General features: G+C 71.7%; 47 protein-coding genes, 1 tRNA gene and 1 riboswitch (1 of these 49 running past the window's edge). Of the genes, 19 read left to right on the top strand and 29 right to left on the bottom strand.

The window, feature by feature from the left end; all coding sequences use genetic code 11:
- Nucleotides 1–813: the 5' portion of an NADH-quinone oxidoreductase subunit D gene (locus tag AC07C1_RS27365; protein ID WP_478943146.1), read on the bottom strand. The gene continues 339 nt to the left of window position 1, outside the view; only the first 813 of its 1,152 coding nucleotides appear in the window; the start codon lies at nt 811–813; its stop codon lies off the left edge, out of view.
- Nucleotides 814–844: 31 nt separating this feature from the next.
- Here AC07C1_RS27365 and AC07C1_RS27360 point away from each other — a divergent pair, with 31 nt between their 5' ends.
- Together AC07C1_RS27360 and AC07C1_RS27355 are read left to right on the top strand one after the other, a co-directional pair.
- Nucleotides 845–1,348, top strand: a complete 504-nt coding sequence (locus tag AC07C1_RS27360) for a PH domain-containing protein (protein ID WP_478943144.1) — start codon at nt 845–847, stop codon at nt 1,346–1,348.
- Nucleotides 1,345–2,673, top strand: coding sequence for a PH domain-containing protein (locus AC07C1_RS27355; RefSeq protein WP_478943142.1), 1,329 nt, complete (start codon nt 1,345–1,347; stop codon nt 2,671–2,673). The genes AC07C1_RS27360 and AC07C1_RS27355 overlap by 4 nt, the downstream gene beginning before the upstream one ends.
- A 68-nt stretch (nt 2,674–2,741) precedes the next feature.
- Here AC07C1_RS27355 and AC07C1_RS27350 read toward each other — a convergent pair whose 3' ends face one another.
- Together AC07C1_RS27350 and AC07C1_RS27345 are read right to left on the bottom strand one after the other, a co-directional pair.
- Nucleotides 2,742–4,157 carry a hypothetical protein gene (locus tag AC07C1_RS27350; RefSeq protein WP_478943140.1) on the bottom strand — a complete coding sequence of 472 codons (1,416 nt, stop codon included), beginning with the start codon at nt 4,155–4,157 and terminating at the stop codon, nt 2,742–2,744.
- Nucleotides 4,158–4,254: 97 nt separating this feature from the next.
- Nucleotides 4,255–5,382: an alpha/beta hydrolase gene (locus AC07C1_RS27345; protein WP_478943138.1), complete on the bottom strand. Its 1,128-nt coding sequence runs from the start codon at nt 5,380–5,382 to the stop codon at nt 4,255–4,257.
- A 227-nt stretch (nt 5,383–5,609) separates the two neighbouring features.
- On the opposite strand from AC07C1_RS27345, the gene AC07C1_RS27340 reads away from it, so the two are divergent.
- The 6 genes from AC07C1_RS27340 (at nt 5,610) to AC07C1_RS27315 (ending at nt 10,881) form a co-directional block, all read left to right on the top strand.
- A complete protein-coding gene (locus AC07C1_RS27340; RefSeq protein WP_478943136.1) occupies nt 5,610–7,424 on the top strand; it encodes a phosphatidylglycerol lysyltransferase domain-containing protein in 1,815 nt (604 codons plus the stop codon).
- Between the two features lie 126 nt (nt 7,425–7,550).
- Nucleotides 7,551–8,558, top strand: coding sequence for a dihydropteroate synthase (gene folP / locus AC07C1_RS27335; protein ID WP_478943134.1), 1,008 nt, complete (start codon nt 7,551–7,553; stop codon nt 8,556–8,558).
- On the top strand, nt 8,555–9,094 hold the full coding sequence (locus AC07C1_RS27330) for a nuclear transport factor 2 family protein (RefSeq protein WP_478943132.1): 540 nt from the start codon (nt 8,555–8,557) through the stop codon (nt 9,092–9,094). The genes folP and AC07C1_RS27330 overlap by 4 nt, the downstream gene beginning before the upstream one ends.
- Nucleotides 9,095–9,366: 272 nt before the next feature.
- Nucleotides 9,367–9,726 (top strand): dihydroneopterin aldolase, encoded by a 360-nt coding sequence (gene folB, locus AC07C1_RS27325; protein WP_356942354.1) that lies wholly within the window; start codon nt 9,367–9,369, stop codon nt 9,724–9,726.
- Nucleotides 9,723–10,334, top strand: a complete 612-nt coding sequence (gene folK / locus AC07C1_RS27320) for a 2-amino-4-hydroxy-6-hydroxymethyldihydropteridine diphosphokinase (protein WP_478943130.1) — start codon at nt 9,723–9,725, stop codon at nt 10,332–10,334. Before folB ends, folK begins: the two co-directional genes overlap by 4 nt.
- Nucleotides 10,335–10,392: 58 nt before the next feature.
- Entirely contained in the window at nt 10,393–10,881 is a 489-nt protein-coding gene (locus AC07C1_RS27315) for a DUF3180 domain-containing protein (protein WP_478943128.1), read from the top strand.
- A gap of 146 nt (nt 10,882–11,027) precedes the next feature.
- Here AC07C1_RS27315 and folE read toward each other — a convergent pair whose 3' ends face one another.
- The 6 genes from folE to dacB all read right to left on the bottom strand — a co-directional run bounded on the left by folE (nt 11,028) and on the right by dacB (nt 18,609).
- Nucleotides 11,028–11,633: a GTP cyclohydrolase I FolE gene (gene folE / locus AC07C1_RS27310; RefSeq protein ID WP_478943127.1), complete on the bottom strand. Its 606-nt coding sequence runs from the start codon at nt 11,631–11,633 to the stop codon at nt 11,028–11,030.
- A 109-nt stretch (nt 11,634–11,742) separates the two neighbouring features.
- Nucleotides 11,743–13,782, bottom strand: a complete 2,040-nt coding sequence (gene ftsH / locus AC07C1_RS27305; RefSeq protein ID WP_478943125.1) for an ATP-dependent zinc metalloprotease FtsH — start codon at nt 13,780–13,782, stop codon at nt 11,743–11,745.
- 217 nt (nt 13,783–13,999) lie between these two features.
- Complete coding sequence (gene hpt / locus AC07C1_RS27300; RefSeq protein WP_478943124.1) at nt 14,000–14,560, bottom strand: hypoxanthine phosphoribosyltransferase; 561 nt, start codon at nt 14,558–14,560, stop codon at nt 14,000–14,002.
- Nucleotides 14,561–14,637: 77 nt separating this feature from the next.
- The gene (gene tilS, locus AC07C1_RS27295; RefSeq protein ID WP_478943122.1) at nt 14,638–15,696 is read right to left on the bottom strand and encodes a tRNA lysidine(34) synthetase TilS; all 1,059 of its coding nucleotides are present in this window, start codon (nt 15,694–15,696) and stop codon (nt 14,638–14,640) included.
- A gap of 190 nt (nt 15,697–15,886) precedes the next feature.
- Complete coding sequence (locus AC07C1_RS27290; protein WP_478943120.1) at nt 15,887–17,020, bottom strand: zinc-dependent metalloprotease; 1,134 nt, start codon at nt 17,018–17,020, stop codon at nt 15,887–15,889.
- Nucleotides 17,021–17,097: 77 nt separating this feature from the next.
- Nucleotides 17,098–18,609: a D-alanyl-D-alanine carboxypeptidase/D-alanyl-D-alanine endopeptidase gene (gene dacB / locus AC07C1_RS27285; protein WP_478943118.1), complete on the bottom strand. Its 1,512-nt coding sequence runs from the start codon at nt 18,607–18,609 to the stop codon at nt 17,098–17,100.
- Nucleotides 18,610–18,778: 169 nt separating this feature from the next.
- Between dacB and AC07C1_RS27280 the strand changes: the two genes are divergently transcribed.
- Both AC07C1_RS27280 and AC07C1_RS27275 read left to right on the top strand, forming a co-directional pair.
- Nucleotides 18,779–19,270 carry an inorganic diphosphatase gene (locus AC07C1_RS27280; protein ID WP_010044289.1) on the top strand — a complete coding sequence of 164 codons (492 nt, stop codon included), beginning with the start codon at nt 18,779–18,781 and terminating at the stop codon, nt 19,268–19,270.
- Between the two features lie 115 nt (nt 19,271–19,385).
- Complete coding sequence (locus AC07C1_RS27275) at nt 19,386–21,041, top strand: threonine/serine exporter family protein (protein ID WP_478943116.1); 1,656 nt, start codon at nt 19,386–19,388, stop codon at nt 21,039–21,041.
- Nucleotides 21,042–21,060: 19 nt separating this feature from the next.
- Here the strand turns inward: AC07C1_RS27275 and AC07C1_RS27270 are convergent, their stop codons facing one another.
- Together AC07C1_RS27270 and AC07C1_RS27265 are read right to left on the bottom strand one after the other, a co-directional pair.
- Nucleotides 21,061–22,017: a DedA family protein gene (locus AC07C1_RS27270; RefSeq protein ID WP_478943114.1), complete on the bottom strand. Its 957-nt coding sequence runs from the start codon at nt 22,015–22,017 to the stop codon at nt 21,061–21,063.
- Between the two features lie 228 nt (nt 22,018–22,245).
- A complete protein-coding gene (locus AC07C1_RS27265; RefSeq protein ID WP_478943112.1) occupies nt 22,246–23,019 on the bottom strand; it encodes a MerR family transcriptional regulator in 774 nt (257 codons plus the stop codon).
- A 113-nt stretch (nt 23,020–23,132) separates the two neighbouring features.
- On the opposite strand from AC07C1_RS27265, the gene AC07C1_RS27260 reads away from it, so the two are divergent.
- Nucleotides 23,133–24,419: an ion channel protein gene (locus AC07C1_RS27260; RefSeq protein WP_478943110.1), complete on the top strand. Its 1,287-nt coding sequence runs from the start codon at nt 23,133–23,135 to the stop codon at nt 24,417–24,419.
- A gap of 27 nt (nt 24,420–24,446) precedes the next feature.
- Nucleotides 24,447–25,853, top strand: coding sequence for a glutamate decarboxylase (gad, locus tag AC07C1_RS27255; protein ID WP_478943108.1), 1,407 nt, complete (start codon nt 24,447–24,449; stop codon nt 25,851–25,853).
- A gap of 118 nt (nt 25,854–25,971) precedes the next feature.
- Here gad and AC07C1_RS27250 read toward each other — a convergent pair whose 3' ends face one another.
- From AC07C1_RS27250 to AC07C1_RS27225, 6 genes are all read right to left on the bottom strand, one after another.
- Nucleotides 25,972–26,700, bottom strand: a complete 729-nt coding sequence (locus AC07C1_RS27250; protein ID WP_478943223.1) for an ABC transporter permease — start codon at nt 26,698–26,700, stop codon at nt 25,972–25,974.
- A 53-nt stretch (nt 26,701–26,753) separates the two neighbouring features.
- The gene (locus AC07C1_RS27245) at nt 26,754–27,704 is read right to left on the bottom strand and encodes an ATP-binding cassette domain-containing protein (protein ID WP_478943107.1); all 951 of its coding nucleotides are present in this window, start codon (nt 27,702–27,704) and stop codon (nt 26,754–26,756) included.
- Nucleotides 27,705–27,775: 71 nt separating this feature from the next.
- Nucleotides 27,776–28,417: a PadR family transcriptional regulator gene (locus AC07C1_RS27240; protein ID WP_478943105.1), complete on the bottom strand. Its 642-nt coding sequence runs from the start codon at nt 28,415–28,417 to the stop codon at nt 27,776–27,778.
- Nucleotides 28,418–28,467: 50 nt separating this feature from the next.
- Nucleotides 28,468–29,007 (bottom strand): DinB family protein, encoded by a 540-nt coding sequence (locus AC07C1_RS27235; protein WP_478943103.1) that lies wholly within the window; start codon nt 29,005–29,007, stop codon nt 28,468–28,470.
- Nucleotides 29,008–29,115: 108 nt separating this feature from the next.
- A complete protein-coding gene (locus AC07C1_RS27230; protein WP_478943101.1) occupies nt 29,116–30,576 on the bottom strand; it encodes an aldehyde dehydrogenase family protein in 1,461 nt (486 codons plus the stop codon).
- A 69-nt stretch (nt 30,577–30,645) separates the two neighbouring features.
- Complete coding sequence (locus tag AC07C1_RS27225; protein WP_478943222.1) at nt 30,646–31,470, bottom strand: helix-turn-helix domain-containing protein; 825 nt, start codon at nt 31,468–31,470, stop codon at nt 30,646–30,648.
- 343 nt (nt 31,471–31,813) lie between these two features.
- Between AC07C1_RS27225 and AC07C1_RS27220 the strand changes: the two genes are divergently transcribed.
- A complete protein-coding gene (locus AC07C1_RS27220) occupies nt 31,814–32,311 on the top strand; it encodes an ATP-binding protein (protein ID WP_478943099.1) in 498 nt (165 codons plus the stop codon).
- Nucleotides 32,312–32,415: 104 nt separating this feature from the next.
- Here the strand turns inward: AC07C1_RS27220 and AC07C1_RS27215 are convergent, their stop codons facing one another.
- Together AC07C1_RS27215 and AC07C1_RS27210 are read right to left on the bottom strand one after the other, a co-directional pair.
- Nucleotides 32,416–32,685 carry a DUF397 domain-containing protein gene (locus AC07C1_RS27215; protein WP_397943512.1) on the bottom strand — a complete coding sequence of 90 codons (270 nt, stop codon included), beginning with the start codon at nt 32,683–32,685 and terminating at the stop codon, nt 32,416–32,418.
- 126 nt (nt 32,686–32,811) lie between these two features.
- Nucleotides 32,812–33,051, bottom strand: a complete 240-nt coding sequence (locus tag AC07C1_RS27210; protein ID WP_478943220.1) for an SRPBCC family protein — start codon at nt 33,049–33,051, stop codon at nt 32,812–32,814.
- A 372-nt stretch (nt 33,052–33,423) separates the two neighbouring features.
- On the opposite strand from AC07C1_RS27210, the gene AC07C1_RS27205 reads away from it, so the two are divergent.
- Both AC07C1_RS27205 and AC07C1_RS27200 read left to right on the top strand, forming a co-directional pair.
- Entirely contained in the window at nt 33,424–33,906 is a 483-nt protein-coding gene (locus AC07C1_RS27205; RefSeq protein WP_478943097.1) for a hypothetical protein, read from the top strand.
- A gap of 165 nt (nt 33,907–34,071) precedes the next feature.
- Entirely contained in the window at nt 34,072–34,587 is a 516-nt protein-coding gene (locus tag AC07C1_RS27200) for a DUF4232 domain-containing protein (protein ID WP_478943095.1), read from the top strand.
- Between the two features lie 13 nt (nt 34,588–34,600).
- Here AC07C1_RS27200 and AC07C1_RS27195 read toward each other — a convergent pair whose 3' ends face one another.
- A complete protein-coding gene (locus AC07C1_RS27195) occupies nt 34,601–35,710 on the bottom strand; it encodes a DUF2786 domain-containing protein (RefSeq protein WP_478943093.1) in 1,110 nt (369 codons plus the stop codon).
- A 199-nt stretch (nt 35,711–35,909) separates the two neighbouring features.
- On the opposite strand from AC07C1_RS27195, the gene AC07C1_RS27190 reads away from it, so the two are divergent.
- Together AC07C1_RS27190 and AC07C1_RS27185 are read left to right on the top strand one after the other, a co-directional pair.
- Nucleotides 35,910–36,689, top strand: coding sequence for a Clp protease N-terminal domain-containing protein (locus AC07C1_RS27190; protein ID WP_478943091.1), 780 nt, complete (start codon nt 35,910–35,912; stop codon nt 36,687–36,689).
- Nucleotides 36,690–36,737: 48 nt separating this feature from the next.
- Entirely contained in the window at nt 36,738–38,435 is a 1,698-nt protein-coding gene (locus tag AC07C1_RS27185; protein ID WP_478943089.1) for a bifunctional 3'-5' exonuclease/DNA polymerase, read from the top strand.
- 19 nt (nt 38,436–38,454) lie between these two features.
- Here the strand turns inward: AC07C1_RS27185 and AC07C1_RS27180 are convergent, their stop codons facing one another.
- From AC07C1_RS27180 to nicT, 3 genes are all read right to left on the bottom strand, one after another.
- Nucleotides 38,455–42,249 (bottom strand): BTAD domain-containing putative transcriptional regulator, encoded by a 3,795-nt coding sequence (locus tag AC07C1_RS27180; protein ID WP_478943087.1) that lies wholly within the window; start codon nt 42,247–42,249, stop codon nt 38,455–38,457.
- Between the two features lie 610 nt (nt 42,250–42,859).
- Nucleotides 42,860–43,753: a glycosyltransferase family 2 protein gene (locus tag AC07C1_RS27175; protein WP_478943085.1), complete on the bottom strand. Its 894-nt coding sequence runs from the start codon at nt 43,751–43,753 to the stop codon at nt 42,860–42,862.
- A gap of 233 nt (nt 43,754–43,986) precedes the next feature.
- Nucleotides 43,987–45,096 (bottom strand): Nickel transporter NicT, encoded by a 1,110-nt coding sequence (gene nicT / locus AC07C1_RS27170; RefSeq protein WP_478943083.1) that lies wholly within the window; start codon nt 45,094–45,096, stop codon nt 43,987–43,989.
- Between the two features lie 27 nt (nt 45,097–45,123).
- A riboswitch (cobalamin riboswitch) is annotated at nt 45,124–45,311 on the bottom strand.
- A gap of 79 nt (nt 45,312–45,390) precedes the next feature.
- On the opposite strand from nicT, the gene AC07C1_RS27165 reads away from it, so the two are divergent.
- Both AC07C1_RS27165 and AC07C1_RS27160 read left to right on the top strand, forming a co-directional pair.
- A complete protein-coding gene (locus AC07C1_RS27165; protein ID WP_478943081.1) occupies nt 45,391–45,747 on the top strand; it encodes an ArsR/SmtB family transcription factor in 357 nt (118 codons plus the stop codon).
- A gap of 200 nt (nt 45,748–45,947) precedes the next feature.
- Complete coding sequence (locus tag AC07C1_RS27160; protein WP_478943079.1) at nt 45,948–46,364, top strand: hypothetical protein; 417 nt, start codon at nt 45,948–45,950, stop codon at nt 46,362–46,364.
- Nucleotides 46,365–46,627: 263 nt separating this feature from the next.
- Here the strand turns inward: AC07C1_RS27160 and AC07C1_RS27155 are convergent.
- The 6 genes from AC07C1_RS27155 to AC07C1_RS27130 form a co-directional block, all read right to left on the bottom strand.
- Nucleotides 46,628–46,701 (bottom strand) — tRNA-Thr (locus AC07C1_RS27155).
- 107 nt (nt 46,702–46,808) lie between these two features.
- Complete coding sequence (locus AC07C1_RS27150) at nt 46,809–48,428, bottom strand: alpha/beta hydrolase (protein ID WP_478943077.1); 1,620 nt, start codon at nt 48,426–48,428, stop codon at nt 46,809–46,811.
- A gap of 398 nt (nt 48,429–48,826) precedes the next feature.
- Nucleotides 48,827–50,032 (bottom strand): DNA polymerase III subunit delta', encoded by a 1,206-nt coding sequence (locus AC07C1_RS27145; RefSeq protein WP_478943075.1) that lies wholly within the window; start codon nt 50,030–50,032, stop codon nt 48,827–48,829.
- Nucleotides 50,033–50,281: 249 nt separating this feature from the next.
- Nucleotides 50,282–53,635 carry a dTMP kinase gene (gene tmk / locus AC07C1_RS27140; RefSeq protein ID WP_478943073.1) on the bottom strand — a complete coding sequence of 1,118 codons (3,354 nt, stop codon included), beginning with the start codon at nt 53,633–53,635 and terminating at the stop codon, nt 50,282–50,284.
- A gap of 143 nt (nt 53,636–53,778) precedes the next feature.
- Nucleotides 53,779–56,610, bottom strand: a complete 2,832-nt coding sequence (gene topA / locus AC07C1_RS27135; RefSeq protein WP_478943071.1) for a type I DNA topoisomerase — start codon at nt 56,608–56,610, stop codon at nt 53,779–53,781.
- Nucleotides 56,611–56,879: 269 nt separating this feature from the next.
- Nucleotides 56,880–57,077, bottom strand: coding sequence for a hypothetical protein (locus tag AC07C1_RS27130; RefSeq protein WP_478943069.1), 198 nt, complete (start codon nt 57,075–57,077; stop codon nt 56,880–56,882).
- Nucleotides 57,078–57,289: the final 212 nt, after the last annotated feature.

Genomic DNA, 57,289 nt, shown 5'->3' with positions numbered 1-57,289 from the left:
GCGCGCGAGGCAGTCGCCCTCGGTCCGGGTGACGACCTTGAGGGTGTCCTGGAGGTCGCCGTAGGCCAGGTACGGCTCGTCGCGGCGCAGGTCGAAGTCGACACCCGAACCGCGCGCGATGGGGCCGCTCACGCCGTAGGCATGCACTGCCTCGGGTGTGAGCGATCCCACTCCGCGCGTGCGCCCCCGGAAGATCTCGTTGCCGAGCACCAGGTCGTCGAAGACGTCCATGCGCGAGCGCACGGCGGAGACGGCGGCACGCGCGCGTGCGGTCCACCCGTCCGGCAGGTCCTCCTTGAGGCCGCCGACGCGGTTGAACATGTAGTGCATGCGTCCGCCGGATACCTCCTCCATGACGTTCTGGAGCACCTCGCGCTCCCGGAACGCGTAGAACACCGGCGTGATCCCGCCCAGCTCCAGCGGGTAGGAGCCGAGGAACATCAGGTGGTTCAGCACCCGGTTCAGCTCGGCGAGCAGCGTGCGCGTCCACACCGCCCGCTCGGGGACCTCCATGCCGAGCATCCGCTCCACGGCGAGGACCACGCCCAGTTCGTTCGAGAACGCCGACAGCCAGTCGTGGCGGTTGGCGAGCATGATGATCTGCCGGTAGTCGCGTGCCTCGAAGAGCTTCTCGGCGCCGCGGTGCATATAGCCGATCACCGGCTCCGCGCGCACGATGCGCTCCCCGTCCAGCACGAGCTTCAGCCGCAGCACGCCGTGCGTGGACGGGTGCTGGGGCCCGATGTTGAGCACCATGTCGGCGCTCTCCGCGGCACCGCCGATCCCGACCGTGGTCTCCGTCGTAGGAGTCATGGCCCCAGTTTCCCCTACGTACGCTGACCGTATGGAAACGGGGAGCCGGGAAACGGCCGGGATACCGGGGGACAAGCCGGTGTGGCGGGGGCTGGAGCCCGGGCTGCTGCGCGTGCGCCGGCTGCTGGTGGTGGTGTGGACGGGGGTGCTCACGGTCGCCACGGGGCTGCCGCTGGGCCTGCTGGCGGGGCCCGCGTGGGCGGTCCTGGCGCTGCTGCCGCCGGTCTTCGCCGCGTGGTGCTGGCGGCTGCTGGAGCGCAACTGGCGCTCGTGGCGGTATGCCGAACGCGCCGACGACCTGCTGATCAGCCGCGGTGTCCTGTGGCGTGCGGAGACGGTCGTGCCGTACGGGCGGATGCAGCTGGTGGAGGTGACCTCCGGGCCCGTGGAGCGGCGCTTCGGGCTGGCCACCGTGCAGCTGCACACGGCGGCCGCCGCGACCGACGCGACCATTCCCGGCCTGGACCCGGCCGAGGCGGAACGTCTGCGCGACCGGCTCACGGAGCTGGGCGAGGCCCGATCGGCGGGCCTGTGACCTCCCCGGACCTCGGCGGCATACCGGAGCGCCCGCCCGTCGTCGAGCGCCGGCTGCACCCGATCACGCCCCTGCGCCGGGCCTGGGCGCCGGTCGCGGTCCTGGCCGGCTGGGCGGTGCACGACCCGAACGGCGCTCAGGAGCAGCTGGCGCGGCTGACCGGCACCATGCTCCTGCTGGGCCTCGCGGTGCTGGTGCCGGTGGCCGGCCTGTACGGCTTCCTGTCCTGGTGGTTCACGCACTTCGCGGTCACCGACACCGAACTGCGCATCCGTACCGGGCTGCTGTTCCGGCGTATCGCGCACATCCGGCTGGAGCGCATCCAGGCGGTGGACGTCTCCCGTCCGCTCCTCGCGCGCGTGGCGGGCGTCGCGAAGTTGCGGATAGACGTCGTCGGCGCCGACGACAAGGATGAACTGGCCTTTCTGGGTGAACAGGAGGCGCGCGCCCTGCGCGCGGAGCTGCTCGCGCGCGCGGCGGGTTTCGAGCCCGAGAGGGCGCATGAGGTCGGCGAGGCGCCGGCGCACGAGCTGCTGCGCGTACCACCGCGTGAGCTGGTGCGCTCCCTCGTCCTGACGGGCGCCACCTGGGGCTCGCTGTGCGCCGCGCTCGTCGTGCCGACCGTGCTGTGGCTGGCCACCCACAACCTGTGGACGATCCTCGTCAGCGCCCTGCCGCTGCTCGGCGCGGCCGGCGCGCGCAGTGTGGGACGGTTCGTCACCGAGTTCGACTGGACGGTGAGCGAGTCCCCGGACGGACTGCGGATCGACCACGGGCTGCTCGACCGTGCGCACGAGACGGTGCCGCCCGGCCGGGTGCAGACCGTGCGGATCGTGGAACCGCTCCTGTGGCGGCGGCTCGGCTGGGTCCGGGTGGAACTCGACGTGGCCGGGTCCGCGAACTCGGTGCTGATCCCGGTCGCCCCGCGCGCGCTCGCCGAGTCGGTCGTCACGCGCGTCCTGCCCGGCGTGACGGTGCCTCAGGAACTGTCCCGATCGCCGCGGCGGGCCCGGTGCTGCCTGCCGGTGTGGTGGCGCGGACACCGCACCACCGTCACCGGCACGGTGTTCGCCACCCGGGACGGTCTGCTGCGCCGCAGGCTCTCGCTGGTCCCGCACGCCAAGGTGCAGAGCGTACGGCTCACCCAAGGGCCCTGGAAGCGCTTCTGGCGGCTTGCCGACGTCCATGTGGACACCGGGGCCGACAAGACCGTCACGGCCCGGCTGCGGGACTCGCAGGAGGCCGCACGGCTGCTGCACGAGCAGGCGGAGCGGTCCCGCACCGGCCGCCGGGACGCCCGCCCGGACCGCTGGATGACCGGCTGAGACACAGGCGCCCGGCTCCCCCTGGGGAAGCCGGGCCCGATGCCTGGTGTGTACGGACTGGCGGAGGCTCAGGAAGCCGCGCTGCGCAGCCCCTGGATGTCGATCTGCTCGGTCTCGTCGTGCGCGGTCAGGTCGATGACCTGGCCGACACCGCGCGACCGCGCGTCGGCGGACTTGAACTCGGCCTCCGACTCGGCCTTGTGCACGGCGAGTGCCTCCTGGCCGACGACATCGGCGAGGTCCTCGTTCTGCACGGCGTCCAGCGCGGCCTTGGGCGCGCCCTTCTGGGTGCCGAAGAAGTCGAAACCACCCTCGGCCACCGGACGCCGCACGGGCGCGGCCGGTACGACGGCCACCGCGGTCGGCACCGTGAAGTGCCCGGCGGACGGCTGGGCCACGGTCTTGGCGGGCTCGGCCGGTGCCGTCGTGGCGGCGGCTGCGCGTGCGTGCCCGCCGGCCGCCGCGGGCTGCCCCGGCTCCTCGCCCTCCCCGGCGGCCGAGGCACCCTCCTCGCTCCGGGAATGAACGGTCTGGCTCGGGGAAGCCCCGGACTCGCTCCGGGGAGTACCGGACCGGCTCGGGGACGCAACGGACTCGCCGGCAGGAGCGGCCTCGGCCTTCACGCCGTCGGCGGCGCCTTCTCCTTTGGCGACCGGCTCCGCCTCGACCGTCCACCTCTTCGGAGTTTCCGGCTCGGGGGCGGCGGACCCGGCCGTCGCCCCCGGCTCGGGAGCCTCAGCGCCGGAGGTACTGGTCATGGCCGGGGTGTCCCGGTCGAACCGGGCCAGGGCCGCCAGGGCCCGCCCGTACAACCGGGAGCCCTCGGGCGAGAACACCGCGTCTGCCTTCGGGCCGCCCTCGGACGTCTCGGGGTCTTCAGAGCCGCCGGAGGCCTCGGGGCCGCCGGAGTTCCCGGAGTCTGCGGCGTTTTCGGCGCCTTCGGGGTTCCCGGAGCCTTCGGGGTCCGCCTCGGTGGCCTTGGCCTCCCGCTCCGCGCTCCGCGCGGGCGGCAGCGCGGGCGAGGGCGCCGCCGCCTCGATCTCCAGGAGCCGGCGTCCCTCCAGGGCGCTCGCGCGCTCGGTCTCCGCCGTGGCGTACCGGCGCAGCAGGGCCGCGTGCTCGTTGCGCAGGCCCGCCAGCTCCGCCCGCTTGGCGCGCAGCCGCTGCTCCAGCTTTGCGCGCAGCTCGCGGGACTCCTCCAGATCGGTCTCCAGTTCGGCGACCCGCTCCTCGAAGCGCCACTCGTCACCGGCACGCGCGCGTACGAGATCGGCGACCTGCTTGCCCGCCTGCGCGTCCCAGCGGCGCATCACGACCGCGCCGGCGACCGCTGTCGCCGCGGCGACGGCGGCAAGTGCCCGCACCACCGTCGCCTCGGAGAACACCCAGGGACCCAGCGCGCAGACGACGGAGACACCGGCGATCGCCGAGGGAGGCAACAGCCGGTGCAGAGGCGGGGAATGGCGGTGGCGTCCACGTGGCATGGCCAGAAACTTACCGCGCGTAGGCGGATCGCGGACCCCCGCCCCGTAAAAACACGCCGACATCGCGGGCTTCACGGGACGTCAGGGGTACGACGGTTCAGCGGTCGGTGAGCCGTCCGCTCATCCACTGCAGCGTCGGCGGGATCTCGCGCCGCCAGGTGTTGAAGTTGTGCCCGCCGCTGTCGAGGATGATCGACGAGATCCGGGTCACATTCGTGGCCTGCACACCCTCTATGAACTTGAGGGTCGCCTTGTAGTTGTGCTCGCCGACCTTGCTGCTGGTGACGAGCAGCGAGGTGTCGGGCGCAGGCTCGTGCTTGATGAGCCACCACAGGTCCGCACGGTTCTGCAGCTTCTGGTCGCCGTGGAAGAGGTCACCGGTCGTGGGGTCGATCGGCGCCTTGTAGTACGGCGACAGGCCCGCGGCGGCCGCGTACACCTTGGGGTGGTGCATGGCGAGCTTGAGCGCGCAGTAGCCGCCCGTGGAGTCGCCGATGACGCCCCAGCTGCCCGGCCGCTTACCCACCCGGTAGTGCGCGAGCACGGCTTCCGGCAGGTCCTTCGCGAAAAACGTTTCCGCCTGCGGGCCGCCCGGGACGTCCACGCACTCGGTGTCCCGCGGCGGCGCCACGGTCGGCCGCAGCATCACCAGGATCGTCGGCTGCATCCGCCCGTCCTTGGCCAGCTGCTGCGCCGTACGCGGGTAGCTCAGCTTGCTCACCAGCGCCTGCGCCGTGCCCGGGTAGCCGGTCAGCACGACGGCCACCGGGAACGTACGCGTGCGGTACTGCGGCTGGAAGTACTCCGGCGGCAGGTAGACGAACGCCGGAGTGGCGATGTGACTCGTACGGCCGACGATGTCGACCTTCTGGATCTGCCCGCCCAGCTCCGGCCGCGAGGCGCGCACGCCCGGCACGTCGGACGTGGAGACCACCTGGAGCGGGCCGCCCGTGCTGCCGTGGGCCGAGTGGTCGATGACGATCCCCGGGGCGGTCTCCTTGCCGAACAGGTCCGCCCAGCTGGCGTAGAACCCGAAGGCCTGGTTGGCGGCGAGTCCGACGGACGCGAAGAGCGCCAGTTGGGTGGCCAGCATCAGGCCGACCCGGCCGCTGACGGTCCGCCAGTTCTGCCGGGCCAGGCGCGGCCACAGCCACACCGTGCCGACGAACAGCAGGGCGGCGACCACCATCGCCAGCACCAGCACTTTGTTGCTCGTGAGACTCATGGGCTGTTTCCTGCCTGCGCTTTCCGCCCGTACCGCGCCCCCGCATCGTCGCGAGGGCTTGCCCGGGGCTTTCCTTGGCCTTTGACCCGTCTTTTCGGTGGGGAGTGAACCTCTCTCCCCAAGACACCGTCCTAGAGGGCGCAATGTCGCCGGATGCCCGATCGGGCCCGGATCCAAGGTCTCTCGCAGAACTACGGGATGCGATGTCTGTCAGGATAGATGGGGAAATGTCGGGCCGGGTTCCGAGCCGATCAAGCCGGGCGCGGCGCATACTGCGCGGCCCGCGCCCCGAGGCCGCCCCCGTCCTGGTCGCCAGGGCGGCCGCGATCGTGGGCGTCCTGGACATCGCGGCGGGCGTCTTCCCGCGCTTCCGTCACAGCCGTATGCACGCTATCGCCGAGGTACTGCCGGGCTCCTTCGGGCCCTTCGCCGCGGCGCTCTCGCTCAGCGCGGGCGTGCTGTTGCTGCTGCTGGCGCACGGGCTCAAACGGCGCAAGCGCCGGGCGTGGCGTGCCGCGGTCGCGCTGCTGCCGGCGGGCGCGGCGGCACAGTTCGCGTACCGGCACTCGCTCGTCGGCGTGGTCATCGCGGTGGCGCTGCTCGTGCCGCTGCTGCGCCACCGGGACGAGTTCGCGGCCCTGCCCGACCCGCGCAGCCGCTGGCGGGCGCTCGCCAACTTCGTTCTCATGAGCGCCGGTTCCGTCATGCTCGGACTCGTCATCGTGAACGTCCACCCGAACCGGACGATCGGCGACCCGAGTCTGGCCGACCGGCTGACGCATGTCATCTACGGCCTGTTCGGCTTCGAGGGCCCGGTCGACTACCAGGGCAACACCTCCTGGACCGTCGCCTTCTCCCTTGGCGCGCTCGGCTGGATCACCGCGGTCACCACCATCTACCTGGCCTTCCGCCCCGAGCACCCGGCGGCTCGCCTGACCGCGGAGGACGAGGAGAAACTGCGTGCCCTGCTGGCCAAGCACGGCGCCCGCGACTCCCTCGGCCACTTCGCGCTGCGCCGCGACAAGGCCGTCGTCTTCTCCCCCAGCGGCAAGGCCGCGGTCACCTACCGCGTCGTCTCCGGTGTGATGCTCGCCAGCGGCGACCCCATCGGCGACGTCGAGGCCTGGCCCGGTGCCATCGAGCGCTTCATGGACGAGGCCAAGGCCCACTCCTGGACCCCTGCCGTCATGGGCTGTTCGGAGACCGGCGGCGAGGTGTGGACCCGCGAGACCGGTCTCGACGCCCTGGAACTGGGCGACGAGGCGGTGGTCGACGTCGCGGATTTCTCGCTCGCCGGACGTGCGATGCGCAACGTGCGCCAAATGGTCAAGCGCATCGAGCGGGCCGGCTACGAAACCCGGGTGCGGCGCATCCGTGACCTCGGCGAGGCCGAGCTGGAGCGCATCCGCCGGGCGGCGGAGGACTGGCGCGGCACCGACACCGAACGCGGCTTCTCCATGGCCCTCGGCCGCATCGGCGACGCCGGTGATGTCGACTGCCTGATCGCCACCGCCCACAAGGCCGACGACGCGCCCGGCGAGTACGGCGACCTGAAGGCGATCCTGCACTTCGTGCCCTGGGGCCGGGACGGCGTCTCGCTGGACCTCATGCGCCGCGACCGCAGCGCCGACCCCGGCATGAACGAACTGCTGATCGTCGCCGCCCTGCAGGCCGCCCCCAAGTTCGGCATCACCCGGATCTCGCTGAACTTCGCGATGTTCCGCTCCGCCCTCGCGCGCGGGGAGAAGATCGGCGCCGGCCCGGTCCTGCGCGCCTGGCGCGGGCTGCTGGTCTTCCTCTCACGCTGGTTCCAGATCGAGTCGCTGTACAAGTTCAACGCCAAGTTCCAGCCTCGCTGGGAGCCCCGCTTCGTGGTCTACCGGGCCTCCGCCGACCTGCCCCGCATCGGCTTCGCCGCCATGCAGGCGGAGGGCTTCGTCGACCTCGCCCTGCCGCTGCCGCGCTTCCTGCGCCGGCGCCGTACGCCCGCCGGGCGCCCGTGCGCGCACGCCGTGGCCGAGCGGGACGTCCGGGCGGCCTGAGCCCCGGGCGCACCACGCTGCAGGGCCCCCGGACCGGCCCGGGCGGAGGCCCCGCCCCTCCAGCACAGGGGCCTCCGCCCGGGCTGCCGCGCGTTCCCGGCGTCCTCCTGGGCCTACGCTGAACGTATGAACAACCTCAGCGGGCGCGGCCGAGTGACAGGCCTTCCGGCATGGGACCGGTGCGCGGTCATGGGAGTCGTGAACGTGACCCCCGATTCCTTCTCCGACGGCGGCCGCTGGTTCGACACGACCGCCGCCGTCAAGCACGGCCTCGACCTGGTCGCCGAAGGCGCGGACCTGGTCGACGTCGGGGGCGAGTCCACCCGGCCCGGCGCCACCCGCGTGGACGAGGACGAGGAACTGCGGCGCGTCATCCCCGTCGTGCGCGGCCTCGCCTCCGAAGGCGTGGTCGTCTCCGTCGACACCATGCGGGCCTCCGTCGCCGAACGGTCCCTCGCGGCCGGCGCCGCCCTCGTCAACGACGTCAGTGGCGGCCTCGCCGACCCCGCGATGATCCCGGCGGTGGCCGACGCGGGCGCCCCCTTCGTCGTCATGCACTGGCGCGGCTTCCTCCAGGGCGGCAACGTCCAGGGCGCCTACGAGGACGTCGTCGCCGAAGTCGTGGACGAACTGCACGCGCGCGTGGAGGCCGTTCTGGCGGGCGGCATCGCGCCCGACCGCATCGTCGTCGACCCCGGACTCGGCTTCTCCAAGGGGGCCGAGCACGACCTCACCCTCCTCGCCCACCTGGACCGCCTGCACACCCTCGGCCACCCCCTGCTGGTCGCCGCCTCCCGCAAGCGGTTCCTCGGCCGGGTCCTCGCCGGCCCGGAAGGGGCGCCCCCGCCGGCCCGGGAGCGCGACGCCGCCACGGCCGCCGTCTCCGCGCTCGCGGCGCACGCCGGCGCCTGGGCGGTGCGCGTCCATGAGGTACGCGCCACCGCGGACGCGGTGCGAGTCGCCCGGGCCGTGGAAGGGGCGCGTACGGCGGGGTCAGCGCCGGGCTCGGAGAGCGAGCGCCGGGCGCGGAACACAGAGAACAACACGCCGGGCACTGAAAGTGCGGGCGGGGCGCATGGTGCCGAGCACGCGCCCGGCACCCCCGGCGAGCGCGGGGCGGAAGGAGACCGGTGAGCGCCCCCCACACCGATGTCGAGCAGGTGGAGGCCGCCAACACCGCCTTCTACGAGGCACTCGAACGCGGCGACTTCGAAGAGGTCTCCTCACTCTGGCTCACCCCCGCCGACCTGGGCGTGGACGACGAGTACCACGACCCCGCGGACAGCGGCGTGATCTCCTGCGTGCACCCCGGCTGGCCGGTGCTCACCGGACGCGGCGAGGTCCTCAGGTCATACGCCCTGATCATGGCCAACACCGACTACATCCAGTTCTTCCTGACCGACGTGCACGTCTCCGTCACCGGTGACACCGCACTCGTGACGTGCACCGAGAACATCCTCAGCGGCGGGCCCGCCCCGGAGGAGGGCGCGGAACTCGGCCCACTGGTGGGCCAGCTCGTCGTCGCCACGAACGTGTTCCGGCGCACCCCCTCCGGCTGGAAGCTCTGGGCGCACCACGCCTCCCCCGTCCTGGCCGAGAGCGAGGACAATGACGTCGACGGCGACGGTCACGTGAACGGCGTGAATCCGGACGACGACACCCTCGCCTGAACGGGTGTCCGCCTCGGTGGACACCCGTTCGGAAACCCATGGGGGCCAAGAAGTGGTTGGAATCACCTACCCCCGGGTATGAGCGGCTACCACCCGATGACGCCGCCGGGTTCCCCGGGGGAAACACGGGGTGAACCCTCGACGACCCGGCCCGGGCCCGCGCCCCCGTGGCCCGGCTTTGTCGGTGCCCGCAGGTAGATTCGTCTGAGGCCGGTGTGCCGCCCGCACGCGGTACGGACCGGTCGTTCCCGACGATTGCAGGAGTGATTCGCGTGGATCGTGTCGCGCTGCGCGGCCTCAAGGCCCGCGGGCACCACGGTGTGTTCCCCAAGGAGCGCGAGGAGGGCCAGACCTTCATCGTCGACCTCGTCCTCGGCCTGGACACCCGGCCGGCCGCGGCCGACGACGACCTGGCGAAGACCGTGCACTACGGCATCGTGGCCGAGGAGGTCGTGGCCGTGGTCGAGGGCGAGCCGGTGAACCTCATCGAGACGCTCGCCGAGCGGATCGCCCAGACCTGCCTGAAGCACGAAGGGGTCCACGAGGTCGAGGTCTGCGTCCACAAGCCGGACGCGCCGATCACCGTGCCCTTCGACGACGTGACCGTCACGATCACCCGGAGCCGAGTATGACCCGACCGTTCATCCAGGGTCACAGCGACCCGACCGTCCAGCCGGTGCCCGCCTCGGTCGTCGAGCAGGTCGACGCCGCCGACACGACACTGAGCAACCCGAAGTGGGCCGTGATCTCCATCGGCTCCAACCTCGGCAACCGCCTGGAGACCCTCCAGGGTGCCGTCGACGCGCTGGAGGACACCCCCGGCGTCCGCGTGAAGGCCGTCTCCCCGGTGTACGAGACCGAGCCGTGGGGCGTGGAGCCGGGCAGCCAGCCGTCGTACTTCAACGCGGTCGTGGTCCTCAAGACCACCCTGCCCCCCTCCTCCCTGCTGGAGCGGGCCCACGCCGTCGAGGAGGCCTTCAACCGCGTCCGCGACGAACGCTGGGGTCCGCGCACCCTGGACGTCGACATCGTCGCCTACGCCGACGTCACCTCCGACGACCCGCACCTCACCCTGCCCCACCCGCGCGCCCACGAGCGGGCCTTCGTGCTCGCTCCGTGGCACGACGTGGACCCGCAGGCCCAGTTGCCCGGCCGGGGCACCGTGGCCGATCTCCTCGCGGCTCTCACCCGCGAGGGCGTCGAGGCGCGCGGGGACCTGGAACTCCGACTGCCCGAGTAGTCGTTAAGGTCAAGACGACCACGATCCGGGACCGGTCCGGGGGAACTGAAGGGACACCGTGAGAGAGCTGCGCATCAGGGTGCTGGTCGGCGTGTTCATCGTGGCCGGTATCCTGTCCTGGGCGGGCGCCCGCCTCTGGAACTCGATCGGGACACTCCCCAGCGTCCCCCTGGCCGCGCCGATCGTCCTGGCGCTGATCGCCGTGGTCCTGCTCTCGACGGCGCTCTCACTGCGCGCCCGGCTCAAGGCCCAGCGCGAGCGCCGCCCCGAGGCGAAGGGGGTCGACCCCCTGATGGCCGCCCGCGCGGTCGTCTTCGGCCAGGCGAGCGCCCTGGTCGCCGCCCTCGTCGCCGGCATGTACGGCGGCACCGGCGTCTTCCTCCTGGAACTCCTGGACATCCCCGCCCGCCGCGACCAGGCCATCTACGCCGGCTTCTCGGTCCTGGCGGGCCTCGCCGTGATAGCGGCGGCCCTGTTCCTGGAGCGGGTCTGCAAACTCCCCGAGGACGACGACCAGAACCACCCGGGCGCGGCACCGGCGGCCTGACCGCCACCAGCGCTGACGGCCCCCTGCTGACGGCCCGGTGCTGACGGCCCAAGGCGCCCGGCGAGCGGCCCAGACGACCCTCGATCACTGATCGACCACCGATCGAGGGACGATCGGGCACCACTGGCCATCAGGTGCCCATCAGGTCAACGCGCCAGTATCAGGCTCATTGCCTCGGCACGGGTCGTAGCGTCCCGGAGCTGGCCGCGCACCGCCGACGTGGTCGTCTTGGCACCGGGCTTGCGGATCCCCCGCACCGACATGCACATGTGCTCGGCCTCGATCACGACGATCGCGCCGCGTGCCTCGAGGATCCGCATGAGGGAGTCGGCGATCTGGGTGGTGAGTCGTTCCTGCACCTGCGGGCGACGAGCGAACACCTCGACCAGCCGCGCCAGCTTCGACAGGCCCGTGATCTTGCCGGTCTCGGCCGGGATGTAGCCGACGTGCGCCACGCCGTGGAACGGCAGCAGATGGTGCTCGCACAAGCTGACGATTTCGATGTCCTTCACCAGGACCATCTCGTCATGCCCCAGGTCGAACGTCGTCGTCAGAACGTCCTCGGGCTCCTGCCACAGTCCTGCCAGGAGTTCCCGGTACGCCCGCGCCACCCGGCCCGGCGTCTCCCTCAGGCCCTCCCGGTCGGGGTCCTCACCGACCGCGATCAGGAGTTCGCGTACGGCGTTCTCGGCGCGCTTCTCGTCGAACTCGCCGATGAAGCCATCGCCGGCCAGCGTCACGGGGTCGGTCATCTGATGCCTCGTTCCTGTACGTCTTACCCGCGGGCATACGGAAATGCCGCGCCCCCCAGGCTAAAACCTGGGAGGCGCGGCATTCATTCCGGCCCTTTGGCCGAAAGGGTCAGCTCTCGGTGCGGTCCTCCGGGGTCTGCTCCGTCACCGGGGCGGACTCCGTGGCGGTGGACTTGACCGTGCTGATCGCGGCCGTCGCGCCGTTCGCACCGTTGGTCAGTGCCAGCTCCTTCGGGGAGAGCACCGGCGGGCGGGTCGAGGGCGTACGGCGGGAGGAGCCGGTCCAGGCGGGCCGCGGCGGGCGCTTGACGATCGGGGCGAAGACCTCGGCGATCTCCTGCTTGCCCAGGGTCTCCTTCTCCAGCAGGTGGAGGACGAGCTGGTCGAGCACGTCGCGGTTCTCGACCAGGATCTCCCAGGCCTCGTTGTGCGCGGTCTCGATGAGCTTCTTGACCTCTTCGTCGACCAGCGCGGCGACCTCTTCCGAGTAGTCGCGCTGGTGAGCCATCTCACGGCCGAGGAAGGGCTCGCTGTTGTCGCCGCCGAACTTGATCGCGCCGAGCCGCTCGGTCATGCCGTACTGCGTGACCATCGCGCGGGCCAGGTTGGTGGCCTTCTCGATGTCGTTGGCGGCACCGGTGGTCGGGTCGTGGAAGACCAGTTCCTCGGCCGCACGGCCGCCCAGCATGTAGGCGAGCTGGTCGAGCATCTCGTTGCGCGTGGTCGAGTACCTGTCCTCGTCGGGCAGGACCATCGTGTAACCGAGGGCGCGGCCGCGGGACAGGATCGTGATCTTGTGGACCGGGTCGGAGTTCGGCGAGGCCGCCGCGACCAGGGCGTGTCCGCCCTCGTGGTACGCGGTGATCTTCTTCTCCTTGTCCGACATGATCCGGGTCCGCTTCTGCGGGCCCGCGACCACGCGGTCGATCGCCTCGTCCAGCGCCCTGTTGTCGATCAGCTTCTGGTCGCCGCGGGCGGTGAGCAGCGCTGCCTCGTTGAGCACGTTGGCGAGGTCGGCACCGGTCATGCCGGGGGTGCGGCGGGCGACGGCGGCCAGGTCGACGTCGGGGGCGACCGGCTTGCCCTTCTGGTGGACCTTGAGGATCTCCAGGCGGCCCTGCAGGTCCGGCGGGTCGACCGCGATCTGGCGGTCGAAACGGCCAGGACGCAGCAGAGCCGGGTCGAGGATGTCCGGCCGGTTGGTGGCGGCGATCAGGATGACGCCGCCCTTGACGTCGAAGCCGTCCATCTCGACGAGCAGCTGGTTCAGCGTCTGCTCGCGCTCGTCGTGACCGCCGCCGAGGCCGGCGCCGCGATGGCGGCCGACCGCGTCGATCTCGTCGACGAAGACGATCGCCGGGGCGTTCGCCTTGGCCTGCTCGAACAGGTCACGGACTCGGGAGGCACCGACACCGACGAACATCTCGACGAAGTCGGAACCGGAGATCGAGTAGAAGGGGACGCCCGCCTCACCCGCGACGGCGCGCGCGAGGAGCGTCTTACCGGTACCCGGGCGGCCGTAGAGGAGCACACCCTTGGGGATCTTGGCGCCGACCGCCTGGAACTTGGCCGGCTCCTGCAGGAACTCCTTGATCTCGTGGAGTTCCTCGACGGCCTCGTCGCAGCCGGCGACGTCGGAGAAGGTGGTCTTCGGGGTGTCCTTGGTGATCAGCTTGGCCTTGGACTTGCCGAAGTTCATGACCCGGGAGCCGCCGCCCTGCATCTGATTCATCAGGAACAGGAAGACGACCACGATCAGAACGAAGGGCAGCAGCGAGAGCAGGACGCCGAGGAACGGGTTCTGCTTGGACGGCGACACCGTGTAGCCGTCCGTGATCTGCTTGTCCTGGTACTTGGTCTGCAGCGTGCCGGCGATGGTCACGCCCTGGTCGCCGATGTAGCTCGCCTGGATCTTCGAGCTGCCCTGGACTTTGTAGCCGTCCTTGAGCGTGACCTTGATGGTCTGCTCGTCACCGGTGGTGAGCTTGGCCGATTCGACCTTGTTGTCATTGATCGCCGCCACGACCTGGCCGGTGTCCACCGTCTTGTAGCCGCCGGACGAGCCGACGACCTGCATCAACACGACCACGGCAAGGACGGCCAGCACGATCCACATGACCGGCCCACGGAAGTATCGCTTCACGTCCATCCATACGGAGCGATGCCGCCCCGTCCCTCCTGCCACAGTGAGTTTGATAAGACAGTTCTTCTGACGGTACCCCAGCATTGTTGTCCGAAGCCGCACGAAGCCGCTTCGACGGCTGGGAAACCCGTCTCTGCATGCTTCAACGGCGCGGAACCCGCCGGGGTTCCCGATCGTCCTACCGGGCTTGGGCCGACTGGCTCAGCCGCGGGCCCGGTCCGGCTCAGCCGCCGTAGACGTGGGGCGCGAGCGTACCGACGAACGGCAGGTTGCGGTACTTCTCGGCGTAGTCGAGGCCGTAGCCGACGACGAACTCGTTCGGGATGTCGAAGCCGACCCACTCCACGTCGATGGCGACCTTGGCGGCGTCCGGCTTGCGCAGCAGCGTGCACACCTTCAGGGAGGCGGGCTCGCGGGAGCCGAGGTTGTTGATCAGCCAGGACAGCGTCAGACCGGAGTCGATGATGTCCTCGACGATCAGGACGTGCCTGCCCTTGATGTCGGTGTCGAGGTCCTTGAGGATCCGGACGACACCGGAGGACTGAGTGCCCGCGCCGTAGGAGGACACGGCCATCCAGTCCATGGTGACGGGGGTGGACAGCGTCCGGGCGAGGTCCGCCATGACCATCACGGCGCCCTTGAGGACGCCGACGATGAGCAGGTCCTTGCCCGCGTACTCCGCGTCGATCTTCGCGGCCAGCTCGCCCAGCTTCGCGTCGATCTCTTCCTTGGTGATGAGCACCTGCTGGAGGTCCTCACCCATGTCTTTCGCGTCCACCCGCATCACTTTCGGTCGTCCCGCACTTACGGCCCCCGGCTGCCCGGACCGGCCGCCGGAGGGTCGCTCCGGGAGGTCGGGATTCAGCCTTGCCGAATCACCAGTCTGCCACCCTGCCGCTGGGCGACGACTTTGCCCGGGAGGTTGATGGCTCCCTGGCCGCGCCAGCCGGTGATCAGGCGGTCGACTTCCTCGATGTGCCGGGCGAACAGCGAACCGGCCGGGGCACCGGCCTCGATGGCGGCCCGGCGCAGGATCCGGCGGCGCACGGCGGGCGGCAGCGCGTAGAGCTTGGCGCACTCCAGCCGTCCCGCGGCGTCCCGTACGGAGACCTCGGCCTGGCCGGCCCAGGCGTCGAGGGCGTCGGCGTCGTCGCGGGAGAGCTGGGCGGTGCGGGCGAGCGCTTCGACGACGCCCTTGCCGAGGGCCTTCTCCAGGGCGGGCAGTCCTTCGTGCCGGAGCCGGGAGCGGGTGTAGGCGGGGTCCGCGTTGTGCGGGTCGTCCCAGACCGGCAGGGACTGGACCATGCACGCCTTGCGGGCGGTCTGCCGGTCGAGGTGCAGGAAGGGCCGCCGGTAACGGCCGCCGGCCCCCGAGACCGCGGCCATTCCGGACAGGGAGCGGATACCGGAGCCGCGGGCGAGGCCCAGCAGGACGGTCTCGGCCTGGTCGTCGCGGGTGTGGCCCAGCAGGATCGCGGCGGCGCCGTGGCGTTCGGCCGCCGCGTCGAGGGCGGCGTAGCGGGCGTCCCGGGCGGCGGCCTCGGGCCCTCCGCCGCGGCCGACGGTCACGGCGACGGACTCGACCGGGTCGAGGCCGATGCCGCGCAGGCGCAGGGCCACCTCGTCGGCGCGGAGGTCGGAGCCGGGCTGGAGACCGTGGTCGACGGTGACGCCGCCGGCGCGGATGCCGAGTCTGGGGGCTTCGAAGGCGAGGGCGGACGCGAGCGCCATGGAGTCGGCGCCGCCGGAGCACGCGACGAGCACGAGCGGGGAGGGGAGCCGCTCGGCTGTGCGGTCCGGATGTGCGCCGGAGGTCTGCTCGTCCGGGTGCGCGCCGGAGGCCTGGTGGTCGTTGAGGATGTCGTGGAGGACGCGGCGGACCGCCAGGCGTATCGCCGCGACCGCAGGATGGGGACCCATGTCCGGTTCCCTTCATGAAGTTTCGGGGGTGAGCCCGAGTTCGGTCACTCAGAGTGTGTAGATGGTGACAGAACCGGGGCGTTCCCCGAGCATCGCACGCCTACGCATGACTCACGGTCCCTCGGACGGGTGATTGAAGGGGCGTTCGCCTGCCGTCGGCTGGATTCCTCTCACGACCTCCCCATACCGTTCACGACTCGGCCTTGCGGTGCACCCGCGCGACCCAGTCCGCCGGTTTGGCGATCTCCGCCTTGGTGGGCAGGGTGTTCGGGGAGGTCCACACGCGGTTGAAGCCGTCGACGCCGACCTCGCCGACGACCGCTCGTACGAACCGTTCGCCGTCCCGGTACTGCTTGAGTTTGGCATCCAGACCCAGCAGCTTGCGCAGGGCCTGGTCGAGGCGGGAGGCACCCTTGGCGCGACGCTGCTGGAACTTCTCGCGGATCTCGGAGACGGTCGGTACGACGCTGGGGCCGACGCCGTCCATGACGAAGTCGGCGTGGCCCTCGAGCAGGGACATCACGGCGGTGAGACGGCCGAGGATCTCGCGCTGGGCGGGGGTCTGCACCAGCTCCACGAAGGAGCGGCCGCCGTCCTCCTCCTCGCCCTCGGGCCGGCCGCCGGCGAGGGACTGGGCGGCGTCCCGGATGCGCTCCAGGAAGGTCATCGGGTCGACGTCGGTCTCCGCCAAGAACGACTGGATTTCGCCCTCGAGGTGGTCGCGCAGCCAGGGGACGGCGGTGAACTGCGTGCGGTGGGTCTCCTCGTGCAGGCACACCCACAGCCGGAAGTCGTGCGGTTCGACGTCGAGTTCACGCTCGACGTGGACGATGTTGGGCGCGACGAGGAGGAGGCGGCCGCCGCCGTTCCCCCCGGCGGGGAGGTCGCGGGTGGCCGGGGCGAACGTCTCGTACTGGCCGAGAACACGGGAGGACAGGAACGACAGCAGCATGCCGAGTTCGACGCCGGTCACCTTGCCGCCGACGGCGCCGAGGACCGCGCTGCCCGGGTTGCCGCCGCGCCGTTCCTGCATCTTCTCCAGGAGCGGTTTGAGGATCTCGCGGAAGCCGGCGACGTTGGCGCGGACCCAGCCGGGGCGGTCGACGACGAGCACCGGGGTGTCGTGCGTCTCCTCGGTGGCCATACGGGTGAAGCCCCGGACGTGTTCCTCCGAGGCCTTCGCGTGCCGGCGCAGCTCCGCGACGACGGCCCTGGCCTCCTCGCGGCTGACGTCGGGGCCCGGTCGTACGAGCCGTGTCGCGGTCGCCACCGCGAGGTTCCAGTCGACCATCCCGGAAGATGTGGTGCCACCGAAGCCAGTCATGCGTCAACGGTACGTGAGCGGCCCCACTTGGGGCAGGCCGTGTGAGGCCGGCGGGGCGGGCCGGGGGCGTCGCCGCGTTACCGGCAGCCGCATGCCGCCAGCGCCGTGGCCGTCCTGTCCAGGACCGTCTGGGTCATGTGGGGGTCCGTCGTGTCGGCGGTGAGGAAGGCGAAGGCGAGCAGGTGACCGTCCGCGTCGACCACTGTGCCCGCCAGGGTGTTCACCCCGGTGAGCGTGCCCGTCTTCGCTCGAACGAGGCCTGCCGCGCCGTCGGTGTAGCGGTTGGTCAGGGTGCCGGTGAAGCCTGCGACGGGGAGGCCGGTGAGGACGGGGCGCAGGCCCGGGCGGGCGGGGTCGCCGGCCTTGGCGAGGAGGGCGGTGAGGAGGTTCGCCGTCAGCTTGTCGTCCCGGTCGAGGCCGCTGCCGTCGTGGAAGGAGGCGCCGGACATCGGCAGGCCGAGCTTGCGCAACTGCATGGCGATCGCCTTGGCACCGCCGTCGAAGCTCGCGGGTTCGCCGCCGGCGAGAGCGGCCTGGCGGGCCAGGGCCTCGGCGATGTCGTTGTCGCTGTTGGTCAGCATGCGCTCGACCAGGGCGGACAGCGGGGGCGAGAGGACGGTGGCGAGGGTCTGGGCGCGGGTGGTGGCCTTGGACGGGCCGGGATGCGTGGTCTTGATGCCGGCGTCTTCGAGGCAGGCCGCGAACTTGCCGGCCGCGTCCGCCGCCGGGTCGGCCACGCGGATCACCGGACCGCGGACGGAGCCGTCGGTGCGGCCCTCGTCGACGGTGAGGGCGCTGACGGGCGCGAGGTTCTCGTTGACGCCGATGCGGTGCAGTGCGGGGCCGGTGAAGAGCGTCGTGTCGTACGAGAGCGTGACCTCGTCGATGCCGCGCTGGTGGAGCGCCTTCGCGGTGTCGGCGGCGAGCGTGCGCAGGCTCGCCCAGCCGTCGCTGTTCCCACGGGCGGTGAGGGTGGGGTCGCCGCCGCCGACGAGGACGAGTTCGCCGGTGTCGGGCTCGAGGGCGGCGCGGGTGGTGAGGCGGTGGTCGGCGCCGAGGGCGGACAGGGCGGCGACGGCGGTGGCGATCTTGGTGGTGGAGGCCGGAGTGAGGGACTTGCCGGCGTCGGTGCCGTAGAGCCGTTCACCGGTCGTCACGTCGACGACCGCGGCGGCGGGGCTGCCGCCCGGCACGGAGGCGTCCAGGAGGGGCCCCAGGACGTCCGGGAGAGCCTTTCCGCCGGGGGCGGCCTTCTTGGTGTCGACGGCTCCCTCGACGCCGCCCAGGCCCGTCAGGACCGGAGCGGCGCTCGGCGCGGGCCGCGGCGCCCCCGTCGTCGTGCCCGAGCGGCCGTGATCTGCGCCACCTGACCGCTCCAGGGCGGCGGCACGGTCCCGCTCGGCCGTACGCTGACCCTCGGCGTCCCAGGGGCCTGCCACGGTCACCACACCGGCGGCCAGTGCCAGGCCCGCGGTGACGGCGCCCGCGGTGTACCGCCAGGTCCTGACGGTCTGCGGACGGGGGAGGTGCGCAGGCCCGAGTCGTACGGCGTTCGCCAGCCACGCGATCCGCGGTCGCGCGGCCGTCATGGCCCACGTCAGACGCGGTTGTACGGCGTTCGCGAGCCGCACCACCTGCGGCCTCGCGGCTCGCCAAGGCCTCAGCTCTGGCACGACCACCAGCCCCTTTCGCGATCACACACCTGCGTGAGGGACACTTAACCACCAGAACTATGTGTTGATCATGGAGGAGCCACCGGTGGAGTTCGACGTCACGATCGAGATCCCGAAGGGTTCGCGCAACAAGTACGAGGTGGACCACGAGACCGGTCGGATCCGCCTGGACCGTCGTCTCTTCACCTCGACCGCCTACCCGACCGACTACGGCTTCGTCGAGAACACCCTCGGCGAGGACGGCGACCCGCTGGACGCGCTGGTCATCCTGGACGAGCCGACCTTCCCGGGCTGCCTCATCAAGTGCCGGGCGATCGGCATGTTCCGGATGACGGACGAGGCGGGCGGCGACGACAAGCTGCTGTGCGTCCCGGCCACCGACCCGCGCGTGGAGCACCTGCGCGACATCCACCACGTGTCGGAGTTCGACCGCCTGGAGATCCAGCACTTCTTCGAGGTCTACAAGGACCTGGAGCCCGGCAAGTCGGTCGAGGGCGCCAACTGGGTGGGCCGCACGGACGCCGAGATCGAGATCGAGCGGTCCTACAAGCGCTTCAAGGAGCAGGGCGGCCACTGACCGGCCGGTTTGGCTTCCGCGGGCCGCGGCACCCTGCGTGGGGTGGCGCGGCCCGTTTGCGTACCCATGCGCATACTGAGGCTTACGGAAGGTGTCGTTCAGGGAGCGGTGGCAGGTGACGGAGGCGGAGGACCGCAAGCCCCGGTCGGACGAGGCGCGGTACGACCCGGAGATCACGTCCGAGTTCGCCATTCCGGTGGGCCTCGACGTTCCCAGGGCGGGTGCCGACCCGGAGACGACCTCCGAGTTCGCCGTGCCGAAGGGGCTGGAGGTGCCGCAGCCGCCGAGCCCGGAGCCGGAGGGGTCGGCGTTCAGCACGCCGCGCACCTACAGCGCCAAGACCGCCCCGGCCGCGTTCACGCCGGCCGCCGGGGTGCCGCTGGTCAGTCTGGTCAAGGACGCGCCGTGGCAGGACCGGATGCGCACGATGCTGCGGATGCCGGTGACCGAGCGGCCGGCGCCGGAGCCGGTGCAGCGCGTGGAGGAGGGCGGTCCGGCCGTCCCGCGCGTGCTCGACCTGACCCTGCGTATCGGGGAGCTGCTGCTGGCGGGCGGCGAGGGCGCCGAGGACGTGGAGGCCGCGATGTTCGCGGTGTGCCGGTCGTACGGCCTGGACCGCTGCGAGCCCAACGTCACCTTCACCCTGCTGTCGATCTCGCACCAGCCGTCGCTGGTGGATGACCCGGTGACGGCGTCCCGGACCGTACGGCGGCGGGGCACCGACTACACCCGTCTGGCGGCCGTGTTCCGGCTGGTGGACGATCTGACCGACCCGGAGACCCATGTCTCCCTGGAGGAGGCCTACCGGCGCCTGGTGGAGATGCGCCGCAACCGGCACCCCTACCCCGGCTGGGCACTGACCCTGGCGAGCGGGCTGCTGGCCGGTGCGGCCTCCGTGCTGGTCGGCGGTGACCTGATCGTGTTCGTCGCCGCAGCGGTGGGCGCGATGCTCGGCGACCGGCTGGCGTGGCTGTGCGCGGGGCGGGGACTGCCGGAGTTCTACCAGTTCACGGTGGCGGCGATGCCGGCCGCGGCGATCGGGGTGGCCTTCTCATTGGCGCACGTGGACGTGAAGGCGTCCGCAGTCGTCACCGGTGGGCTGTTCGCGCTGCTGCCCGGGCGGGCGCTGGTGGCGGGTGTGCAGGACGGCCTGACGGGCTTCTACATCACCGCCTCGGCGCGCCTGCTGGAGGTCATGTACTTCTTCGTCGGCATCGTCGCCGGGGTGCTGGTCGTCCTGTACTTCGGCGTGAAGGTCGGCGGCGAGCTGAACCCGGACGCGGCGCTGGCCGTCTCCGAACGGCCGCTGGTGCAGATCGCGGCCTCCATGCTGCTGTCGCTGACTTTCGCGGTCCTGCTCCAGCAGGAACGGTCCACCGTGCTGTGGGTGACCCTGAACGGGGGCGTCGCGTGGTCGGTGTACGGCGCGATGCACTACGCCGGTGACATCTCGCCGGTCGCTTCCACGGCCGTGGCGGCGGGGCTCGTGGGCCTGTTCGGGCAGTTGCTGTCGCGGTACCGGTTCGCGTCCGCGCTGCCGTACACGACGGCGGCGATCGGGCCGCTGCTGCCCGGTTCGGCGACCTACTTCGGGCTGCTGTCCATGGCGCAGAACGAGGTGGACAAGGGGCTGGTGTCCCTGGCCAAGGCCGCGTCACTGGCCATGGCCATCGCCATCGGGGTCAACCTGGGATCGGAGATCTCGCGGCTGTTCCTGCGGATCGGCTCCGCCGGGAAGCGCCGGGCCGCGAAGCGGACGAGGGGTTTCTGAGCGCGGTTCCCCGCGCCCCTCACGGCCGGCGGTGGTCGTACGGGTACTGGTTCTGGTCGTACCGGTTCTGGTCGTACTGCTGCTGGTCGTGCTGCTGCTGGGGATGCTGCTGCTGGTCGTAGTACTGGTTGCCGTAGCCCTGGTTCCAGTACTGCTCCTGCTGCGGCGGCTGCTGCTGGTACGGCTGCTCCTGCTGCGGCGGCTGCTGCTGGTACGGCTGCTCCTGCTGGTGGCCGTACGGCTGTTCCGGCTCGATGCGGCGCAGGCGGGTGGTGGCGTCGTCCATCATCGGCGGCTGCTGGTACTGGGGTGTCTGGGGCCGCTGCGGAGCCTCCGGCCGCGCCTGCTCGGACCTCTTGTTCTTGCCGCGTGCGCGGAGGAACTCGATCGCGACCGGGATCACCGAGACGAGGACGATCAGGATGAGGATCGCCTCGATGTTGTTCTTGACGACGTCGTGCTTGCCCAGCCAGGAGCCGAGCAGGGTGACGCCCGCGCCCCACAGGAGGCCGCCGATGACGTTGAAGGTCAGGAACGAGCGGTACTTCATGCCGCTGACGCCCGCGATGATCGGCGTGAACGTGCGCACGATCGGCACGAAGCGGGCCAGGACCAGGGACTTCGGGCCGTACTTCTCGAAGAACTCGTGCGCCTTGGTGACGTTCTCCTGCTTGAAGAGGCGTGAGTCGGGACGGTTGAACAGGGACGGGCCGACCTTCTTGCCGAACATGTAGCCCGCCTGGTCGCCGAGGATCGCGGCGAGGCAGATCAGGGCGATCGCCCCCCACAGCGGGAAGTCCAGCTGGTGCGACGTGATCAGCAGACCGCAGGTGAACAGGAGCGAGTCACCCGGCAGGAAGAACCCGATGAGCAGCCCGGACTCGGCGAAGACGATGAGCAGCAGGCCCCAGATGCTGTAGGTGTGGAGCAGATAGTTGGGATCGAGCCAGCTCGGGCCGAGGGCGAGTGTCATCACGGGTCCGGGCTCCTGAGGGGGATGAGGCGGCTACGGCGGCTGAACGTCGAGCGGGTGCCGCACAAAGCTATCAACGCGATGGGGCCGCCCCAGGTTCCACCGGTGCCTCCAGGATGCCCTGTGCGGGCCCGGCGAGATTTTCGGGCCGACCGTGCGCTCGCGGCACCTCGGCGGCCCGCGCACGGGACCGCGGTGGGCCTGGCCCGGGAGTGACCCCGGGCCAGGACCTCAGGACGCGGTGTGCCGGCCGGCGTTCGCGGTGATCGCGTCGCGCAGGTGCTCGGCGAGGCCCGGCCCCATGGAGTCGTAGTACGCCTTGAACCGCTCGTCGGAGACGTACATGTCGCCGAGGCACCGGTGCATCTCGTACGGGCACTCGTAGAACCACCTGCTGATGTGCTGCCGGTGCTCCTCGGCCAGGTCCATGGCCGCCGCGGCGGACGGCTGCTCGCCGGCGGCCACCAGGGCGGCGTACCGCGCGCTCCAGTCGTCGACCTCGGCCTGCAGCCGCTTCCAGTCCGCCTTGGTGTACAGGGCGGCGCGGCGCTGCGACTCGGCGTACTGCGCCGTGCCGCCCCAGCGCTGCTCGGCCTCCTCGCGGTACTGCTCGGGGTCCTTGTCCCCGAAGACCTCGAACCGCTCCTCCGGGGTGAGGTTGATGCCCATCGTGCGTGCCTCCATGGCGTGCTCCACGGCCGCGGCCATCTTCTGCAGCTTCTCGATCCGGGCGGTCAGCAGGTCGTGCTGGCGGCGCAGGTGTGCGCGCGGGTCAGCTCTGCCGGTGGCCTGGTCGTCGAGCAGGGCCGCGACCTCGTCGAGCGGGAAGCCGAGCTCCCGGTAGAACAGGATCTGCTGGAGCCGGTCGAGGTCGGTGTCGTTGTAGCGCCGGTGGCCGGCGTACGTGCGCTCGCTGGGCACGAGCAGGCCGATCTCGTCGTAGTGGTGCAGGGTGCGCACCGTGATCCCGGCGAACCCCGCGACCTGTCCCACGGAGTAGCTCACTTTCCGCTCCTTGTCGTCGGTACGCGCTCCACGCTGAGGCCTCACGCCACGTGAGGTGCAAGCCGAATTCCCTTCGGGATGTTGTGTGCCTTTTGTCCGCTTATGGTGAGCCCGTGGCCCAGGACACCGAGCAGCAGGCTCCCTCGACCCGCCCGGCGGCCCCGGCACGGGCCCTGCTGCCGTTGATCCTGCCCGCCGCCGTCGTGGGCGTGGCCGCGAGCCTGCTCTACATCGGCGTGAGCGCGGCGGCGGAGCAGCTCCAGCACGTGCTGTGGGGGCCCCTGCCGGACGCGCTGGGCGTGGGTCGCTACTCCGTCCTGTGGATGTTCGTCATGCTCGTGGCGACCGGTGTCGCCGTGGGGCTGGTGGTCTGGAAGGCCCCCGGGCATGCCGGGCCGGACCCGGCCACCACGGGTCTCGACGCCCCGGTCCTGCCGCCCCTCGTGCTGCCGGGCCTGCTGCTGGCGACCGGTCTGATGCTGGCGGGCGGGCCGAGTCTCGGCCCGGAGAACCCGATCATCGCCGCGAACGTCTCTCTGGCCGCCTGGCTCGGCCGGCGCTTCCTGCCGCGGACGCCGGGCCCCCTGTGGCCGATGCTGGCCGAGGCGGCGACGATCGGCGCGCTGTTCGGCACACCGGTGGCGGCGGCCCTGGTCATCTCCGAGGCACTGGCCGGCCGGCCGATCCGGGGACTGCTGTGGGACAACCTGTTCGCGCCGCTGACCGCGGCCGCGGTGGGGGCCATGACGACCACCCTGCTGTTCCGTCCGGCCTTCGACCTGGGCCTGCCCGCCCTGGGCCGCCCGCGCTGGGCGGACCTGCTCGCGGCCCTGGTGATCGCGCCGGTGGCCGCGCTGCTCGGCATGTGCGCCGTGTACGCCTTCCCGTACCTGCACGCGGCCTTCCAGCGGCTGCGGCACCCCCTGCTGATGCTTCCCGCGGGCGGAGTCGTCCTCGGGGCGCTGGCTGCCGTGGGCGGTCACCTGACGCTGTTCAAGGGGCTGGCGGAGATCGGGGAACTGACGCACGACCCGGAGGGCCGGTCGGCCGGGCAGTTCGCCACGCTGACCGTGGTGAAACTGGCGGCGATGCTGGTCGCGGCCTCCTGCGGTTTCCGGGGCGGCCGCATCTTCCCCGCCGTCTTCGTCGGCACCGCCCTCGGCCTGTGTGCCCACGCGCTCGTCCCGGCCGTGCCGCCCGCCCTGGGTGTGGCGACCGGTGTGCTGGGCATCCTCCTGGCCGTCACCCGGCAGGGCTGGGTGAGCCTGTTCACCGCCGCCGTACTGGTGGCCTCGCCGGTGATCACCGCCCTGCTGTGCATCGCCTCGCTCCCCGCCTGGCTGCTGGTGACCGGACGGCCGCAGATGCAGCTGCGCGAAGACGGCACCGCGGTCCGATAACCCCGACCATCCGTTGGAGGCACGCCCATGGCCCTGCACAAAGGCTCCGAGAAGCACGACGAGCGGCCGATGTCGGTCAATCCGTTCTTCGGGGAGGCCAACCCGGTCATCGAGATGACCACGGCCCCGCCCAAGCACCGGCTGCCCGACACGCCCCTGCCACCCACCACGGCGGCGCGACTCGTGCACGACGAGCTGATGCTGGACGGCAACGCACGGCTGAACCTGGCCACCTTCGTCACCACCTGGATGGAGCCGGAGGCCGGGCTGCTGATGGCGGAATGCCGGGACAAGAACATGATCGACAAGGACGAGTACCCCCGCACGGCCGAGCTGGAGCGGCGCTGCGTGGCGATGCTCGCAGATCTGTGGAACGCGCCGGATCCGTCGGCCGCGGTGGGCTGTTCGACGACGGGGTCGAGCGAGGCGTGCATGCTCGCCGGCATGGCGCTCAAGCGGCGCTGGGCGACGCGGAACGCCGACCGGTACCCGGGCGCCCGTCCCAATCTGGTCATGGGGATCAACGTCCAGGTCTGCTGGGACAAGTTCTGCAACTTCTGGGAGGTGGAGGCCCGCCTGGTGCCCATGGAGGGCGACCGCTACCACCTCGATCCGCAGGCGGCGGCAGAGCTGTGCGACGAGAACACCATCGGGGTCGTCGGCATCCTCGGCTCGACCTTCGACGGGTCCTACGAGCCGATCGCGGACCTGTGCGCGGCCCTGGACGCCCTCCAGGAGCGCACCGGACTGGACGTACCGGTGCACGTGGACGGCGCGTCCGGCGGCATGGTGGCGCCCTTCCTGGACGAGGACCTGGTGTGGGACTTCCGCCTGCCGCGCGTGGCGTCGATCAACACCTCGGGGCACAAGTACGGCCTGGTCTATCCCGGCGTCGGCTGGGCCCTGTGGCGGGACAAGGAGGCGCTGCCCGAGGAGCTGGTCTTCCGGGTCAACTACCTGGGCGGGGACATGCCGACCTTCGCGCTCAACTTCTCCCGGCCCGGTGCCCAGGTGGTGGCGCAGTACTACACGTTCCTGCGGCTGGGCCGCGAGGGCTTCCGGGCGGTGCAGCAGTCGACGCGGGACGTGGCGACCTCGCTCGCCGGGCGGATCGAGGCGCTCGGCGACTTCCGGCTCCTCACGCGCGGGGAGGAGCTGCCGGTGTTCGCGCTCACCACGGCCGACGGCGTCACGGCGTACGACGTCTTCGACGTCTCCCGGCGGCTGCGCCAGGGCGGCTGGCTGGTGCCGGCGTACACCTTCCCGGCGAACCGTGAGGACCTGTCCGTGCTGCGGATCGTGTGCCGCAACGGCTTCTCGCGCGACCTGGCCGACCTCTTCGTGGACGACCTGACCCGCCTGCTGCCGGAACTGCGTCGCCAGCCGCACCCGCTGACCCGGGACAAGGAGGCGGCCACCGGCTTCCACCACTGAGGCCTTTCTGCCGGACCGGGCCTGTGCCAGGCGACGGAGGGGGGAGCCGGCGAGTGACGGCAGCGCCGCAATGTGCCCGCCAGGCCCCCGCGCCCCCGGCGCGTCCGGAAGACAGGCCCTAACGGCCCAGGCGCGCGAACTTCCGTGCCGCCAGCGGGAAGAACACCATCAGCAGTCCCAGCGGCCAGGCGACGGCCGCCCAGACGTGCCCGGGCTCGCCGCCCTGGCTGCCCAGCAGATCCCGTACCGCCGTCGCCGTCTGGGACAGCGGATTCCACTGGACGGCCGTACCCAGCCAGTCCGGCATGGAGTCCCGCACGGCGAAGGCGTTGGAGAGGAAACCGACCGGCCACACGAGGATCTGGGCGGCCTGCACCATCTCGGGCCGCCCGGCGATCAGGGCGAGATGGACGCCGATCCACAGCATCGCGAAACGGAGCAGCAGAAGCAGGCCGGCGGCGGCCAGGAGGGCACCGGGGCCGCCGTGCGTCCGCCAGCCCAGCGCGTACGCCACCCCCGCCACCAGCACCAGGGCGGCCGCCGAATGAAGCATGTCGGCCGCCGAACGACCCACCAGCACGGCGGAGTTGGCCATGGGCAGGGAACGGAAGCGGTCGATCACCCCCTTGTTGAGGTCCTGGGTGACGTTGAGCATGGTGCCCTCCAGGCCGAAGGCCATGGTGAGCGCCAGCATGCCGGGCACCAGGTAGTCGACGTAGTCGCCGGACACGCCTCGTCCGCCGCCGACCAGGTAGCCGAACATCAGCAGCAGCATCACCGGGAAGACCAGCGCGACCAGGACCTGCCCCGGCTGCCGGGCCCAGTGGGCGAGTTCACGCCGGGTCATGGTCCAGGAGTCGGTCAGGACGTACGTCCGCGCAGCACCTGCCTCACTCGTGCTCACGCGGCCTCCTTCTCTCGGTTCTCGGGGCCGGTGAGGTGCAGGAACACCTCGTCCAGGGTGGGGCGGCGCAGTGCGATGTCCGCGGCCTCGACACCGGCGGCCTCCAGGGCCCTGACGACCCCGGAGAGGGCGGCCATGCGGTCGGTGACCGGGGCGCTGAGCAGCCGGCGGTCGGTGTCCACGGTGGTCCCGGAGACCGGCAGCAGGGCCGCCGCGTCGGCGAGTCGGTCCGCGTCGCGCACGACGATGTCGATGCGGTCGCCGCCGGTCAGGTTCTTCAGTTCGTCGGGGGTGCCGTCGGTGACGACCCGGCCCCGGTCCACGAAGGCGATGCGGTGGGCGAGCTGGTCGGCCTCCTCGAGGTACTGGGTGGTGAGCAGGACCGTCGTACCGGCGCCGACCAGGGAGCGGACCGAGGACCAGACCTCGGCGCGGCCCCGCGGGTCGAGCCCGGTGGTGGGCTCGTCCAGGAACAGCACCTCGGGGTCGGTGATCAGGGAGGCGGCCAGGTCGAGGCGACGGCGCATGCCGCCGCTGTAGCGGGCGACCGGGGTACGGCCGGTGCCGGTGAGGTCGAAGCGCTCCAGGAGTTCGGCGGCGCGCACGCGCGCGTGGCGGGCACCGAGGTGGTGCAGACGGGCGAACATCTCCAGGTTCTGCCGGCCGTCGAGCTGCTCGTCGAGGGCCGCGTGCTGGCCCAGCAGGCCGATGCGCCGCCGGACCGCGCGGGCGTCGGTCAGCACGTCGTGGCCGGCGACCTCGACGCGGCCGCCGTCCGGCCTGAGCAGCGTCGACAGGATCCGGACCAGGGTGGTCTTGCCCGCTCCGTTCGGGCCGAGCACCGCGTGCACGGTGCCACGGGTGACGCGCAGGTCGAGCCCGTTCAGGGCATGTGTGGTGCCGTAGGTCTTGCGTGCGTCCTCGACGGTGATCACCGCGTCGGCCATGCCACTCCCTCGCTAGCCAAACTTGACTACTCGGGAAAGGTAATACCCGCAGGCACATTGGTCAAACTTGATTAGTGGCTGTCCTCCGGATGCCGCTCCCCCGTCGCGTACGGGTTCTCCTGACCCTCGGTGAGTACGCCCACGAAGGGTTCGCCCTCGCCGGCGAAGGTGTAGGCACCGGCCTCCAGGCGGTCGATCAGCCCCCGGGTCCAGGCCGCGTCGGAGTCGGCCGTGTGGACCCAGAGGTTCATGATCTCGCCGATGTGGCCGAGCTGTTCGGGGCCGTCCTCCGGGAGGTAGTGCCCGGTGACGGCCGCCCGCCACTCCTCGATCCGGCGGATCCGCTCCCCGAGCAACTCCAGCGCCTCGGACCGGGACAGCTCGACCAGGAAGCCGATGGCCGCCGACTGGATGTCCATCTTCTGGTCGTAGGAGACCAGGGAGTCGCGCAGCAGCCGGAAGAACTCGTCCTCGCCCCGGTCCGTGATCTCGTACTCGGTACGCGGCGGCCCCCCGGCCGTGGACGGCGCGATCTCGTGCGCGTGCAGCAGTCCCTGCTTGGCCATCTGCTTGAGGGCGTGGTAGACCGAGCCCGGTTTGGCGTTGGACCACTCGTGCGCGCCCCAGTACTCCAGGTCGTTGCGGACCTGATAGCCGTGGGCCCGCCCGTGCTGGCGGACCGCGCCCAGCACGAGAAGACGGATCGCTGACATGCGGTCCAGGTTATTGCCGTACGGCTGCCCGCCCGCGCCCGGGCCCCCGGCTATCCGGCTTGCTCCAGGGCCACCAGCTCGAACGCGGTCTTCCCGTCCAGGGACTCGCGGAGGATGTCGGCGTGGCCGGCGTGCCGGGCCGTCTCGCGGATCAGGTGCAGACACAGCCAGCGCAGCGAGACGCGGCCCTCCGGCGGGAACCAGGGGTCGGGCGGCAGCGGGAAGGTCTCGTCCAGGCTCGGCGCGGAGCGGATGAACTTCTCCGTCTCGGCGGCGACCTGCTCCCAGTACGCCAGCTGCGAGGCGACCGTCTCGCCGTCGGTGAGCTGGAAGGACTCGTGCCAGTTCGCCTCGGTCCGCCGCACTCGCGGGGGTTCCTGCTTGGCGCGGGCGATCCAGCCCTGCTCGACCTCGGCCACGTGCTTCAGCAGGCCGCCCAGGGTCAGCTCGCCGGCGCTCGGCCGGGTACGGGCCTGCTCCTCGGTCAGCCCGAGCAGCGCCCTGCGGATCCCGCCGCGCTGCTCCTCGATGAACGCGAGCAGTGCCCCCCGCTCGTCGCCCTGCGCCTCCGCTGCCACGTGCTTGACCATGACCGGCCGCCTCTCATCGGGTCTTCCTGCCTGACACCGATGACGCTACGGGCCCTTGCGGTCAGATTCTGTCCGCAAGGCCCCACCCCCGGCGAAAACCTCGGGACCTCAGAACGGGAAACCGCTGCGGCCGTGCTGCACCGAGATCCACTTGACGGTGGTGAAGGCCTCCAGCGTCGTGTCGCCGTTCAGGCGGCCGATGCCGGAGTGCTTCTCGCCACCGAAGGGCACGAGCGGCTCGTCGTGGACGGTGCCGTCGTTCACATGGAACATGCCGGTGTCGATCTGCTTGGCGAAGGCGACACCCCGCTCGATGTCACCCGTGTGGACGGCGCCGCTGAGGCCGTACGGGGTGTCGTTGACGATCCGGACCGCCTCCTCCGCGCCGTCGAACGGGATGAGGAAGACCACCGGGCCGAAGACCTCCTGCCGCAGCAGCGCGGAGTCGGCGGGGATGCCGGTGAGCACCGTGGGCTCGACCAGGTTGTTGGTCGTGGTGCCCCGCACGAGGGCCGTGGCGCCCTCGGTGATCGCCTGCTCGACGGTGCCCGAAAGGGCGTTCGCCTGCGCGGAGTTGATCACCGGGCCGATGACGGTCTGCGGGTCGCGGGGGTCGCCGACCTTGAGGGTCCTGACCTTGGCGACGAACTTCTCGGTGAACTCGTCGGCGACGGACCGGTCCACGAGGACCCGGTTGGCGGCCATGCAGACCTGGCCCTGGTGCACGAACCGGCTGAAGACCGCCGCGTCGACCGCGTAGTCGATGTCGGCGTCGTCCAGCACCACCAGCGCGCTGTTGCCGCCCAGTTCGAGCACCGAGCGCTTGAAGTGCTTCGCGCAGACGGTGGCGACGTGCCGGCCGATCTTGTCGGAGCCGGTGAAGGAGATGACCTTCGGGATCGGGTGCTCGAGGAACGCGTCCCCGATCTCGGCTATGTCGGTGACGACGACGTTGAGCAGGCCGCCGGGCAGCCCGGCCTCCTCGAAGATCCTGGCGAGCAGGGTGCCGCCGGTGATCGGGGTGTTCTGGTGCGGCTTGAGGACCACGCCGTTGCCGAGCGCGAGGGCCGGGGCGACCGACTTCAGCGACAGCAGGAAGGGGAAGTTGAAGGGACTGATCACGCCCACGACCCCGACCGGCACCCGGTAGACCCGGTTCTCCTTGCCGTCGGTCGGCGAGGGCAGGATCCTGCCCTCGGGGCGCAGCGCCAGGTGGATCGACTCGCGCAGGAACTCCTTGGCGAGGTGCAGCTCGAAGCCGGCCTTCACGCGCGTGCCGCCCAGTTCCGCGGTGATCAGGTCGGCTATCTCCTGCTCGCGGTCCTCTATGAGTCTGAGCGCCCGCTCGAAGACCGCACGCCGCGTGTAGGGATTGGTCTCGGCCCACCGCTTCTGGGCGCGGGCGGCGGCCTGATAGGCCTGGTCCACCTCGCCGACCGTGGCCACCGTGATCGAGGCCAGCTTCTCGTCGTCATAGGGGTTGAAGTCGATCACGTCCCAGGAGCCGGTGCCCGGACGCCACTCGCCATCGATGTACTGCTGGGCCAGGTCGGTGAAGTAGGACGGCATGTGATCCCTCAATCACTAGCGGACACCAGATCTACGCCAGGTCTGATCACACGTCATCGTACTTGTGTTTCAAGAGAGTTGAAGGAGTCCCCGGAGCAGATGCCGGCTCTCGTCAAGGCCCGGACTGTCCTGCTGCAGCTCCTTCAGGGCCTGCTCGTACTGGGCGACGTCCTCGCGCTTGTCCAGGTAGAGGGCACTGGTCAGCTGCTCCAGGTAGACCACGTCGGACAGGTCGGCGTCGGGGAAGCTGAGGATGGTGAAGGCACCGCTCTCGCCGGAGTGCCCGCCGAAGCTGAACGGCATGATCTGCAGCCGCACGTTGGGCCGCTCGGAGATGTCGATCAGGTGCTGGAGCTGGCCGCGCATCACCTCGCGGTCGCCGTAGGGGCGGCGCAGGGCGGCCTCGTCCAGGACGATGTGGAACTCGGGGGCGTTGTCGGAGAACAGGTACCTCTGCCGCTCCAGGCGCAGCGCGACCCGCCGATCCACGTCGGCGGTGCTCGCACCCTTCATGCCGCGCCGGACCACCGCACGGGCGTACTCCTCGGTCTGCAGCAGGCCGTGCACGAACTGCACCTCGTAGGCGCGGATCAGGGCGGCGGCGCCCTCCAGGCCCACATAGGTGGGGAACCAGCTGGGCAGGACGTCGGTGTAACTGTGCCACCAGCCCGCCACGTTGGCCTCGCGGGCGAGGGAGAGCAGCGACTCGCGCTCGGCCTCGTCGGTGATGCCGTACAACGTCAGCAGGTCTTCGACGTCTCTGGTCTTGAAGCTCACCCGGCCCAGTTCCATCCGGCTGATCTTCGACTCGGACGCGCGGATCGAGTACCCCGCCGCCTCGCGCGTGATCCCCCGTGCTTCACGCAGTCGCCTGAGTTGCGAGCCGAGCAGCATCCGCCGCACCACCGATCCGGGCTCTCCCGCGCTCACCTTCGTCAGCCTCCCCAACCGTCTTCAGGGCCCGCAGTCTGCCACTAAAACACTTCGAGCAGTACTCGTGCGGTTACGGAAACGGAAAGAGGGCGGCCGTTTCTGTCCGCTCCGGACCGGGGAAAGGTCGGGACCACTGACGGAAATCACTGCGGAGATGGCAGAAAAAATGGCCAAGAAGCGGTACGGGCAGGGTTATTTCGGTCGCGTGCACGTGCATCTGCCCTTGCATCTGCTCTGCGCTTCCGAAACCATGGTGCCGCGCCACCGCTGCATCGCAACGACCGCGAATCGGGGAGTGCCTCGCATGGGGACGAATGGATCGACCATGCTCAAGCCGTTACGGCAGGGCCTTCCTCCACTGGACCCCACGGCCGTGTCCGATGCCGCCTCCTGCGCCCTGCCCGCCCGTTACGAGGCGGTGGGCGAGGCCCGGCGCTTCACCCGCGGCACCCTCGACCAGTGGGACGTCGGCGACCGTTTCGACGACGTATGTCTCGTCGTCTCCGAGCTGGTCACCAACGCCCTGCGCCACGCCCTCCCGGCCGACCAGGGCCGCTGCGACGAGCGCAGCCCGTCCGTGCGGCTGCATCTGATGCGGTGGACCGAGCGGCTGGTGTGCGCGGTGCGCGATCCGAGCCACGAGACCCCGGTCCCGCGCGACTCGGAGGACTTCTCGGCCGAGTCGGGTCGTGGTCTTTTCCTGGTCGACTCCTTCGCCGACAGCTGGGGCTGGCACCCCCTCGCGGGCACCCTCGACGGCAAGGTCGTCTGGGCGATGTTCCGGCTCCGGCCGACCGGCTGACGCTCCGGGGCACCGACGGACGCCTGCTTTCTACGCGCGTCACACCAGACTCTCCGGCGGCGCGGACATCGTTGCCACCGGAAGGGCCGGCATGGTTCGGGCGATCAGCTCGCTATCAGATGGTCGAACTCGCCGTCCTTGATACCGAGGAGCATGGCCTCGATCTCCGCGCGCGTATAGACGAGCGCGGGCCCGTCCGGAAAACGCGAGTTGCGTACGGCGACCTCACCGCCCGGCAGCCGCGCGAACTCCACGCAGGATCCCTGCGAGTTGCTGTGCCTGCTCTTCTGCCAGGCCACCCCGTCCAGCTGCGTGGCAGCCATGCCGTTGTACACGTCATACCCCCCGTAAACGCCGTCAACGTCGCGGTCCACAGGTCGCTCCCCGGTGGTGCACTTGGCTGTGTGGCCATAGATGCGGTGGTCAACTGAATCGGATCATAGCCCTGTTCACATGCAGCTGCTTGAGCAGATGCACGTGCACGGCGGGTGGTCCTCCGATTACAGCTTTGACGTGCGCTTTACCCGAGCCGGTCCAGCGCCTGCCCCGGGAGCAGGCAGGACATGCCCCTTCAAGCCCCGTCCATGATCCCGCGCCATCACCCGACCCGGGTCGTCCGGATCGAATCCCTCGCGCACTAGGAAGAGACGCATACCGCGCCCTTCCTGTTCCAGACTCCATGTGATGGTCTGCTCCGCGGGGTTGGCCGGATCGGCGTCCGCCCACCGGAGGGACAGCATCCGCTCGGTGTCGTAGGCGAGCACCCGCACCTCTGCGACACCGGAGAAGAGCGAGTTGGGACGCGGGGATTAGGTCATCCGGTACCGGTGGCCGACCTCGAGCGCCGAAGCCCTTCGGCCGCTCGCGCCAGAACCCCTCGTACGGCTGGAGCCAGTGACAGCGTGCAGATGGTCTGCGCGCCCTTCGGCGGGACCTGGAGCCACCGCCCCGGCGGCATCCGCACGTCGGCGGCCGAGGACGTCTTGGGTAGAAGCGCAGCCACGGCCCTGGATATCCGCCCGGCGTCCGGAAGTCCTCCTGTTGACTGCTGGTAGCTTGCTGCGGCGCCGTCCGGCCGAGGGCGGCCGGCCGCTACAGGTGGGAGCTTTCCGGTGACTTCTGCGACTGCGAGAGTGCGGAGCGCGGCCCTGGCCGCGGGGCTGGCGGGGGCGCTGGCGCTGACGGCGTGCAGCGGCGGCGGCTCGAAGGACGGCTCCTCATCGTCCGGCGCCTCCGAGGCCCCGACCACGAGCACGGGGTCCCCATCCGTGACCGGCGCCTCAGCCGGGCTCCAGGGCAGCTGGATCACCACCGCCGACGGCAAGATCGTGGCCCTGGTGATCACCGGGAAGAACGTCGGGGTCTTCGCGACCGGCGGGACCGTGTGCAGCGGGACCGCGGGCACCGAGGCCGGCATGCGGATGATCCATCTGACCTGCACCGACGGCAGCAAGGACCGGGTCACCGGGATGGTCGACTCGGTGGACGACAAGGCCATGAAGGTGACCTGGTCGGGCAAGCTCGGCCAGGAGACGTACACCAGGGCCGAGGGCGGCAAGCTGCCGTCGGGGCTGCCCACCCAGCTGCCGCAGTGACGCGGGCGCCGGCCGGGCCGGCCCGACACGGGGACCGGAAGGTCACCCGATGCGGTGGTTCGGAAAGGCGCCCGAAGCGGTGATTGTGGAGGGGCGCGCGAACACGGCCGGTGCGCAGGCGCCATGATGCAGGGGCACCGTCACGATCTCGATGGGGACCTGCTCATGCGCGCTTTTCCGCTCACCGTCACCGCCCTCGCCGCCGCCCTGCTGCTCACCGCCTGCGACGACGGCGGGGGCAAGAGCGGCGACAAGAACAGCTCGGCCTGCAAGATCGGCGGTGTGTCGGTGCAGATCGGGTCGGCGAGCGTTGCCCCGGCCGCCGGTGACACCGGAGAGGTGCCGGTCAGCATCACCAACCAGAGCGCCCCCTGCACCCTGGACGACTTCCCCGGCGCGGTGCTCGACGCCGGCGGCACCGGGCACAAGGTGCCCGCCCTCGAAGGTGCCAAGGCGCAGAAGCTGAAGCTCGCCAAGGGCGATTCGGCATCCTTCACCATCAGCTACGTGCGCGGCCCGGCGGCCGGCGGGAGCAGCCTGACGGCGAAGACGGTGGAGGTCAGCCTGCCCGGCTCCACCGCCACCCGGAGCTTCCCGTGGTCGTACGGCCCCGTCGCCGCCAAGGGCGCCGGCGACGAGCCGAACGCCGCCGTCAGCGCCTTCCAGCAGGTCGGGGACTGAGGCGAACCGGGGCTCAGGGCAGCGGGTGCCGGCCCTTGACCTGGGCACGGTCGGCCGCCGCCGTGCCCTCCGTCCAGCCCGCCGCGTCGCTCACACCGCGCAGCCGGGTCGTGGTGGTCTCCGGGAACATGCGTTCCAGGCGGCCGGTGACGGCTATCGCGCGCGTAGCCAGCACCGGCAGCAGGTCCTGGGTGACCTGGGTCTCGGCGGCGGCCGCGAGCCGGTCACCGACGCGGTGGGCGTAGGCGGCGAGGAACGACTGCCGGAAGGTCTTGGTCCGTTTCCGCCCGCCCGCTCTCTGGGCCGCCTCCGCCTTGGTCATCGCGTGCGTGGCCTGCACCAGCAGCGAGGTGTAGAGCAGCTCGACGGCCTCCAGGTCCGCCTCGAAGCCGACGACCGTGGAGAAGCCGAGCGGTTCGTTCCACACCGCGCGGCAGTGGTTCGCGGTGGCCACGGCGTCCAGCAGGACCGCCTTGGCCTGTTCGTACGGCGGCTCGACCCCGATCCGGCAGGCGCCGGGGGTGTCCGGGGCGGGCGCCTCGGCGGCGAGCAGCGCCTCGTCGACGCTGTGCCGGGCCATCAGCTCCTGCGCCTTGGCGCTGAGCGCCTCCGCCTCCTCCGGGTAACCGGTCGCCTCGGCCTTGGCGAGCAGCGCGCGGATGCGGGTGAGCATGCGTGAGGCGGCCGGGCCGGGAGCACGGCGGTACTCCTCCTCCAGCGGCTCCAGGGCCGGCAGGCGCAGCAGCAGGCGGTACAGCTCCAGGACGGCCGTGGCGTACGAGAAACGGTCGGCCCCGGGTGCGGGACCGTCCGGCAGCGCGTCCAGCTGGGCGGCCCAGCGGCGCCCGCGCGGGCGATCACGCCCGGTCTGCGCCCGGATCAGCGCGGCCGCCAGGCGCACGTGTGCCTCGTCCAGCTCGCGCCGCACGAGCCGTACGACGTCAGCGGGCTGCCAGCCGCGCCGCCAGGCCGCCGCCACGAACTCCTCACCCCGCCGCGCCAGTTCGCCATCCGTGGCGGAGTCGGCGGCGAGCAGGGACGCGCCCGTGTCGAGGCCGGTTTCGGTGTCGTCGTAGAGGGCTGCCCGGAAGGCCCGCTCGACGGTACTGGCAGTGCTGGTCACGCCGTCGATCGTGCCATGCCCGACCGACAGCGGGCCGAGACCGTCCACAGGCTGTGGACAACGGCTCGGGTTTGCCGGGCGCGGCAGACGCAGGGCGCGCCCGGCACGGCAGGCACGGCGGGCCGCGTCGATGTTCATCGGACCAACGGACTGTCAACCACCGGTTGACAGCACGAGGGGCGCAACCTACGGTTGACGCATGGCGACCAACGGGAACATCACGGCATCCGTCCGCCTCGACGACCTCATCGAGGCGATCAAGAAGGTGCACACCGAACCTCTCGACCAGCTCCAGGACGCGGTGATCGCGGCCGATCACCTCGGAGACGTGGCCGACCATCTGATCGGTCACTTCGTGGACCAGGCCCGCCGCTCCGGCGCGTCCTGGACCGACATCGGCAAGAGCATGGGTGTGACCCGGCAGGCGGCACAGAAGCGGTTCGTGCCCAAGGAGTCCGCCGACCTCGACCTCAGCCAGGGCTTCAACCGCTACACCCCTCGCGCGCGGAACGTGGTCATGGCCGCGCACAGCGAAGCGGTGGCCGCCCGCACCCCCGAGGGCCGGCCCGAGCACCTCGTCCTCGGGCTGCTGGCCGAGCCGGAGGGCCTGGCCGCGAGGGCGATCACCGCGCAGGGCACCGTCCTGGACACCGTACGGCAGGCCGCGAGCGCCACGCTCCCGCCCGCCGCGGACGACATCCCCGACCTGATCCCCTACGGCCCCGAGGCCAAGAAGGTCCTGGAACTCACCTTCCGCGAGGCCCTGCGGCTCGGCCACGACTACATCGGCACCGAACACATCCTGCTGGCCCTCCTGGAGCACGAGAACGGCCAGGGCGTCCTCAGCGGCCTCGGCATCACCAAGACGGCGACCGAGGAGTACGTCGCCAAGGTGCTGGCGTTGCTGCTGGAGCAGCAGAAGGAGGCGGCCGCGGCCGCCGAGTCGGCGACCGGCCCGAAGGACCGGTCGGAGGACTGAAACCGCAGGCCAGGCCCTTTGTCAGACCCGCCTGCCACACTCGCAGTCATGACCGACCGGTGGGCGCTCGCGCCGGCCGAGGACGGTGGCGCGGACGTCGCCCCCCTCGGCCCGGACGGGCTGCCCGCCGGACCGGTGCGGCGGGAGAATGATCTCGCCGGGGCGGTGCGGAGCCGTCCGGAGGTGACGCGCTGGGTGTGGCGGTCGACCCCCGAGGTCTATCCGCGTCTGCTCGCCACGGGGGTGCGAGTGGAGCGGTGCTACGACATCGAGGACGCCGAGACACTCCTGCTGGGCCACGAGGGGCGGTACGGCGAGCCACGCTCGGCGGCCGCCGCCCTGGCCCGCCTCCGCGGCGGCCCCGTACCGCCCGATCCGCCGCAGCGCGCGGCCGAACCCGGCGCCCAGTCCCCGCTGTTCGAACCGTCCGCCACCCAGCTGCCCCTGGAAGACCTCACCGCGGTCTACGCCGATCAGCAGCGGCGGCACCAGCGGGCCGCCCACCCCGACCGGATGCGGCTGCTGACCGCCGCCGAGTCGGCCGGGATGCTGGTGGCCGCGGAGATGAACCAGGTGGGCCTGCCCTGGAGCGCCGAGGTCCACCGCGAGCTGCTGCACGACCTGCTCGGCGAGCGCTACGCGGGCGGGGGCGAGCCGCGCCGCCTCGCCGAACTGGCGGACGAGGTGTCCGCCGCCTTCGGCCGCCGGGTACGGCCGGACCTGCCCGCCGACGTCATCAAGGCCTTCGCGCAGGCCGGGATCAAGGTGAAGTCCACCCGGCGCTGGGAGATCCGGTCCGTCGACCACCCGGCCGTCGAGCCGCTGCTGGAGTACAAGAAGCTGTACCGCATCTGGGTGGCACACGGCTGGTCCTGGCTCCAGGACTGGGTGCGCGAGGGCCGCTTCCGCCCCGAGTTCCTCGCCGGCGGCACCGTCACCGGGCGCTGGGTGACCAACGGCGGGGGTGCCCTGCAGATCCCCAAGGTGATCCGGCGGGCCGTGATCGCCGACCCCGGCTGGCGGCTGGTGGTGGCCGACGCCGACCAGATGGAGCCGCGGGTGCTGGCCGCCGTCTCCCGCGATCCCGGCCTGATGGAGGTGGCCGGCCGCGAGAGCGACCTGTACCAGTCCGTTTCCGACCGCGCCTTCTCCGGTGACCGGAACCAGGCCAAGCTCGCCGTGCTCGGCGCGGTCTACGGCCAGACCTCCGGCGACGGCCTGAAGAACCTCGCCGCGCTCCGCCGCCGCTTCCCGAAGGCCGTCGCCTACGTCGACGACGCGGCACGCGCGGGCGAGGAGGGCCGGCTGGTGCGCACCTGGCTCGGCCGGACCTGCCCGCCGGCCGCCGGCTCCGGCGAGGACTCGGCGGACGAGGCCGGCATCCCCCTCAGCGAGGACGACACCGAGGCACGGGCCGACGGCCAGGCCTGGGTGCCCGGCTACGCCTCCAGCAACTCCCGCGCGCGGGGCCGCTTCGCGCGGAACTTCGTCGTGCAGGGCAGCGCCGCCGACTGGGCGCTGCTGCTGCTCGCCGCGCTGCGCCGGGCCTGCGCGGATCTCCAGGCCGAACTGGTCTTCTTCCAGCACGACGAGGTGATCGTGCACTGCCCCGCCGAGGAGGCCGGCGCCGTCGTCCAGGCCATCCGCGAGTCCGCGGACCTCGCCGGGCGGCTGACCTTCGGCGAGACACCGGTGCGGTTCCCGTTCAGCACTGCGGTGGTGGAGTGCTATGCCGACGCCAAGTAAGCAAGTCCCCCGGGCCCGTTCAGTGCGCGAGCAGCTCACGCAGCTCCGTCAGCACCGCCTGCTCGTCCGTCCCGTCCAGCGCCGCCAGCGCCGCGCGCCAGGCGTTGTACGCCTCCACCCGCCGACCCCGCTCGTGCAGCAGCAGCCCGTGCTGGTGCCGGGCCAGGCCGCCCGTGTAGCGGTCGGCGCGGGCGTCGGCTTTGTGCAGGAGCGCGGCACACTCATCCCCCGCCCGCTTGCTCTCCCCCAGCTCCCGCAGCGCGCGGACCAGGCCGAGCCGGGTCTGGGACTCGCCGTGCCAGTCACCGTGACCGCCGAGGATGCGCAGGCTCTCCTCGAAATGCCGGGCGGCGGCGGCCGGCTCGCCGAGGGTGAGGTGGGCATAGCCGATGTTGCAGTGCGCCGAGTGCTGCACGATGACCGCGCCGATCGCGTCCCCGATCGCCAGCGAACGCCGGTGCTGCTCGATGGCGGCGCGCGGGTCGGTGTGCTCGTAGAGGTTGCCGAGATGGCTGTGGGTGACGGCCTCGCCGTAGGGGTCGTTCAACCGCCGCGAATACGCGAGGCTCTGCCGCAGCGCCTCCCCTGACTCCTCGAACCGCCCCAGTCCCTCCAGCAGCAGCCCGCGGTTGTTCAGGCAGCGCCGGATCCTGGAGGCGCTGCCGAGTCGTCGCCAGATCTCCAGGGCGTGGTCGGTGAGGGTGAGGGCGTCGTTCTGCCGGCCGGTGACGAAGTGCAGGCCCGCCAGGTCGCACAGCGCGTACGCCTCGGCCGCCGCGTCACCGAGCCGCCGCGCCGCCTGGAGTCCGGCCCGCCCCAGCACCTCCATCTCGGCGACCCGTCCGCTGCGCTGCGCGTAGGGGAAGAGCAGCCGTACGAGCGTCGACAGATGGGCGGTCCGGCGTACGTCGGCTGTGCCCGCGTTCCGTGCCACCAGGGTGACGATGTTCTCCAGCTCCACCTCGCCCCAGGCGAAAGCCACCTCCGCGGACTCGAAGAACGGCAGCGCGGCGACGTCCTCGGCATGCTCGGGCGGCTGCGCGGAGGTCGGGCGACGCCGGTCGTCCTGGTCGAGCCCCGGCTCCACGATCGCCACCAGCAGCCGCTCGGCAACGGCGGCATACCAGCGAAGGGCGGCCAGATCGGGGATGGGGGCGCCCATGTCCGGGGTGGCGGTGCCCATGTCCGGGGTGGGGGTGCCCATGTCCGGAGTGGCAGTGCCGAGTTTGGCGCTGGGAGTGCGCATGTCCGGTGCGCCGGTGCCGGGTTCGGGGGCGGGAGTGCGCATGTCCGAGGCACCGGCGCCGAGTTCGGGGGCGGGCGCGGTGGATGCGCCGCGGTGGGGGGTGGCGGTGCCGGCGCCCGGGGTGGATGCGCCCACGTCGGGGGCGGGGGTGCCAGTGACCGGAGTGGCCGTGCCGAGTTCGGGCGTGCGGATGCCGGTACCCGGAATGTCCGTACCGAGGTCGGAGGTGGGGGCGCCGGCGCCCGGGGTGGATGCGTCTGGCTCGGGGGCGGGGGCGCCTGTACCCGGAGTCGATGTGCCCAGGCGGGGGGCGGGGGCGCCCGTGCCCGGAGTGGATGCGCCGAGGTCGAGGACGGGGGTGTCCGGGGTGCGCGGGCTGGGCGGGGAGTTCGTGGGGGTGTCCGGGGCATGGGGCTGGGCAGGGGGCGTGGCGGGGCCCGGGGCGGTGGTCCGGGGGGTGCCGCGGGGAGCGGTGGTGCTCTCCGTTCCCGTGTCCGCCAGTTCGCGGGCGAAGTCGCGGACCAGGGCGTGCGGGGCGTAGCGGCCGTACGCGGTCTCTTCCAGCAGGGCGACGTCGACGAGGCGGTCCAGGGCCGCCTCGGCGCGGCGCGCGTCGGTGCCGGTGAGCCGGGCGATCAACGGGGCGCTGTAGGCCGGCAGGTCGAGCGCGCCGATGTGGCGCAGGGCGACGGCCGCGTCCCGGTCGGCCTCGCGCTCGGCGGCGGCGAGCGCGTCATGGGCGACGGCCAGGGAACGCCGGACGCTGAGGTCGTCGTACTCCAGGTGGTTCAACCGTCCACCGGTGGCAGCCAGTTGGCCGGCCAGGACATCCGCGGTGAGCGCACGGCGGGCGGCGAGCCGGGCGGCGACGACACGCAGCGCGAGCGGGAGCCGGCCGGTCAGCTCGACCAGGGCGTGACCGGCGTCCAGCCCCGTGCGGCCGCTCACCGCGCGCAGCAGGGCCGCACTGTCCTCGCCGGTCAGCGGGCCGAGCGGAAACCGCCGGGCGCCGTCGAGGACGGTCAGTGGCGAACGGCTGGTGACGATCACCGCGCAGCCGGGCCCGGCCGGCAGCAGGGGCCGCACCTGGGCCGCGTTGGCCGCGTCGTCCAGCACCAGCAGGACGCGGGCGGGCGCCAGCAATGAGCGGAGCAACGCGGCGGCGGCATCCGGGTGTTCGGGGACGTTGCGGGGCTCGGTCCCGAGGTCGCGCAGCAGGGCCGCCAGTGCCTGCACGGCGGTGAGCGGGGTCATGCCGGGGGTGGCGCCGTGCAGGTTGACGTAGAGCTGACCGTCGGTGAAACGGTCCCGCAGTTCATGGGCCACATGCAGGGCCAACGCGCTCTTGCCGACGCCCGCCATCCCACTGATCACGGCGATGCCGGGGGCCGGTGCGGGCGGCTCGGTCAGCGCCTGACACAGTTCGCGGCGCGCATCGGCCCGACCGGTGAAGTGGGCCGGAGGAGCCGGAAGTTGCGCGGGGCGCGGGGTCTGCCGCGCGGCGGAGTCGCCTTCGCGCGGGGACGCGCAGGGGGCCTCGGGCCCGGCCGAACCCGAGTGGGCGGCCTGGTCCGGGGGGTGACTGTTCCCGGCGAATCGCCGCCGGTCACCGCGCTCCTCGCGGCGCCGCTGCCCCTCACCGTTTCCCCGCAGCACCTCGACATGCGCCTCGCGGACCGCCGGGCCGGGCTCGATGCCGAGTTCCTCGACCAGACGGGCGCGCAGGTCACGGTGGACGGCCAGGGCCTCGGCCTGGCGGCCGGTGTGGTGCAGGGCGAGCATCAGCTGACGGTGGTACGCCTCGCGCAGTGGATACTCGGCGACGAGGGCCGCCAGCTCGGGGACCAGCGCGGTCAACCGGGCCCCGCCAAGGGCCAGTTCCGCGTCGTAGCGCCACTCGAGCAGGAGCAGCCGCGCTTCCTCCAGGCGCTGCACGAGGGCGTAGCCGCCGAGGTCGGCGGGGAGCCCGCTGAGCGGGGTACCGCGCCAGAGCGTGAGCGCGGCCGTGCAGGCACGCACGACGCCCGGCCAGTCCCGCAGGGCGTGCGCGGCACGGGCCTCGTTGACCCGGCCGTCGAACACGTGCACGTCCAACTCGCCGTGGTCCACACGCAGCAGGTATCCCGGCGGTACGGCCTTGAGCCGGTCGGGGTCGTCCAGGAGCCGGCGCAACCGGGTGACGTGGTTGTGCAGGGATGCCTGCGCGGAGACGGGTGGCGCCCCACCCCACAGGGCGTCCTTCAGGGACTCGACCGACACGACCCGGCCGGCCTCCAGCAGCAGGGCGGCGAGCAGGGCCCGCACTTTGGGACTGCCGATGGTACGGACGCCGTCGTCGGGGGCGTCGTCTGCGGCCTTGACGGAAGCATCGCCGGGGCTGTCGTCGGCGGCATCGACGGAAGCATCGCCGGGGCTGTCGTCGGCGGCATCGACGGAAGCACTGTCGCGGGTGCCGGCGGCGGATTCGACCGAAGCGCCGCCGAGGGTGTCGTACGAGATCTCGTACGGCGGTCGGTCGTAGAGGACGGGCGGTCCCAGCAGTCCGAACCGCAGCTCGTACCGCCGCATCAAGCCCCACTGCCTTCCCGCACGGCCGGGACCGGCCGCGCTCCCCGGCGGGCGTGCGCCCGCCGTTCCCTGGCGCATTCCCGCCCTGTCCACAACGGTTTCCCGCCACCTTCTGTTCACCGATCCGGCTCCGGATTCCACCCGTCCCACGGCTTCTTCCGCTGCCGCCGGGCGACTTCCGGCCAACCGGACCGCGACCCGCCGTCGAACCGTTGGCCGCATGTTGCCCATCGAACCGTTGGCCACATGTTAGCGATCCGTTGGCGGATCCTGATGTGATCATTCCATCGGATCCGGCTCGACGGCGCGCGCGTAAGTCGCGTAACTCGGGGGAGTGTCGCCGCAGGCTGGATCCGGGGACACAAGGGGCCCCGGTCGGCGGAGGTGAACGACCGGGGCTCCGTCCCGTTCCCCTTGCCGGGCCGCCGGACTCCCTCTTGCGACCGGTGAGTTGCGGGTGACGTCCGTACGGCTCAGCCTCCGGTCCAGCCGCCCGCCTGCACGGCCCCGGCGCCCGCGCACGGTTCGGATGACACGGCTTCAGATCACACGGCTTCAGATCACACGGCTCAGATCACACGGCTCAGATCACACGGTCCGATCACACGCTTCAGATCACCGGCGGACGTCCGAGCCGGGTGAGCCGCCACACCGTCCGCCAGCGCATGGGCCGCCGCTCACCGGCCGGCTCCCGCACCCCCTCGAGGAACCCGCCGAACCATGCTTTCAGCCCCGCCAGGGAGCGGGTGCGGGCGAGGGTGAACAGCGTCCACACCCCCAGGTGCACCGGGATGAGCGGCAGGGGCAGCCGGCGCCGGACGAGCCAGACGCGGTTGCGGGCGTTGACCCGGTAGTAGATGGCGTGCCGGGCCGGTGAGGTCTTGGGATGCCGAAGCAGCAGCTCGGGGGCGTACCGGATCGTCCAGCCCGCGTCGGTGGCCCGCCAGGCGAGGTCGGTCTCCTCGTGCGCGAAGAAGAACTCGGCGGGCCAGTCTCCGGTCTCGGCCAGCATCGCCATGCGCAGGGCGTGCCCGCCGCCGAGGAACCCGGTGACGTACCCCCCGCGCATCGGATCCGACTTCCCCACGCGGGGCACGTGCCGCTGCTGGGTCTCGCCGTGCTCGTCGGCGATACGGAAGCCGACGATGCCGAGGCGGGGATCGGCGGCGTACAGGTCCCGCACCCGCCGCAACACGTCGGCGTCGACGAGCAGTCCGTCATCGTCCAGCTCCACGACGACATCGATGTCCCCGTACTTCCGCAGCCGCGCGAGGGCGACGTTCCGGCCGCCCGGGCAGCCGAGGTTCTCCTCCACGTCGATGGTGGTGACCTCGCCGGGCAGGGAGAGCCTGCGGGCGAACTCCGGCAGCCGGCAGCCGTTGCCGACGATCACGATGCGGGCCGGGGCGAGGTCCTGCTTGGCCACGGACTCCAGCAGGGCGTCGACCTCGGTGGGCCGGTTGCCCATGGTCACCACGGCGACGGCGATCCTCGGCTCCACCACGTCCCTCACCCCATCCGGCCGACGGCGGCACCGCGCCATGACCGCGCGGCGTCCGCCGTTCACCAAGATGTTGCCTCAGGTCCGCGGGTTCACCCGACGCCGATTCACTTTGCGGCGCCTTTGCTCCCATTTTGTCCGCAGCGAAGGAGCGGGCTCGCGGGCCGACGCCCTCCTTCCCCTTCCCCCGTCGGCCCACGTCGTCGGCGACACTGAGGCTCCGGAGTTCGCCTTCCTCAGCCCGCGTCGGCGGCGCGGACGGTCCAGCGCTCCTCGACCCTGGCGAGGCGCCAGTACGCGATGGCCACGGCCCAGACGACCACGAACAGGCCGACGATGACGTAGCCGACGTTGTCCAGGTCCAGGGCCGCGATCCAGCCCGTGACGTCATCGTGCAGACCGAGCTTGTCGTGCAGGACGCCGACCAGCTCGATTGTGCCGACGAAGAAGGCCACGGCGATGGACAGGCCGGTGATGGTGAGGTTGTAGAACACCTTCCGCACCGGGTTGGAGAAAGCCCACTGGTAGGCGAAGTTCATGAACGTGCCGTCGAGGGTGTCGAACAGGCTCATGCCGGCCGCGAACAGCAGCGGCAGGCACAGCACCGCGTACCACGGGAGCCCGGCGGCGGCACCGTTGCCGGCCAGGGCCAGGAGCAGGACCTCTGTCGTGGTGTCGAAGCCGATGCCGAAGAGGAAGCCGAGCGGGAACATCTGGCCCGGGCGGCGGATGGACCTGGTGAGCCGGCCCAGGAGACGGTTCATGAAGCCGCGCGAGTCGAGGTGCGCCTCCAGCTCCGCCTCGTCGTAGCGTCCGGCTCGCATCGCCTTGAAGACGCGCAGGATGCCGAAGAGCGCGACGAGGTTGAGGGCGGCGATGAGGTACAGGAAGCTGCCGGAGACCGTGGTGCCGACGGTGCCGAGGACCTGGTGGGTCCGGGAGCCGTCGTTCATCAGGGTGCCGGCGAGCTTCGCCCCGCCGGCGACCAGCGCGGCCATGACGACCACCACGCTGGAGTGCCCCAGCGCGAACCAGAAGCCCACCGACACCGGCCGCTTGCCGTCGGCCATCAGCTTGCGGGTGGTGTTGTCGATCGCCGCGATGTGGTCCGCGTCGAAGGCGTGCCGCATGCCGAGCGTGTACGCCGTGATGCCGAGGCCGAGGCCGAACGCCTTGGTGCCGACCTCGTAGTGCTTCGGGATCACGAGCAGGAACAGGATCCCGAAGGCGACCACGTGCAGGGCGACGATCACGGCCAGGAGACCCGCGGTTCGGACGGTGTCCTCGCGACGCCAGCGGAAGGAGGGGGTCGCGGCGGCTTCGGGCACGCCTTCGGACGCGGTCATGCGTTCACGCTCCAGCACCTCGTGGATCAGCTTCGTGATGCCGTGGCCGGTCTCCTGGCTGACGGGTCGACGCGCCCGCCCCTGCCTTCCCGGCTGTGCGGCCAGTGGCGTGTAGGGGGCGGGAACTTCCCGATCACAGTGGCGAGGGCCGCTCCGGATTGAGCCCTGAGGGGCTGTCACCGGTCTTCCCGAACACCACGGCCCGCTCACCCTAGGCGGCGGCGGGTGGCGGCTGCAAGGCTGCACAGCTGGTCAGGTATGGAGGTGGCGGCCGCCCGCTGCGATGATGGGCCCATGCATCTCGTCCCCGCGGAACGTGCCGGGCAGCGCACCATCGACGGCCATCGGGTCTGTGACGCCATCGCCGCCGTCGGCGAGCCGGAGCGGGTACGCGCCTGGGCCGACCGTTTCTCGCTGCTCTCCGATCCCGGACGTCTGTCCCTGCTGCTCGCCCTCCATGAGGCCGGCCCCATCGCCGTCTCCGATCTCGCCGTCGCCACCGGGATGCGGGACACCGCCGTCTCCCAGGCGCTGCGCCTGCTGCGGACCGCGGGCATCGTCGAGGGCCAGAAGGACGGCCGCGTCGTGCGCTACCGGCTCGTCGACGGATCGATCTCCGAACTGCTGAAGCACTGCGTCTCACGCCACTGACGCGGCCTCACTCGGCTTGACGCGGCCTGACGCGGCTTGACGCGGCCTGACTCGACTTGACGCGGCTTGACGCGACACCGAGGCCGCTGCGGTGGACGCAACAGCCGGTCTATAGAGTGATCATGACCGATCGTCACTGTTGCCGGTACGTCAAGGCAGCGCGGCGGCAACCCGCCGTACACAGAAACACAGGGGGACACATGCGTCCTATACACAAGCGCGTCGGCACGATCCTCGGCATGGGCGCGATGCTCGTCGGCGCGGCGCTCACCACGGGGGCCGGCACTGCCAGCGCCATGGACCCGGACGGGTCGTACACCATCACCATCCACAATTCCAAGGGCGACGTGATCGGGTACGCCCGCTGGAACGCCGACCCGCAGCCCGCCCCCAACATTCCGGGCGACGCCCTCATCGCCAAGGACGTGGCCGCCGACGGCTTGGGAATCGAGGCGGAGCTCAGCAACGGCCGCATCGCCTCCACCAGGGGCCACGACTCCCCCTACATGAAGATCGTCCCCGGCAACCTCCCCGAGGGGCACGCGTACAAGCTGCGGGGGTGCATCGTGACCAGCACCTACCGGGAGTGCTCGCCCTGGCACGACGTCCGCGCCTGAGCCGCGAGGCGCGCGCAGCCTGCCCCTCGTCAGCCTGAGGGACAGCCGAGCGGCGCGCGCCCGCCGCCGCCATCGCGGTGTCCGCGGAACGAGAAGGCGCCAGGTCAGACGATGTCCGACTCGCCGCCGGCCCATCCGCCGCCACAAACGCGACCGGCTCTGAGACCACTGACACTCGCGCGGCCCGCTCTCAGCGTCGCCGTCGCGTCCACTGAACGAGGAAACCCCAGGTCGAAAGCGTTTCCGACCTGGGGTTTCAGGTGAGCCGCTTTCGGGATTCGAACCCGAGACCTACGCATTACGAGTGCGTTGCTCTGGCCATCTGAGCTAAAGCGGCGCGCTGCCCGCACCATGGTGCGATCGGCAACGACGGTAAGTCTACACAGTTTCCGTGGGTGCTTCGTACCCACCTCGGAGCGGTGGGCTCCGAGGTGGGCGTAGGGGCTATGAGCAGCGCTTTCGGGCGCTCGGCGGGGTGCCGCGGAGCAGGTAGGTGTTGATCGCCGTGTCGATGCAGGTACTGCCGCGGCCGTAGGCGGTGTGGCCGTCGCCGGCGTAGGTCAGGAGACGGGCCGAGGAGAGCTGGCGGGCCAGGGACTGCGCCCAGCGGTAGGGGGTCGCCGGGTCGCGGGTGGTGCCGACCACCACGATCGGCGCCGCGCCCTTCGCCTCGACGCGGTGTGCTTCGCCCGTCGCCTTCACCGGCCAGTACGCGCAGTTCAGCGAGGCCCAGGCCAGGCCTTCGCCGAAGACCGCGGACGCCTTCTCGAACTGGGGCAGCGCCTGCTCCACCTGCTCGGGGCCGGTGAAGGCCGGTGGCAGGTCCAGACAGTTCACCGCGGCGTTGGCCATCATGAGATTGCTGTAGCGGCCGCTCTCGTCGCGCTCGTAGTAGCTGTCGGCGAGCGCGACCAGGCCCGCGCCCTCGTTCTCCTTCATGGCCGAGGACAGTGCCTCGCGCAGTTGCTGCCACGTCCCCTCGTCGTACATCGCCGCGATCACCCCGGTGGTGGCCAGCGCCTCGCCGAGCTTGCGGCCGTCCGCGTCGCCCGCCGGGATGGGGTGGGCGTCCAGCTTCCGGAAGAACGCGTTGAGGTGGTCGCCGACCTGCGCGGGTGTCGTGCCCCTGCCGCCGAGCGGGCAGTCGGAGTGCCGTACGCAGTCCTTCGCGAAGGCCTGGAACGCCGTCTCGAAGCCCGCCGTCTGGTCCAGGTTCAGCCGGCGGGCGTCGAGGCTGGGGTCCATCGCGCCGTCCAGGACCATACGGCCGACCCGCTCCGGGAACAGACCGGCGTACGTCGCTCCGAGGAACGTGCCGTACGACGCCCCTACGTAGTTCAGTTTCCGGTCGCCCAGCACCGCCCGCACGATGTCCATGTCCCGTGCCGCCTCGACGGTGGAAACGTGCCTGAGCAGCCGCGCCGAGTGCGCGCCGCAGCTCTCCGCGAACTTCTTGTCGGCCGCGACCAGCGCGTTGCGCTCCTTCTGGTCGTCAGGGGTCAGGTCCGTCTGCGTGTAGGCGTCCATCTGACGTCCGCCGAGGCATTCGACGGGCTCACTGCGGGCGACGCCCCGCGGGTCCACCGCGGCCATGTCGTAGCGGGCACGGACGTTGGCCGGGTAGCCGACGCCCGCGTATTGCTGAAGGTAATCGATCGCGGAGCCGCCCGGGCCGCCCGGGTTGACCAGCAGCGAACCGAGCGGCTTGCCCTTGCCGGTGGCCTTCTTGCGGGCGACGGCGAGCCGGACGTCGCCCGCGCCGGGCTTGGTGTAATCCAGCGGGGCCTTGATCGTGGCGCACTGGAACCCGGGGGCACCGCAACTGCGCCAGTGCGGCCGCTGCGAGTAGTACGGCGTGAGCGCCGACGGCGTCGACCGCGGCAGCGCGGCCAGCGCCGCGTCCACCGTCCCGTCCGCCGACGTGGTCGGACTCCCGAACGAGCAGGCGGTCACGAGCAGCGCGGCGGCCGTGAGGATCGTGGGCATGAGACGGGCCGTCGTCCGGGTGCGGGCGCCCCGGGTCCGGCGGGGTGATCGGCGGCAGGGGGATGGCCTGGTGTACATCAGGCGAGCGTAACTGTGCGCGACGCCCTGGTGGCGCTGCGTGTGGATTGTGGGCTCGTACGGAGGACAGCAGAGTGGATAGTGGGCTCGTTCGGAGGACGGCAGACGTCAACAGCGGTACGGGACGGCGAACCACAGCAGCGATACCGGGGCCCTCGGGTTTCGGCAGCGGTACGGCGGCATCGGGCCGGGCGGCGCTACGCGGGCGCACGGTCTCGGCGCGCCACAGCGGGAAGCCGGTGCGGCCTTCCGGCGGCTCCCGGCTCGAGCAGCGGTACGCGGACACAGCGCGGCAGCGACACCCGGACGACGGACCACCACAGAGACACGCGTGCGCCGGGCCTCGGCCGCCGTACGACGGCCGGGGCGTCTTGGGCGGCCCGTGGCGGCCCACGTCCTCACCCCGCCCGCAAGGCCATCGTCATCGCCTCCACCGCCAGCAGCGGGGACACGTTGCGGTCCAGGGCCTCGCGGCAGGCGGCGATCGCCTCGATGCGACGGAGGGTGGACTCCGGGGTGCTGCCCCGGGCCAGTCGCTCCAGCGCGTCCTCGGCGTCGGCGTTGGCGATCGCCACGCGGGAGCCGAGCTGGAGGGCGAGGACGTCGCGGTAGAACGTGGTGAGATCGCCGAGCGCGACGTCGAGGCTGTCGCGCTGCGTGCGGGTTCTGCGGCGTTTCTGCATGTCCTCGAGGTCTTTCATCACCCCCGCCGTGCCACGCGGCATCCGGCCCCCCTGCACCGCGCCCAGCGCCGCCTTCAGCTCCTCGGTCTCCTTGCCGTCCATCTCCTCGGCGAGCTGCTTGGCGTCCTCGGCGGCCGCGTCGACCAGTTCCTGGGCCGCCCTGAGGCAGGCGCCGACCTCGTCCAGACGCAGCGGGAGCTTGAGCACGGCGGTCCGGCGCTCGCGGGCCGCCGGGTCGGTGGCCAGGCGCCGGGCCCGGTCGACGTGGCCCTGGGTGGCACGGGCGGCCGCCGCCGCGACCTCCGGTTCGATGCCGTCACGGCGTACGAGCATGTCGGCGACGGCGTCGACGGAGGGCGTGCGCAGGTTCAGGTGGCGGCAGCGGGAGCGGATGGTCGGCAGGACGTCCTCGATGGAGGGCGCGCACAGCAGCCAGACCGTGCGCGGGGCCGGCTCCTCGACGGCCTTGAGGACCGCGTTGGCCGACTTCTCGTTCAGCCGCTCGGCGTCCTCGACCAGGATGATCTGCCAGCGACCGTTCGCCGGGGCGGTGAACGACTTGCGGACCGTGTCCCGCATGTCCCTCACCAGGATCTCGGAGCCCACCGCGGCGACCGTCGTGACGTCCGCGTGCGTACCGAGCAGCGCGGTGTGGCAGCCGTCGCAGAAGCCGCAGCCGGGGGAGCCGCCCAGGGCGCGGTCCGGGCTCACGCACTGCAGGGCCGCGGCGAAGGCCCTCGCCACCTGGTTCCGGCCCGCGCCGGGCGGGCCCGTGAACAGCCAGGCGTGCGTCATCTTCGACGCCTCGGGCAGCGGCTCGTCGGCCGCGGCGGCGGTGACGAGGGCGTCGGCGTCCCGCGCGGCGGCGTCGAGCACCGCGCTCACCTTCTCCTGCCCGACGAGGTCGTCCCACACGGTCATGGGTCAGGCCGCCCTTCCGTCACACTCAGCGTTCCGGAATCCATTGTGCGGGTGGGCACTGACAACGCGGGCGCCGGCCGTCGCGCGACGCGGGGCGCCTGCCGTCACGCCGGTGACAAAAGCCGAGCGATCACTCCGGTGACAAACCGAGCCATCCACCGGTGACAGAGCCGAGCGGCGCCCGTCGCCGTTCCGACAGGCGCCGCCCTGTTCCCACACCCGTGGTGCGTGCCCCGGAAAGCGCGGCCCTCAGCCGCGCCGCCCCCGGCCACGGCCCCTGGGGTCCTGGTCCTCGTCGCGGTCGCCGTAGTCCTGTGCGTCGTACGACCCCAGGAGTTCGTCCGCCAGCGACGGCAGGTTGTCCAGCGGGGTCTCCTCGGCCCAGTCGGAGCGCGGCCGGCGGCGGGGCGTGCCGTCGGCGTCGATCTGGGGCATCTCGCGCGTACGGCCCTCGGAACCGTCGGGACCGGCGCCGGACTGCTCCTCCCGGAAGAAGCCGGGCGGCACCCGGTCCGCCGGGTGGTCACTCCGTACGGGCGGCAGTACGGCGGTCTCGTCGACGACGCCCGAGGTCACCGGCGGCAGCACCGCCGTCTCGTCCGCTGCACCCGAAACCACCGGCGGCAGCACCGCCGTCTCGTCCGCGGCCCCGGAGGCGACCGGCGGCTGCGGCAGCTCGGCGGTCACCTCGGAGTCGGAAGGGGCGCCCTGAGCGCGCTCGGCGGAACCGCCGCGCCTCTCGCGCACCGGGCGCAGGACCGTCGTCTCGTCCGCTCCCGGCTCGGATCGGCCCGCCTCCGGCCTACCCCCGGCGCGCGTGCCCGCCTCCGAGCCACTCCCGGTGCCGGCACCCACCTCGCGCGTGCCCGGTGAAACCGCCGGCGTCGCAACCGTCGCCGCGTCCGGAGCCACGCCCGGCACAGTCGGCGGGGGCGTGCTGGGCCTGCGGGCCACCGCGTCGGCCGCCGCCGCGGCCTCGGCCGCCCGCCGGCGGGCTTCCTCGGCGCGCAGCAACGCCTCCTCGGCCTTGCGCTGCTTCTCCAGGCGCCGAGCCTCCTCCTCGGCGCGCAGCCGGGCCTGCCGGGCCTCTTCCTCGGCGCGCAGGCGAGCCTCTTCCTCGGCCTGCCGGCGCCGGCGCTCCTCCTCGGCCTCGCGGCGGGCCGCCTCCTCGGCGCGGGCCTTCTCCTCGGCGAGCAGTCGCTGCCGCTCCTCCTCCGCGCGCCGGGCCGCTTCCTCGGCCCGCTGCCGGGCCTCCTCCACCTGCCGTTCGGCCTCGCGGCGCTGCGCCTCCTCCAGCTCGCGCCGCTTGCGCTCCTCCTCCTCGGCGCGCAGCTTGGCGAGCTGCTCCTGGCGCTCGCGCTCCAGGCGCTCCTCCTCGGCCTTGCGGGCGGCCTCTTCCTCGGCCTTGCGGCGGGCCTCCTCCTCGGCCTTCTTCCGCGCCTCCTCCTGGGCCTTGATCTCGGCCTCGGACAGCGGCAGGACGGTGTCGAGCCGGTGCCGGATGACGGTGGAGACGGCCTCGGGCTCCTGCCCTGCGTCCACGACGAGGTAGCGGCCGGGGTCGGAGGCGGCCAGCGTGAGGAAACCGGACCGTACGCGCGCGTGGAACTCCGCCGGCTCCGACTCCAGCCGGTCCGGCGCCTCGGTGAACCGTTCGCGGGCGGTCTCCGGGGAGACGTCCAGCAGGACGGTGAGGTGCGGGACGAGCCCGTCGGTCGCCCAGCGGTTGATGCGGGCTATCTCGGTCGGGGACAGATCGCGGCCGGCCCCCTGGTAGGCCACGGAGGAGTCGATGTAGCGGTCGGAGATGACGACCGCGCCGCGCTCCAGGGCGGGGCGTACGACGGTGTCGACGTGCTCGGCGCGGTCGGCGGCGTACAGCAGCGCCTCCGCGCGGTGGGACAGGCCCGCCGAGGACACGTCGAGCAGGATCGAGCGCAGCCGCTTGCCGACCGGGGTGGCCCCCGGCTCGCGGGTGAGCACGACCTCGTGGCCCTTGGCGCGGATCCACTCGGCGAGGGCCTCGGCCTGGGTGGACTTGCCGGCGCCGTCGCCGCCCTCCAGGGCGATGAAGAAGCCGGTGACGGCCGGGGCCGTGACCGGGTCGTCGCCGCCGAGCAGCGCGTCCTTGAGGTCCTGACGCAGCGGCACGCCGGAGCGGTCGTCGACCTTGGCGAGCACCAGCGCGGCCACCGGCAGCAGCAGCGCCCCGACCAGCATGAGGGTGAAGGCCGCGCCGCCGTGCGCGAAGACGAACTTGCCGTTCTCCAGCCGGTGCGGGCCGATCAGGGCCGCGACCAGGGGCGCGATGAGGGCGCCGAGCGCAATGAAGACCCGGACGACCGCGTGCAGGTGCTCGGTGGTGCGCGCCCGGCGGTATTCCTCGGTCTCCTGGTCGAGCAGGGCGTGCCCCGTGTTGGCGGCCACGCCCGCGCCGACACCGGCCAGCGTGACGATCAGCAGCACCGTGGTGACGTCCGGGACGAGCCCCGCGGCCAGCAGGGCGATGCCGGTGAAGGCGATCATGAGGGCCAGCAGCCGGCGGCGCGAGAGCGAGGGCAGCAACGCGGGGGCCGTACGGATGCCGACGGCGACACCGCCGGTCAGGCCCAGCACCAGCAGACCGTAGAGCACCGGGCCGCCGCCCAGGTCCTTGGCGTGCAGCACGCACACCGCGACGGCGGCGGCGATGGCCCCGGCCACGGCGGCGCAGGCCGGGACGAGCAGCGGGACGGCTCCGGTACGGCCCTTGTCGACACCGGCGCCGGTGCGCGGGCGGCGCAGGCCCTCCAGCGGGGACCGCGGACGCGGGGTGCGCGTGTCCGGCAGCTCCAGGAAGGTCAGCACGGACAGGGAGGCGGCGAACAGGCCTGCCGCCACATACGACCCGAGGGCCACCTGATGCTGGTCGAACCAGGCCACACCGGTGCCCAGCAGGTTGTTGAACAGGGCGGCCACGACCAGGGCGGCGGCGGCCAGCGGGACCGCCAGGAAGCTGGTGCGCAGGGCGAGGCGGCGCAGGGCGTCCAGATGGTCGGGCAGCGGCCGTACGGTGGCGCCCTCCGGGGGTGGGGCGGGCAGCAGGGCGGGGGCCGCGCTCTCCCGGCACACCGTCCACAGCCGCTCGGCGACTCCCGTGACGAAGACGGTGACCAGCAGGACGGTGAGCGCGTTGTCCGGGGTCCAGTCGATCCACAGGGGCGCAACGATCAGCAGCACGGCGCGCACGCCGTCGGCGCCGACCATGGTCCAGCGGCGGTCGAGCGGGCCCTCCTGGGAGGTGAGCGCGGTGAGCGGGCCGAGGAGGACCGCGCCGAAGAGCAACACGGCGAGGACCCGCGCCGCGAAGACCGTCGCCACTGCGAACGCGACACCCCGGTAGCCACCGCCGAACGTGCCTTCGGCGATCGCCGCCTGGTGGGCGAGGACGACCAGGACAAGGAGGGCGAGGGTGTCGCCGACTCCGCTCACCAGCTGCGCGCTCCACAGGCGCCGCAACTGCGGTCGGCGCAGCAGGGAACGGACGGCTCGCTCGCGGGAGTCCGCGACCAGGGCTTCGTCCGGTGCTGGGTGGGGGGCCGTTGGCTGCTCGGCTCGCGTCATGCGTTCAGCCTATCCGCAGCCGCCGACACCACACCTCGCCTGTCCGCACGTGCGCACGCCCCGACACCAAAGTGATGCCGGGGCGTTCGATTCGCGAAGCCGGGCAGCGGGTGCTCCCGCCCGACGGCGCGTCAGTGCGCTGCTCAGTCCTCGGTGCCGGAAGCCGTCGCCTTCGAAGCCGTCGCCTTCTTCGCGGCGGTCTTCTTGGCGGTCGTCTTCTTCGCGGCGGCCGTTGTCTTCTTCGCCGCCGTCTTCTTGGCCGCGGTCTTCTTCGCCGGGGCGGTCTTCTTGGCCGCCGCCTTCTTCACGGTCTTCTTGGCGGGCCCCTTGGCGCGCTTCTCGGCGAGCAGCTCGAAGCCGCGTTCCGGGGTGATCGCCTCCACGCTGTCGTCAGAACGCAGCGTCGCGTTGGTCTCGCCGTCGGTGACGTACGGTCCGAAGCGGCCGTCCTTGACCACGACCGGCTTGCCGGAGACCGGGTCCTCGCCCAGTTCCTTCAGCGGCGGCTTGGCGGCCGCGCGGCCACGCTGCTTCGGCTGGGCGTAGATCGCCTGCGCCTCCTCCAGCGTGATCGTGAAGAGCTGGTCCTCGGACTGCAGCGAGCGCGAGTCCGTGCCCTTCTTCAGATACGGGCCGTAGCGGCCGTTCTGCGCGGTGATCTCCACGCCGTCGGCGTCGGTGCCGACGAGACGCGGCAGCGACATCAGCTTCAGCGCGTCGTCGAGGGTCACCGTGTCCAGCGACATGGACTTGAAGAGGGAGGCCGTGCGGGGCTTGACCGCGTTCTTGCCGGTCTTCGGGGTGCCCTCGGGAAGGATCTCCGTGACGTACGGACCGTAGCGGCCGTCCTTGGCGACGACCTGGTGGCCGGTCGCCGGGTCGGTGCCCAGCTCGAAGTCACCGCTCGGCTTGGCCAGCAGTTCCTCGGCCAGCTCGACGGTCAGCTCGTCCGGCGCCAGGTCGTCCTGGATGTCCGCGCGCTGGTGCTGCTCGGTGTCCTTCTCGCCGCGCTCGATGTAGGGGCCGTAGCGGCCGACGCGGAGCACGATGCCGTTGCCCACCGGGAACGACGACACCTCGCGCGCGTCGATCGCGCCCAGGTCGGTCACCAGCTCCTTGAGGCCACCGAGGTGGTCGCCGTCACCGTTGCCGGCGTCCGCGGCGGCCGCCGCGACGTTGCCCTCGCCGAAGTAGAAGCGCCTCAGCCACGGCACGGCCTGGGCCTCGCCGCGGGCGATGCGGTCGAGGTCGTCCTCCATCTTGGCGGTGAAGTCGTAGTCGACGAGCCGCCCGAAGTGCTTCTCCAGGAGGTTGACCACGGCGAAGGACAGGAAGGACGGCACCAGGGCCGTGCCCTTCTTGAAGACGTAACCGCGGTCGAGGATCGTGCCGATGATCGACGCGTACGTCGACGGGCGACCGATCTCGCGCTCTTCCAGCTCCTTGACCAGCGAGGCCTCGGTGTAGCGAGCCGGCGGCTTGGTGGCGTGGCCGTCGACCGTGATCTCCTCGGCGGACAGCGGGTCGCCCTGGCCGACCTGCGGCAGCCGGCGCTCACGGTCGTCCAGCTCGGCGTTCGGGTCGTCCGCGCCCTCCACGTAGGCCTTCAGGAAGCCGTGGAAGGTGATCGTCTTGCCGGAGGCGCTGAACTCGACGTCCCGGCCGTCGGCGGCGCTGCCACCGATCTTCACGGTGACGGAGTTGCCCGTCGCGTCCTTCATCTGGGAGGCGACGGTCCGCTTCCAGATCAGCTCGTAGAGCTTGAACTGGTCGCCGGTCAGACCGGTCTCGGCGGGCGTGCGGAAACGATCACCCGAGGGGCGGATCGCCTCGTGGGCTTCCTGCGCGTTCTTGACCTTCGCGGCGTAGGTGCGCGGCTGCGGAGGCAGGTAGTCGGCGCCGTACAGCTGCGTGACCTGGGCCCGGGCGGCCGAGATCGCGGTGTCGCTCAGCGTCGTGGAGTCCGTACGCATGTACGTGATGTAGCCGTTCTCGTACAGCTTCTGCGCGACCTGCATGGTCGCCTTCGCGCCGAAGCCGAGCTTGCGGCTGGCCTCCTGCTGCAGCGTCGTCGTACGGAACGGGGCGTACGGCGAGCGGCGGTACGGCTTGGACTCCACGGAACGCACGGAGAAGCGGGTGTTCTCCAGGGCGGCGGCGAGGGCGCGGGCGTTCGCCTCGTCGAGGTGAAGGGTGTTCGCGCTCTTGAGTTGTCCGAGGGAGTCGAAGTCGCGGCCCTGCGCGACCCGCCTTCCGTCGACGCTCTGCAGGCGGGCGACCAGCGACGACGGGTCCGACGGATCCCCCGCGCGGCCGGTCGCGAAGGTGCCCGTCAGGTCCCAGTACTCAGCAGAACGAAAAGCGATGCGCTCGCGTTCCCGCTCGACGACGAGCCGGGTCGCGACGGACTGGACACGGCCGGCCGACAGGCGCGGCATGACCTTCTTCCACAGCACCGGCGAGACCTCGTAGCCGTACAGGCGGTCGAGGATGCGGCGGGTCTCCTGGGCGTCGACCAGCTTCTGGTTGAGCTGGCGCGGGTTGGCGACGGCCTCGCGGATCGCGTCCTTGGTGATCTCGTGGAAGACCATCCGCTTGACGGGGATCTTCGGCTTGAGGACCTCCTGGAGGTGCCAGGCGATCGCCTCGCCCTCCCGGTCCTCATCGGTGGCGAGGAACAGCTCGTCGGAGTCCTTCAGCAGGTCCTTGAGCTTCTTGACCTGCGCCTTCTTGTCGGCGTTGACCACATAGATCGGCTGGAAGTCGTGTTCGACGTCCACACCGAGGCGGCGGACCTCGCCGGTGTACTTCTCGGGCACCTCGGCGGCGCCGTTGGGAAGGTCACGGATGTGCCCGACGCTCGCTTCGACTACGTAGCCGGGGCCGAGGTAGCCCTTGATCGTCTTCGCCTTGGCAGGCGACTCGACGATGACGAGTCGGCGGCCGCCATGTGCGGTCTCGCTGGTCGGGGACAACTTGGCTCTTCTCTCCGGTCGACGCTGGGGCCTCCCCAGGGCCTTCGTCCCGGGGTCGCGGCGTACTTCTGGCTCGTGTGCCGCTGCGGAGTGTGACGGTACATCCCGCTCCCGTGTCAAACGGGAAAAGCCCACAACGGCCACTCGAACGGTAACCCGACTACCGCCATTCCTGCCGCCCGGAGTACCCGGCGACCTCGCGGCCCATGTCCGGAGCGTGCCGCTCCGTGGACTCCGGCGGCACCTCCGCGGCCGTGCACCCGCCGACGTCAGAGGCGGGTCAGGCAGTACCCGGCGAGGGTCAGCACGACCGTCCCGGCGGCGCTCGCGAGGGTGGCCGATGCGACCTGGCTCACACCCAGGGCCACCGGTTCGCCACGCCGGAGACGGACCCCGGTCCACGCCAGCAGGGCGCCCCCGAACAGGGCGAACACCACTCCCGCGAAGATCGCCGACGCGCTCTCCATCCCCCGTCCACCCCTTCCGTCCCGTCCGGCTCCGCCCAGCGCCGGGAGAGTGGCACGCGCGGAAGACCGATGGACGACATCGGGGTGAACGGAAGGCCGACGCGATACCGGACGTGCGCTCGAGCGGTACCGCCTCGGGCCCGCACCCATATTTTTCCGGCCTTTTTCCAGCGGCGGTCCGTCCCGTGCCCCACCCCCGCCCGTGCCACCGG

The sequence above is a fragment of the Streptomyces sp. NPDC045022 genome (assembly GCF_056432605.1).
Note: the sequence above shows the minus strand (reverse complement) of the source record. Positions and strands in the feature narration are given on the sequence as shown.

Excerpts from the sequence above, each read along its gene's own strand:
- AC07C1_RS27360 (WP_478943144.1), top strand. The coding sequence starts at position 845 with ATGGAAACGGGGAGCCGGGAAACGGCCGGGATACCGGGGGACAAGCCG.
- AC07C1_RS27350 (WP_478943140.1), bottom strand. The coding sequence starts at position 4,157 with ATGCCACGTGGACGCCACCGCCATTCCCCGCCTCTGCACCGGCTGTTG.
- AC07C1_RS27345 (WP_478943138.1), bottom strand. The coding sequence starts at position 5,382 with ATGAGTCTCACGAGCAACAAAGTGCTGGTGCTGGCGATGGTGGTCGCC.
- AC07C1_RS27340 (WP_478943136.1), top strand. The coding sequence starts at position 5,610 with ATGTCGGGCCGGGTTCCGAGCCGATCAAGCCGGGCGCGGCGCATACTG.
- folP (WP_478943134.1), top strand. The coding sequence starts at position 7,551 with ATGAACAACCTCAGCGGGCGCGGCCGAGTGACAGGCCTTCCGGCATGG.
- folK (WP_478943130.1), top strand. The coding sequence starts at position 9,723 with ATGACCCGACCGTTCATCCAGGGTCACAGCGACCCGACCGTCCAGCCG.
- folE (WP_478943127.1), bottom strand. The coding sequence starts at position 11,633 with ATGACCGACCCCGTGACGCTGGCCGGCGATGGCTTCATCGGCGAGTTC.
- ftsH (WP_478943125.1), bottom strand. The coding sequence starts at position 13,782 with ATGGACGTGAAGCGATACTTCCGTGGGCCGGTCATGTGGATCGTGCTG.
- hpt (WP_478943124.1), bottom strand. The coding sequence starts at position 14,560 with ATGCGGGTGGACGCGAAAGACATGGGTGAGGACCTCCAGCAGGTGCTC.
- tilS (WP_478943122.1), bottom strand. The coding sequence starts at position 15,696 with ATGGGTCCCCATCCTGCGGTCGCGGCGATACGCCTGGCGGTCCGCCGC.
- AC07C1_RS27290 (WP_478943120.1), bottom strand. The coding sequence starts at position 17,020 with ATGACTGGCTTCGGTGGCACCACATCTTCCGGGATGGTCGACTGGAAC.
- dacB (WP_478943118.1), bottom strand. The coding sequence starts at position 18,609 with ATGACGGCCGCGCGACCGCGGATCGCGTGGCTGGCGAACGCCGTACGA.
- gad (WP_478943108.1), top strand. The coding sequence starts at position 24,447 with ATGGCCCTGCACAAAGGCTCCGAGAAGCACGACGAGCGGCCGATGTCG.
- AC07C1_RS27250 (WP_478943223.1), bottom strand. The coding sequence starts at position 26,700 with ATGACCCGGCGTGAACTCGCCCACTGGGCCCGGCAGCCGGGGCAGGTC.
- AC07C1_RS27245 (WP_478943107.1), bottom strand. The coding sequence starts at position 27,704 with ATGGCCGACGCGGTGATCACCGTCGAGGACGCACGCAAGACCTACGGC.
- AC07C1_RS27240 (WP_478943105.1), bottom strand. The coding sequence starts at position 28,417 with ATGTCAGCGATCCGTCTTCTCGTGCTGGGCGCGGTCCGCCAGCACGGG.
- AC07C1_RS27235 (WP_478943103.1), bottom strand. The coding sequence starts at position 29,007 with ATGGTCAAGCACGTGGCAGCGGAGGCGCAGGGCGACGAGCGGGGGGCA.
- AC07C1_RS27230 (WP_478943101.1), bottom strand. The coding sequence starts at position 30,576 with ATGCCGTCCTACTTCACCGACCTGGCCCAGCAGTACATCGATGGCGAG.
- AC07C1_RS27225 (WP_478943222.1), bottom strand. The coding sequence starts at position 31,470 with ATGCTGCTCGGCTCGCAACTCAGGCGACTGCGTGAAGCACGGGGGATC.
- AC07C1_RS27220 (WP_478943099.1), top strand. The coding sequence starts at position 31,814 with ATGGGGACGAATGGATCGACCATGCTCAAGCCGTTACGGCAGGGCCTT.
- AC07C1_RS27210 (WP_478943220.1), bottom strand. The coding sequence starts at position 33,051 with ATGCTGTCCCTCCGGTGGGCGGACGCCGATCCGGCCAACCCCGCGGAG.
- AC07C1_RS27200 (WP_478943095.1), top strand. The coding sequence starts at position 34,072 with ATGCGCGCTTTTCCGCTCACCGTCACCGCCCTCGCCGCCGCCCTGCTG.
- AC07C1_RS27190 (WP_478943091.1), top strand. The coding sequence starts at position 35,910 with ATGGCGACCAACGGGAACATCACGGCATCCGTCCGCCTCGACGACCTC.
- AC07C1_RS27185 (WP_478943089.1), top strand. The coding sequence starts at position 36,738 with ATGACCGACCGGTGGGCGCTCGCGCCGGCCGAGGACGGTGGCGCGGAC.
- AC07C1_RS27180 (WP_478943087.1), bottom strand. The coding sequence starts at position 42,249 with ATGCGGCGGTACGAGCTGCGGTTCGGACTGCTGGGACCGCCCGTCCTC.
- nicT (WP_478943083.1), bottom strand. The coding sequence starts at position 45,096 with ATGACCGCGTCCGAAGGCGTGCCCGAAGCCGCCGCGACCCCCTCCTTC.
- AC07C1_RS27165 (WP_478943081.1), top strand. The coding sequence starts at position 45,391 with ATGCATCTCGTCCCCGCGGAACGTGCCGGGCAGCGCACCATCGACGGC.
- AC07C1_RS27160 (WP_478943079.1), top strand. The coding sequence starts at position 45,948 with ATGCGTCCTATACACAAGCGCGTCGGCACGATCCTCGGCATGGGCGCG.
- AC07C1_RS27150 (WP_478943077.1), bottom strand. The coding sequence starts at position 48,428 with ATGTACACCAGGCCATCCCCCTGCCGCCGATCACCCCGCCGGACCCGG.
- AC07C1_RS27145 (WP_478943075.1), bottom strand. The coding sequence starts at position 50,032 with ATGACCGTGTGGGACGACCTCGTCGGGCAGGAGAAGGTGAGCGCGGTG.
- tmk (WP_478943073.1), bottom strand. The coding sequence starts at position 53,635 with ATGACGCGAGCCGAGCAGCCAACGGCCCCCCACCCAGCACCGGACGAA.
- AC07C1_RS27130 (WP_478943069.1), bottom strand. The coding sequence starts at position 57,077 with ATGGAGAGCGCGTCGGCGATCTTCGCGGGAGTGGTGTTCGCCCTGTTC.